Here is a 55561-nt window from a genome sequence, read left to right as displayed (position 1 = left end):
GAAGACCGGTCTCCTCGGCGATTTCCGCCAACTCTGGAATACGCACCCTCACAAGGCGAGATCCGTCCTCGGTACTTCCGACCACTACAGTGATGCCGTGCCGTTGCAGGAATACACGCTTCTGCTCATCATCCTTCGTCGCCCACTCCTCGACGTAGGTCCGACCCGTCTCCTTCCAAGCCGGGGCGACCTCGGCGGCCTTGATTTCCTCTCTCAGCCGCTCCACCTTCGCCGACTGGAATTCATGCTGTCCCCAATACCGTTCGATCTGAACATCGGTCTTGAACCGTCCGGCAAGGTAATCGGATTCCAAGCGATCTAGCGTGGCCTCCGCCTCGGCAAGCTCGGTCTTGGTCTGACTGATCGAATTACCGGCGCGCTCCATTACCGGGAGCGGGCCGAGAGTGACCTTCACGAACGTCCCGACAGCCGTGTCTAGATCGTCGCGTCGAATACGGCCGGGGTTCGAGCAAGTTCCGGTGTTTACGTTGTTGCAGGCGTAGTAGTGGTGTACGCGGCCGTTCGGCTTCGTCTTCTTGTTAGAGGACATTCGGGCACCGCACGCGTGGCAGATAGCCACACCGCCGAGCATCGACCGCGAGGGAGAGGACCGCCTAACCGGGCGATCGCTCTTCAGAATGGCCACAAATTCGGCCCACTCGGCAAACTCCATCAGGGGATCATCGGTGATTCTGACGTTCTCGCCGTTCTCGTCTACGACGTTTTCGCCCTTGTGTGTATAGATCCCGGCCACCGTAGGGTTCATGATGATGGCGCGGATAGCGTTGGCCGTCCAGGCAACACCCCTCGGCTCTTCGCCCTTAACGATTCGCAGATGATCCCGCCAAGTAGGGATACCACGCTTATTCAGATCGACGGCAATCTTGTAGGACGACCAGTCGCCCTTCAGGCGCTCCACGATTTCACGGAAAAGCTCCGCGTACGTCGGGTCCTGAACGAGCTTCTTACCGCCGCCTTCCTGTCGCTCGAAGTGGTAGCCGAACGGCTCGACTCCGCCAATCCAAACGCCCTTCGCCTTACGGGCGGCTGAACCGGAAAGCGCGCGGGCGCGAATGGTGTCCAGCTCGCCCTCGGCGAAAGCAGCGATGATCTGCGCGAACATCTTCCCCATGGGGGTGGACATGTCGATGCCTTCAGTTACCGAGACGATGACCTTGCCGTGTTTCTGGCACCAGTCGAATACCTCGGCGAAGTGGCCCGCCTTGCGGCTGAGGCGGTCCAGCTTCCAGACGGCCAACACGTCCCACTCGTCGGCCCGCTCGTTGAACCAGGGACCGAGCCCCGGTCTCTTGAACGGGTGCATGGCTCCGGACACGTCGAGGTCTTCCGCCCAGCCCGCTATGCGGCCGTCAATGGCCGGTCCGGTCGCCCAGTGCTCTACGGCCGCGCGCTGCTTCTCGGGGCTGGTGGTGTCGTCCTTCAAGATGGACAGGCGGACGTTCCCCAGGACCCTCGGGTTAGAGATCATGGCGCGGATCGTACGTGGGTCCATGCGAGCGGAACAAGCCGAACGACTTCTTCCAGGACCCGGCGCCCGCGCCGACGTTCACGACCATCCCGGTGCGGGGCCCCGGGCTGGCGTAGGGCGGACACCGCTCCCCGCGGGCACCCCTCGGTAATTCAACGGTTCGTGTGAAACCGGGACCGAAGCGGCGTGCCCCCAGGGCGGCTTGGCCACACGACTGGTACCCGCGCCGCTCCGAGAGACGGGGCGGCATGAGAGAAGGGAGCCAGTCATGGGCGACACTCCGTCCGACAAGGAGTCCTCGGAGGACTGGGCCAAGGCCCTCGGTGACCTGCTCACCGAGCTGTCCGACGCCGACTCCGGCCAGCAGGTCACGGAGTCCATGGTCAGCAACGCGGACAAGGCCAGGAAGGGTCTGCGTGGCAAGGGCGGTCTGCTGGGAGGCGTCCTCATCCCCGGGATCATGTAGGAACCGCCGAGGGGCCCGGCCGTGCGCGAGCGCGGCCGGGCCCCGCCGCACCCCCACCCGGCGTAAGCCCGGAACATCCCCGGCCCCCCGTTCGCTATAGCCGGTATGAGCGAATACCGGATCGAACACGACTCCATGGGCGAGGTGCGCGTCCCCGTCGACGCCAAGTGGCGGGCGCAGACGCAGCGGGCCGTGGAGAACTTCCCCGTCTCCGGGCAGCGGATCGAGCGGGCGCACATCGAGGCCCTCGCGCGGATCAAGGGCGCCGCCGCGAAGGTGAACGCGCGGCTCGGGGTGCTCGACGAGGACATCGCGGCGGCCGTCCAGGAGGCGGCGGCCGAGGTCGCGGAGGGGAAGTGGGACGCGCACTTCCCGGTCGACGTGTTCCAGACGGGGTCCGGGACGTCGTCCAACATGAACGCCAACGAGGTCATCGCCACCCTCGCCAGTGAGCGGCTGGGGCGGCCCGTCCACCCCAACGACCACGTCAACGCCTCGCAGTCCTCCAACGACGTCTTCCCGTCGTCGATCCACATCGCCGCCACCGCCGCCGTCACGCGCGACCTCGTCCCGGCGCTCGGCCGGCTCGCGGACGCGCTGTCCCGCAAGGCCGAGGAGTTCGCGGACGTCGTGAAGTCGGGCCGTACGCACCTGATGGACGCCACACCCGTCACCCTGGGCCAGGAGTTCGGCGGGTACGCCGCCCAGGTGCGGTACGGCGTCGAGCGGCTGGAGTCGTCGTTGCCGCGGCTGGCCGAGCTGCCGCTCGGCGGGACCGCCGTGGGCACCGGCATCAACACCCCGCCCGGCTTCTCCGCCGCCGTCATCGAGGAGGTCGCCCGGACGACGGGGCTGCCGCTGACGGAGGCGCGGGACCACTTCGAGGCGCAGGGCGCGCGGGACGGGATCGTCGAGGTCAGCGGGCAGTTGCGGACCATCGCCGTGGGGCTGACGAAGATCGCGAACGATCTGCGGTGGATGGCCTCCGGGCCGCGCACCGGGCTCGCGGAGATCTCCCTGCCCGACCTCCAGCCCGGGTCGTCGATCATGCCGGGCAAGGTCAACCCGGTCATCCCCGAGGCGGTGCTGATGGTCGCCGCCCAGGTCGTCGGCAACGACGCCACCGTGGCCACCGCGGGCGCCTCCGGCAACTTCGAGCTGAACGTCATGCTCCCGGTGATCGCGAAGAACGTGCTGGAGTCGGTCCGGCTGCTCGCCAACGTCTCCCGGCTGCTCGCCGAGCGGACCGTGGACGGCGTCGTCGCCCACCGCGAGCGGGCCCGGGAGTACGCCGAGTCGTCGCCGTCCGTCGTCACCCCGCTGAACAAGTACGTCGGGTACGAGGAGGCCGCGAAGATCGCCAAGAGGTCGCTGGCCGAGCGGAAGACGATCCGCCAGGTGGTGCTGGAGGGCGGGTACGTCGAGCGCGGCGACCTCACCGTGGAGCAGCTCGACGAGGCACTCGACGTCCTGCGGATGACACGGCCGTGACGGTCGGTCACCCCTGCGGGAACAGTGACGCGCACCGCAGCGCCGTATACCGGTGACGCCTAAAATCCGTTCATGGCAGACCGAGACGGAGACGCGGACGGCGCGGACGTGAGGCACCTGGCGGCGGGCGGCGCCCCGGCGGCGTACTGGGCGCCCGGGACAAGCATCCTGTGGCGGTACCGGGAGAACGCCGGTGACCGCTTCCACATCGCGCGCCCCGTCACCGTCGTCCACGACGACCCCGAGCTGCTCGCCGCCTGGATGGCCCCCGGCACCGAGTGCGTCAAGCCGGTCCTCGCCGACGGCACCCCCGTGCACCAGGAGCCACTCGGCAGCCGCTACACCAAGCCGCGCACCGTCACGCGCGACCGCTGGTTCGGCACCGGCGTGCTGAAGCTGGCGCGGCCCGGTGAGCCGTGGTCGGTGTGGCTGTTCTGGGAGCCGGGGTGGCGGTTCAAGAACTGGTACGTGAACCTGGAGGAGCCGCTCACCCGGTGGGGCGGCGGCGTGGACTCCGAGGACCACTTCCTCGACATCTCCGTACACCCGGACGGCAGTTGGCACTGGCGCGACGAGGACGAGTTCGCGCAGGCCCAGCGGGACGGCCTGATGGACCCGGGGCGCGCCGAGCGGGTGCGGGCGGCGGGACGGGCCGCGGTGGCCGTGATCCGCGACTGGGGGCCGCCGTTCTCGGACGGCTGGGAGAACTGGCGCCCCGATCCCGCCTGGACGGTTCCGCAACTGCCGGAGGACTGGGATCGTACGCCCGCGCATGTGTCCTCGTGAGACCCTTGCTGTGCCCCCGGGCACCAAACGTAGGATCGTCCTCCGCAAGGGCGCGTCGCAGCAACTCCGGGGGTACGCGCAGGGTCTGACCGGTTGTCACCGAGGGGCGGGCAGGACGTGAGTGAGGGGTACGACGGCGACACCCGCGCGGGCCGTGGGTCCGCCGGTGACACAGCAACAGCCTCTGCCGACGCGGGAATTCCGTTCCTGGGACACCCATTCCGGGTATCGGAACCCCTGCGGGACGAACTGCGCGTGCGGCGCACGGTGCGCACGACCCCGGACGGATGGACTCGACACGCGTGACGGAGCAGCCGACCTCCTTTGAACGCGCCCAGCCGGGCGCCGACCCCGCGATCCCCCGCGGGGCGATGGTGCATACCCCGGCGGCGGCCCGAAGTACCGATTTACCCGCCTCCGCCGCGTCCACCGGGCCCGAGCACGCCCAGCCCCCCGCCGCCGACCCCGGTACCCACCGGCCGCGTCCCGCGGCGTCCGAGCACATCCCGGCGCAGCCCGCTCCCGACCAGGACCACGCCGCCGTGGGCCCCGGCGGCCCCAACGGTCCCGCCGGTCAGGACCGCCGCACCGGGCAGGGCGCGCTGACGCCGGGTCGGCCCACGCCGATGCGGCGGGACGGGGACCGGCTGCGGTTCGTGGGCGCCGCCACCCGGCGCATCGCCCGCGGCATCGACCTCGAAGAGATCGTGATGGGGCTGTGCCGGGCCACCGTGCCGACGTTCTCCGACGCGATCCTGGTCTATCTGCGCGACCCGCTGCCGGTCGGCGACGAGCGGCCCACCGGCCCGATGGTGCTGCGGCTGCGCCGCACCGACCGCATCCCGGAGGAGCGGGACACCGAGAGCGGCTTCCTGTCCGCGCCGCTGCCGGAGCCGACGGAACCGCCGGGGCTGACCGAGCTGACCGCGGAGCTGTCCGAGGTGCGGCCCGGTGGCGCGCTCGCGGAGGTGCTGCGCGGGGTGCGCCCGGTGTTCGCGGACGCGCCCGCCGCCCGCGCCGCGCTGCCCGAACTCCTCGGCGCCGACGCCGAGGGGATCGTCCCGGCCGGACAGCGGGCGATCCTCGCGCCGCTGCGCGGCCGACGCCGGGTGATCGGCGCGGCGGTCTTCCTGCGCCGCCCCGAACGGCTCGCGTTCGAGGCCGACGACCTGCTGGTCGCCGCGCAGCTCGCCACGCACAGCGCCCTCGGCATCGACAAGGCGGTGCTGTACGGGCGGGAGGCGTACATCGCGGACGAGCTCCAGCGCACCATGCTGCCGGAGACCCTGCCGCAGCCCACCGGCGTCCGCCTGGCCTCCCGCTACCTCCCGGCCGCCGAGACCGCCCGCGTCGGCGGCGACTGGTACGACGCCATCCCGCTGCCCGGCAGCCGCGTCGCCCTCGTCGTCGGGGACGTCATGGGCCACTCCATGACCTCCGCCGCGATCATGGGTCAGCTCCGCACCACCGCGCAGACCCTGGCCGGTCTCGACCTGCCGCCGCAGGAGGTGCTGCACCACCTCGACGAGCAGGCCCAGCGCCTGGGCACCGACCGCATGGCGACCTGCCTGTACGCCGTGTACGACCCGGTAAGCCACCGCATCACCGTCGCCAACGCCGGACACCCGCCACCCGTGCTGCTGCACCTGGGCGGCCGGGCCGAGGTGCTGCGGGTGCCCGCGGGCGCCCCGATCGGCGTCGGCGGCGTCGACTTCGAGGCCGTGGAGCTGGACGCGCCCGCGGGCGGCACCCTGCTGCTGTACACCGACGGCCTGGTGGAGTCCCGGCTGCGGGACGTGTGGACCGGCATAGAGCAGCTCCGCGAGAAGCTCGCCGCGACCGCGCAGCTCACCGGCCCCGACCACCCGCCGCCGCTGGAGGCCCTCTGCGACGAGGTCCTCGACATGCTCGGCCCCGGCGACCGGGACGACGACATCGCGCTGCTCGCCGCCCGCTTCGACGGCATCTCGCCCAGCGACGTGGCGTACTGGTACCTCGACCCGGAGGAGATGGCGCCCGGCAAGGCCCGCCGCCTGGCCCGGCGCGCCCTGGCCCGCTGGGGCCTTGAGGAGCTGTCGGACTCGGTGGAGCTGCTGGTCAGCGAGGTCGTCACCAACGCCGTGCGGTACGCCTCCCGGCCGATCACCCTGCGGCTGCTCCGCACCGACGTGCTGCGCTGCGAGGTCGGCGACGACGTGCCGCAACTGCCCCGGCTGCGGCAGGCCCGCGCCACCGACGAGGGCGGACGCGGGCTCTACCTGGTGAACCGGATGGCCCGGCGCTGGGGCGCGACCCGGCTGAGCACCGGCAAGGTGGTGTGGTTCGAGCTGAACGGCGCCTGACCGGGCCCGGACCACCGCCCCCCGGCGCTACTCGTTGCCGTTGCCGTTGCCGGGCGCGGCCGGGTTGTCCGGCAGCTCGATCTCGCTCGTCTCGGTCGGCGGCGGCTCGCTCGTCGGGTCGTCCGTCGTCGGCTCGTCCGACACGGGCGGCTCGGTCGTCGGGTCCTGCGTCGTCGGCGCCTCGCGCGTCGGGGGTGCCGACGTGGTGGGCGCCTCGCTGGTCGGCTCCTCGCTGGGCGACTCCGACGGGGGCGCCTCGCTGGTCGGCTCCTCGTCGGGCTCGACCGCGGCGCCCTGGTCGGTCTCCAGGTCGAACTCGGTGACGCCGCCCATCGCGCCGAAGGTGTACTGCGCCCAGATCAGCGCCGGGAAGCCACCGCCGTTGACGCGCGGCTCGCCGCCCGCCTTGTACATCGGGACCTGGTTGTGCGGGGGCTCGTCGTTCTCGCCGAACAGGCCGACCGACGTGACCAGGCCCGGCGTGTAGCCGGTGAACCAGGCCGACTTGTTCTCGTCCGACGTACCGGTCTTGCCCGCGACCTGCTGCTCGCCGCGCGCCGGGTTGTTCCGCACCGAGACCCGGGCGGTGCCGTCGTCGACCACGCCGGTCAGCACGGAGGTGACGGTGTCCGCGGCCTCCCGGCTGATGACCTGCTCCCCCACCGGGTCCGGCAGGTCGACGGTGAGGTCCTTGTGCTCGGCGGCGCCCACGATCGCCGGGGTGACCTTCTTGCCGTGGTTGTCGAAGGTGGCGTACACCCCCGCCATCTGGAGCGGGCTCGCGCCCATGGAGCCGAGGGTCTGGGCGGGTACGGCCTCCAGGCCGCCGCTCATGCCGAGGTCCTCGGCGACCTCCATCACCCGGTCCATGCCGACGTCGATGCCCATCTGGGCGAAGACGGAGTTGATGGACTTGTTCATCGCGGTCTGCACGGTGACGTCGCCGTAGTCGACGTCGTCCTCGTTGGGCGGCGCGAAGCCGACCTCCCGGCCGTTGTCCTCGGCGGGCCGCTCGCTGTCACCGTCGTAGATGGTCTTCGCGGTGATCGGGTCGCCGTCCTGGGTCTCGGCGGCGTCCTCCAGGGCGGCGGCGAGGATCACCGGCTTGAAGGTGGAGGCGGCCTGGTAGTCGAGGCGGGTGGCGTTGTTGCGGAAGTGCTTGAGGTAGTCCACGCCGCCGTACATCGCCAGCACCCGGCCGGTCTTCGGGTCGACGGAGACGGCACCGGCCTGGACGTCCGCGTCGACCTCGCGCTCCTTGGGGTCGAGCTTGCTGGTGAGCTGCTGCTTGACCGACCTGACGAGCTGGGCCTGCTTCTTCTTGTCGATGTTGACGGTGATCGTCCAGCCGCCGCGGTCGATGCGGGCCAGCGCCTCCTCGGTGTCGGCGGCGGCGCCCTGGTCGACGAGCTGCCGGGCGAGTTCGGCGTTGGCGGCCTCGACCAGGTAGCCGGTCTGGCCCTCCATGCCGGGCGCGCCCGCGGGGTCCTTCGGCACCGGGAACTTCGCCGCGGCGCGCTCGGTGGCGTCGAGCCAGCCCTCCTCGACCATGTTGTCCAGGACGTAGTTCCAGCGCTGCTTCACCAGCTTCCGGCCGGTGTCGGAGGCGGACGACCAGTCGTACTGGCTGGGCGCCTGGAGCAGCGCCGCGAGGTAGGCGCCCTGCTCGACGGTGAGGTCCTCGGCGTCGACGCGGTAGTACGCCTGCGCGGCGGCCTGGATGCCGTAGGTGCCGCGGCCGTAGTAGCTGGTGTTGATGTAGCCCGCGAGGATGTCGTCCTTGGACATCTGGCGGTCCACCTTCAGGGAGATCACCAGCTCCTTGAGCTTGCGGGTGACCGTCTGCTCCTGGGTGAGGTAGTAGTTCTTGACGTACTGCTGGGTGATCGTCGAGCCGCCCTGCTTGCCCTTGCCGGAGAGGGTGTTGAGGACGCCGCGCGCGGTGCCCTTCAGGTCGACGCCGGAGTCGCTGTAGAAGGACTTGTTCTCGGCGGCGACGAAGGTGCGCTGCACCTCCTTGGGCACCTGGGCGAGGTCGACGACCTCGCGGTTGACCTCGCCGGTGCGGGCGAGGGTGGAGCCGTCGGCGTACTTGTAGACGTTGCTCTGCTCCTGCGCGAGGGCGTTGCCCTGGGGCACGTCGATCATCAGGTACAGCACGATGAAGCCGCCGATGCCGAGCAGGCACAGGCCGAGGAACGTACCGAGGATCTTCTTCCAGGTGAACAGGCGGCGTATGCCACTTGGACCGGCCGCACGGCGGCCACGGCGCTGCCGCGCTCGCCTCTCTTCGGCTCGTCCCATGAGTCCGTTCGCTCCGCTTCGTTCTCGTCCGCCCCAGAAGGCTGTCCCAGCCTTGCAAGCTAACACCGGTTTATCTGACGAAGTCCGTCCGATCCCACTCTTTCCGGACGTGACAATCAGCACCCACCTCAATGAATCCGACGACTGAGGGGCGGCGGGGGTTGCTACGAGCGGGTAAAGTGATATCACTTTGCGAGCAGAAGCTCAGCAGCACAGAGACGGGGGTTCCCCATGTCCGCACCCGACACCACACCCACCGCCGACGTCCCCGAGATGCCCGCCCCGCGCGTGCGGGAGTTCCAGGCGCACAGCATCGGCGGCGGGCTCGCCCTGCTGCTCGGCCTCCTCGGGCTGTTCGGCGGGGTGGGCCTGGCGATCTCCGCGGTGGCGGTCAGCGGCGCCGCCAAGGCCGCGCTGATCGTCCCCGGCATACTGATCGCCGTGGCCGCCTTCCTGGCCATGTGCGGGCTGAACACGGTGGCGCCCGGCGAGGCCCGGGTCGTCCAGCTCTTCGGCCGCTACCGGGGCACGATCCGCCAGGACGGCCTGCGCTGGGTGAACCCGTTCACCAGCCGCACCAAGATCTCCACCCGGGTCCGCAACCACGAGACCGCCGTCCTGAAGGTCAACGACGCCTACGGCAACCCGATCGAGCTGGCCGCGGTCGTGGTGTGGCGGGTGGAGGACACCGCGCAGGCCACCTTCGAGGTGGACGACTACGTCGAGTTCGTCTCGACGCAGACCGAGGCCGCCGTGCGGCACATCGCCATCGAGTACCCCTACGACGCCCACGACGAGGACGGCCTGTCGCTGCGCGGCAACGCCGAGGAGATCACCGAGAAGCTCGCGATCGAGCTGCACGCGCGCGTGGAGGCGGCCGGAGTGAAGATCATCGAGTCCCGCTTCACGCACCTCGCCTACGCCCCCGAGATCGCCTCGGCGATGCTCCAGCGGCAGCAGGCGGGCGCGGTGGTGGCCGCGCGGCGGCAGATCGTGGACGGCGCGGTCGGCATGGTCGAGGCGGCGCTGGCCCGGATCGCCGAGCAGGACATCGTGGAGCTGGACTCGGAGCGGAAGGCGGCGATGGTCTCCAACCTGATGGTGGTGCTCTGCGGGGACCGCTCGGCCCAGCCCGTGCTGAACACCGGGACGCTCTACCAGTGACGGACCCCCAGCCCCAGGAGGAGCCGGGAACTCCCCGGCGCGGGCAGCCGCGGCAGCGCAAGCAGGTGCTGCTGCGGCTGGACCCGCTGGTCTACGAGGCGCTCGCGCGGTGGGCGTCGGACGAGCTGCGGTCGGCCAACGCGCAGATCGAGTTCCTGCTGCGGCGGGCACTCGCGGAGGCGGGACGGCTGCCCGGCGAGGCGGGCCCGATCCCCCGCCGGGGACGGCCGCCACGGGGCCCGGAGTCGCAGTAGCACAACTGTGACAAAGGGCCCTGACCTGCGGGTTCGTACGCCCTGCCGAGCACTGTGCACGGCGTGTATACATGCCGTGTATACGCCCTGTGTACAGTGCTCCGCATGTCCATTGGTCCCATCGGTCACACCCTCCTCGGACTCCTGGAGTCCGGCCCGCGCCACGGCTACGACCTGAAGCGGGCGTTCGACGAGAAGTTCGGTCAGGACCGGCCCCTGCACTACGGCCAGGTCTACTCCACGATGTCGCGGCTGCTGAAGAACGGCCTCGTCGAGGTCGACGGCGTCGAGCCCGGCGGCGGCCCGGAGCGCAAGCGGTACGCCATCACCGACGCCGGGGTCACCGACGTCGAACGCTGGCTCGCCACCCCGGAGAAGCCGGAGCCGTACCTCCAGTCGACCCTCTACACCAAGGTCGTCCTCGCGCTGCTCACCCGGCGCGACGCCGCCGACATCCTCGACGCCCAGCGCTCGGAGCACCTGCGGCTGATGCGCGTCCTCACCGACCGCAAGCGCAAGGGCGACCTCGCCGACCAGCTCATCTGCGACCACGCCCTGTTCCACCTGGAGGCCGACCTGCGCTGGCTGGAGCTGACCGCGGCCCGCCTCGACAAGCTCGCCGAGGCGGTGAAGGCCAAGTGACCCCACCGCCCGGCTCCCTGCTCACCGCCGACCAGCTCCGCAAGGCGTACGGCCCCACCACCGCCCTGGACGGCGCCGACTTCTCCATCCACCCCGGCGAGGTCGTCGCCGTCATGGGCCCCTCCGGCTCCGGCAAGTCCACGCTGCTGCACTGCCTCGCCGGGATCGTCACCCCCGACTCCGGCTCGATCCGCTACGACGGCCAGGAGATGGCCACCATGAACGACACCCGGCGCAGCGCCCTGCGCCGCTCGGAGTTCGGGTTCGTCTTCCAGTTCGGGCAGCTCGTGCCGGAGCTGACCTGCGTGGAGAACGTGGCGCTGCCGCTGCGCCTGAACGGCCGCCCCCGCAAGGAGGCCGAGCGCGCCGCGCTCACCTGGATGGAGCGCCTGGAGGTCGACGACCTGCGCAAGAAGCGTCCGGGCGAGGTCTCCGGCGGGCAGGGCCAGCGGGTCGCGGTCGCCCGCGCCCTGGTCACCGACCCGCGCGTGCTCTTCGCCGACGAGCCGACCGGCGCGCTCGACTCCCTCAACGGCGAGCGCGTGATGGAGCTGCTGACCGACGCGGCCCGCTCCACCAACGCCGCCGTCGTCCTCGTCACCCACGAGGCCCGGGTCGCCGCCTACTCCGACCGCGAGATCGTCGTCCGCGACGGCAGGTCCCGGGACATGGAGCGCGCCGTATGACGCGGCAGTGGCTGCGCGACCTGCGCATGGGCGCGTCGTTCGCGTTCACCGGGCGCGGCGGCTGGGCGCGGGCCGTCCTCACCGGCGTCGGCGTCGGCCTCGGGGTGGCGCTGCTGCTGCTCACGACCGCGATACCGAACGCGCTGGACGCCCGGCACGAGCGGTCGGAGGCGCGCGTCGACATCACCTACAGCCCCGTCGTCCCGCCGAAGTCGGACCGCACGCTGGTCGTCGCGAACGTCGACACCTCCTACCACGACGAGGACGTCCGCGGCCGGGAGCTGGAGGCGGAGGGCGCCCGGGCGCCGCTGCCGCCGGGCGTGGACCGGTTCCCCGCGCCCGGCGAGATGGTCGTCTCCCCGGCGCTGAAGCGGCTCCTCGAGTCGGACGAGGGCGCCCTGCTGCGGGAGCGGCTGCCGGACCGGATCACCGGCACCATCGGCGACGAGGGCCTGGTCGGCCCCGCCGAACTCGCCTTCTACCGCGACGGCCAGGACCTCGCGGAGCACATCGACACCTCCTACGTGACCCGGATCGACCACTTCGGCGGCGAACGGCAGCCGTCCGAGCCGTGGGACCCGGTGCTGATCCTGCTGATCGTGGTGCTGTTCGCGGTGCTGCTGACACCGGTCGGCGTGTTCATCGCCGCGGCGGTGCGGTTCGGCGGGGAGCGGCGCGACCGGCGGCTGGCCGCGCTGCGGCTGGTCGGCTCCGACAGCCGGATGACCCGCCGGGTCGCCGCGGGCGAGGCGCTCGCCGGGTCGGCGCTCGGGCTGGTCTTCGGGGCGGTGTTCTTCCTCCTCGGCCGGGAACTGGCGGGCTCCCTGGAGGCGTTCGGGATCAGCGTCTTCCCGGACTACCTCAACCCGTCGCCCGCGCTGGCCGCGCTGGTCGCGCTGGCGGTGCCGCTGGCCGCCGTCCTGGTCACCCTGCTCGCGCTGCGCGGTGTGGTGATCGAGCCGCTGGGCGTCGTCCGCACGGCGAAGCCCGCGCGGCGGCGGCTGTGGTGGCGGCTGCTGCTGCCGCTGGCCGGACTCGCCGCGCTGTACCCGATGATGGGGCAGGGCCGCGACAACGGCGACTTCAACGAGTACCTGGTCGTCGGCGGTGTCGTGCTGCTGCTGGTCGGCGTGACCGCGCTGCTGCCGTGGCTCGTCGAGCGGTTCGTCGCCCGGCTCGGCGCGGGCGCGGTGTCCTGGCAACTGGCCGTGCGCAGGCTCCAGTTGAGCAGCGGTACGGCGGCCCGCACGGTGAACGGCATCGCGGTCGCGGTGGCCGGTGCGATCGCGCTGCAGATGCTGTTCACGGGCGTCGAGAGCGACTACACCGAGCCGACCAGTGTCGACCTCACCCGCGCGCAGATGCAGGTGCGCCTGACGAGCGACGTGGCCGTGCCGTCGGCCGCCGAACGGTTCCGGCGGACCGAGGGCGTGCGCAATGTCGCCGCCTACTCCGAGGGCGGCCTCGGGGACCGGCCCCAGGACCCGGAGCACACCACGCAGGTGACCGTCGCCGACTGCGCGGCGCTGCGGGAGGTGGCGGTGCTGCCGTCCTGCCGGGACGGCGACGCGTTCGCGGTGACGGGCGCGGAGTACGACACGGAGACGCCGCTGCTGGCCAAGCCGGGCCGCACGCTGTACCTCGACCCGTCCTACGACACCCTGGCGCCCGGCCGGGAGGTCCCCTGGACCCTTCCGAAGGGCCTGAAGCAGGCCGAGTCCCGCACCGACATGACGGGCTCCGAGCGCGGCGGCTTCCTCCTCACCCCGGGCGCCCTGCCCGAGGGCGGGGCGCGGGCGCTGACCGGGCAGGTGTACCTGGCCGTCGACTTCTCGGTGCCGGACGCCGCCGAGAAGGTCCGCAACACGGCCGCCGCCGTGGACCCGCTGGCGTACCCGATGACGTGGTCCGCCGTGGACCGCACCGACCGCTACGACTCCATCCGCACCGGCCTGCTCGTCGGCGCGGCCTGTGTCCTGGCGCTGATCGGGGCGAGCCTGCTCGTCTCCCAGCTCGAACAGTTGCGGGAGCGCCGCAAGCTGCTGTCGGCGCTGGTCGCCTTCGGCACCCGGCGGCGCACGCTCAGCCTGTCGGTGCTGTGGCAGACGGCGATCCCGATCGCCCTCGGCCTGGTGCTCGCCGCCGCGGTCGGCATGACCCTGGGCGCCGTGCTGCTGCGGCTGGCGGCGACGCCGGTCGCGGTGGACTGGGCGAGCGTGCTGACGATGACCGGCACCGGCGCGGGGGTCGTCCTGGTGGTGACCCTCCTGAGCCTGCCGCCGCTGTGGCGGCTGATGCGGCCGGAGGGCCTGCGCACGGAGTGAGCTACGGCTTGCTGTCCTCGGTCGGGGGCGGCGGCGTGTCCTCGGTGGGCGGCGGGGTTCCGGTGGTCCCGGACTCCGCCGCCAGCCGGGCCCGCGCCACCTCCTCCGAGTAGCTCCGCAGAGAGCCGACGACGGTGTTGGTGACCGCCACCAGCGGCACCGCGACGACCGCCCCGCCGATCCCGGCGATCATGCCGCCCGCCGTCACCGACAGCACCACGGCCAGCGGGTGCACGCGGACGGCGCGGCCGAGGATGAACGGCTGGAGGATGTGCCCCTCGATCTGCTGTACGGCGAGGACGACGACCAGCGTCATCACGGCGGTGAACACGCCCTGCGTGACCAGCGCGACGACCACCGCGAGCGCCCCGGACACCACCGCGCCGACCAGCGGGATGAAGGCGAACAGGAAGATGAACACGGCCAGCGGCACGGCCATCGGGACGTCCAGGAAGTAGATCCCGAGCCCGATGAAGATGGCGTCGATCAGCGCCACGACCACCGTGCCCCGGACGTACGCCGTCAGCGTCCGCCAGGCCCGCGGACCAGCACCGGCGACGCCCGGCCGGGCCGCCGCGGGCACCAGCTTCAGCGACCACTCCCAGATGCGCCTGCCGTCGTAGAGCAGGAACAGCGTGGAGAACACGGCCAGTAGAACGCCCGTCAGGGTCTCCACGACCACGGTGACGCCTTCGAGGCCCACCGACGTGATCTCGTCGGTGTTCGCCCCGACCGCCTCCCGGAGGTTCTTGGCGATCTCGTTGATCTGCTTGTCCGTGACGTGGAACGGGCTGTCAAGCAGCCAGCGCCGCAACTCGTCGATGCCGTCCTGCACCTGGTCGGAGAGGTCGTCGATGTTCTCCATGACCTGCCAGGTCACGAACCACCCGATCAGCCCCATCACCACGAACCCGAGCACCGCGGTGAGCGCGGTCGCGGGCCCGCGCGGCACCCCGTACCGCCGCAGCCGCGCCACGGTCGGCTGGAGCAGCGCGGTGATCAGCAGCGAGGCCACGAACGCCAGCACCACCAGTTGTACGGCGCTGATGACCCGCATCAGCACCCACAGCGTCCCGGCGAGCACCAGCAGCCGCCAGCCGACCTCGGCGGCCACCCGCACGCCCCACGGCACGGCCTGCGCCGGGTCGGGGCGGGCCGGTACCAGCGGCGGGCGGTCCGGTGGGGGCGGCACGGGGGCGGGGGCGGGCGGCTCGGACCGCTCCTCGGCGTGTTCGCGCTCGGCCTCGGCCCGGCGCTCGCTCCACCGCTCACTCATGGCGGTCAGCCCGGCGCCGACCCGGCCGACCCACCCTGGCACTCGCGACATGATCCGTCCTCTTCCCCCGCTCTTCCCCACCACTCCCCCCCGGAGTCGTCGGATCCGACCGTACAGGGCCCCGCCGCGCGGGGCGCGCAGGCCGGGTGAAGCGCGAAAGCCCCTCCCCTAGGACGGGGAAGGGCTGCGCGAGGTTGAGAGCGCCGCGGGTTCCGGCTCAGTACCAGTTGTTGGCCTGCCAGAAGCCCCAGGCGCCGCAGGGGCTGCCGTAGCGCTCGTTCATGTAGTTCAGGCCCCACTTGATCTGGGTGGCCGGGTTGGTCTGCCAGTCGGCGCCGACGGACGACATCTTCGACCCGGGCAGCGCCTGGAAGAGGCCGTAGGCGCCCGAGGAGGGGTTGACCGCCTGGTAGTTCCAGCTCGACTCGTGGTCCACGATGTTGCTGAAGCAGGTCCACTGGTCGGCCGGGACCATCGAGCGTGCCATCGACTGGATCTCGGCGACGGAGTAGGAGCTCTGGACCGCGAAGCTGGAGGCGTCCCGGGTGGCGGAGCGGCTGGCCAGTTCCTCGGCCTCTTCGCGCTCCTTGGCCTCCTGGGCGGCCTTCGCCGCCTTCTCGGCGGCTTCCTTCTTCTCGATGGCGGTCTGGGCGGCGGCCTTGCGGGCCGCTTCCTCCGCCTGCTTCTTGGCGCTCGCGTCCGCCGCGATGGCCTGGACGTCGGCCTGCTGCGTCAGGGACGCGGTCTGCACCTGGGCCTGCTGGCCCGCGGGTATGTCCGCGAGGAGCGTCAGGTCGGTTGCCGCCGCCTCGGCGTCGTTGTCCTGGGCGGTGCTGCCCGAGGCAACGCCGACGACGCTTCCGACTGCGGTGACCGCGGTGGCCGAGGCCACTGCGAATCCCCGGACCGAGATCCGGCTCACACGGTTTCCTTCCAGCATCGCCCGCTTCGGTGACCCTGGCGGACGCAATCGTGCCCCTGGCACTGGCCTCCCCAACTGCGGGGTCACGGGAGGCGCGGGCCCGGTGGGCGACTCCCGGCTCGGGGGCGCCGCGTGGTGCTCGGGCGGCATACGACGGTTGCTATGGAGTTGTGACTGCTGTTGTGCCGTGGCGCTGGGGGCACAGGAGTGTCGTATGCGGGGCCTGACAGGATTGAGACTCTGCCGTAACCCGACGGCGCAAGGCAATTCCGAGTTGCGTGTGAAAGCTCACATGCGGTTTGCCCCCGCGGATTTCCGCTTTCCACCCCACACGAAGGCGCCGCCCGGCTAGGCTCTCGGCCTTTGCCGGGCGGCGCCAACTGCCGCGTGACCGCCCCGAGCTGGGGCGAGACGGTCAGATCTGGCCGTCCTCCAGCATTTCGGTCACAAGGGCGGCGATCTGGGACCTCTCGGACCGGTTGAGCGTCACATGGGCGAAGAGCGGATGGCCCTTCAGCTTCTCCACGACGGCCACCACGCCGTCATAGCGCCCGACGCGCAGATTGTCCCGCTGTGCCACGTCATGGGTGAGAACGACCCGTGAGTTGGCGCCGATCCGGGACAGCACGGTCAACAGGACGTTCCGCTCCAGCGACTGCGCCTCGTCCACGATCACGAACGCGTCGTGCAGCGAACGCCCCCGGATGTGGGTGAGCGGCAGGACCTCCAACATGCCCCGCGCGGTGACCTCCTCGATGACCTCCCGGCTCGTCACCGCCGACAGGGTGTCGAAGACCGCCTGCGCCCAGGGGCTCATCTTCTCGGCCTCGGTGCCGGGCAGATAGCCCAGCTCCTGCCCGCCGACGGCGTACAGCGGCCGGAAGACCATCACCTTCTGGTGCTGCCGCCGCTCAAGCACCGCCTCAAGCCCGGCGCACAGCGCCAGCGCCGACTTGCCGGTACCGGCCCGCCCGCCCATCGACACGATCCCGACGTCCGGGTCGAGCAGCAGGTCGAGCGCGATCCGCTGCTCGGCGCTGCGCCCCTTGATGCCGAACGCCTCCCGGTCTCCGCGCACCAGCCGGACGTTGCCCTCGGGCGTGACCCGGCCGAGCGCCTTGCCGCGCTCCGACTGGATGGTCAGCCCCGTGTGCACGGGCAGGTCGGCGGCCTCGGGGACGTACAGGTGCCCTTCCTCGAAGAGGATGTCCACCTGCTCGCCGGGCAGGGTCAGTTCGGACATGCCGGTCCAGCCGGAGGAGTCCGTGATGGCCAGTTCGGCGCGGTACTCCTCGGCGAGGAGGCCCACCGAGGACGCCTTGATCCTCAGGGGCAGGTCCTTCGACACGACGGTGACGTCGAACCCCTCGGCCTGGAGGTTGCGGGCGACCGCGAGGATGCGGGAGTCGTTGTCCCCCAGCCGGTAGCCGCTGGGCAGCACGCTGGGGTCCGAGTGGTTCAGCTCGACCCGCAGCGATCCGCCGAGTTCCCCGATCGGGATGGGGGCGTCGAGACGGCCGTACCGGACGCGGTAGTCGTCGAGCAGGCGCAGGGCCTGCCGGGCGAAGTAGCCGAGTTCGGGATGGTGCCGCTTGGCCTCCAGCTCCGTGACCACGACGACGGGGAGCACGACCTCGTGCTCCTCGAAGCGGCTCATGGCGTTCGGGTCGGCCAGCAGGACGCTGGTGTCGAGAACATAGGTGCGCCGGTCGGGCTTGTGGCGCTTTGTGCTGGTCACCACGGAAGGACGTACCCCCTCGGATGAGGTCGGGGAGCGACGGAGACTAGCTGGACCGGTTTCCGGCCGCGGTGCACCGCGGGCCGAGGACCGGCCCTCCGCTGCTGCGTCCGTGCGGTGAACGCACGATCGGGCTGGTGCAAAGGGCCTCCCGGGCGGACGGCCCCGTGCCGTCCGCTGAGATCCGACACCCGTGGTTCGGGAGTCGACCTGTTGGGTCTATGCCCTCGAACACCCGCCGCCATGCCAGGGCATATGACGGCGCGCTGGTGAACTCCGTGTGACGCGCTGCCCGCTGGGGTCTACGCCGGGTCGGTCAGCCGCCGTAGCGGCGGTGCCGGGCCGCGTAGTCGCGCAGGGCCCGCAGGAAGTCGACCTTACGGAAAGCGGGCCAGAAGACGTCGCAGAAGTAGTACTCCGAGTGCGCCGTCTGCCAGAGCATGAATCCGGACAGCCGCTGCTCACCGCTGGTCCTGATCACCAGGTCCGGGTCGGGCTGGGCGCCGGTGTAGAGGTGACGTCCGATCATGTCGATGTCGACGGCCTCGGCGAGCTTCGTCAGCGGGACGCCGCTGTCGTGGGCGTCGAGGAGCATGGAGCGCACGGCGTCGGCGATCTCCTGACGGCCGCCGTAGCCGATGGCGACGTTGACCGTTATCCCGTCGACGTGCGCGGTGTCCTCCTGGGCGCCCTTGAGGGTGCGCTGCATGTCCTCGGGGAGCAGGTCCAGGTTGCCGACGTGGTGGACGCGCCAGCGGCCGTCGGCGGCGAGGGAGCGGACGACGTCCTCGATGATGCCGAGCAGGGGGACGAGTTCCTCCGCGGGGCGCTCGAAGTTGTCGGTGGACAGCAGCCAGAGGGTGACGACCTCGACGTCCGTCTCGGAGCACCAGCCGAGGAACTCGCCGATCTTGTCGGCACCGGCCCGGTGGCCGTGCATGGTGGAGGAGCCCGCCGCCCTGGCCCAGCGCCGGTTGCCGTCCATGATGACGCCGATGTGCTTGGGCACCTGAGCGTGGTCCAGGTGGCCTTCCACCCGGCGTGCGTACAGCCTGACCAGCAGGCCGCGCAGCTTGTCGCGCAGGTTCACGTGATCGTCAGCCCCTCCGTACCGTGGCGGTCCCCGCTGGCGAAGCGTACCGCTGTGGGGTGGGGGCGGGAGCCGGGGGTGGAGGCGGGGGCGATGATCCCGCGGCGTCGCGGAGTGCCGTGCGGAGCGGCAGGTTCCGGGGGCACAAAAAACGGGCCGGTCCGTGGGGGGGAGACGGACCGGCCCGAGGGGGGGCTTCCACCATAACCCTTCGTAAGTGATGCTGCGTGCATCGGCGTGCCACAACTACTCTCCGAATTCGCCCGGCGACGCCACGATGGGGGCGGAACCCCCGGTTCACATGCGGTTCATGGCCGGATCGGGGTGCATACACAGGTCCTCAGCGGTCTGGAGCACATCATCCCGACGGGTTAACGCGGCCCGCCGCGGCCTTGACGCCTCAGGCAGAGCACCGCGCGATCCCCTCCACCGCGCGGCACCCACCGCGCGGCTTTGCTCACGCGAATTACCTTGGTCTGAACCTACCGGAGGTGCGCGGCGGAAACGAGCCACCGCCGGTAACGATGTGAAAACCACACCGGCCGCCCGGCTATCCCCGCTCGGCTCTGCGGGCGTCGAACAAGTGCCGGGTGCTGTGCGCCGTGAACGAACCCTCCGCGCGGATCCGCTCGTCCAGTTCCCGCAGCCGGGACGCGTACCGCTCCACGGTGAAGTCCGGCACGATCCACACCACCTTGCGCAGGAAGTGCACCACGGCGGCGATGTCGTGGAACTCCATCCGCAGCCGCTCCGCCCGCAGCTCCACGACCTCCAGCCCCGCCGCCTCCGCCGCGGCCCGCTCCCCCTCCGGGTCCCGGCCCCGGCGCGCCTCCTCCGGCCGCGGCCCGAGGAAGAACTCGGTCAGCTCGAAGACGCTGGCCGGACCGACGTGCTGGGCGAAGTACGTGCCGCCCGGCCGCAGCACCCGGACGATCTCCGCCCAGTCCGGCCGCACCGGGTGCCTGCTGGAGACCAGGTCGAAGGAGGCGTCCGGGAAGGGCAGCGGGGCGTCCTCCGGCGCGCCGACGACGGTGACGCCGCGCGGCTGGAGCAGCGCGGTGGCTCTGGCGAGGTTCGGCGGCCAGCCCTCGGTGGCGACGGTGCGGGCGGGCACCGCGGGGGCGGCCCGGCCCAGGGCGAAGTCCAGCACCTCCCCGCCGCCGGTCTGGACGTCCAGCGCGGCCTCGGCCCGCGCCAGCCGCCCGGCCAGCGACTCGGCGTACCGCCAGGACGGCCGGGCCTCGCTGGCCCGCCCCTCGAACCACGAGAAGTCCCACCCGTCGGTGGGCACGGCGGCCCCCTCGGCGACCAACTCCTCGAAGGACCTCATGCGCGTCCCCTCCCTCTCCATGGCCCTACGGCACCAGCGGGCGGACGTCCTCCGCCACCAAGTCGTCCTACGGCACCAGCGGGCGGACGTCCTCCGCCACGAACCGGACGAAGCCCTCCGGGTCGGGCTCGTCCCCGGTCGGCTGGAGGACCACCGTGTCCGCACCTGCCGCGGCGAGCCCGCGCACCGCCTCCGCGACGGCGGCGGCGTCCCCCGCGACGCCGAGACCCGGCACGTCGGCCAGTCCCTCGGCGGCGAGTTCGGCGCGCAGCCGGGCGTCGGCGCCGGGGCCGGTGGCGGCGAGCAGGTAGACGACGACGCGGTGCGGGTCGGTCCGCCCGGCCGACGCCCGCCCCTCGTCGATGAGCCGCCGCGCCTCGCGTACCCCCTGCGCGGAGGTGGCGCAGGTGAGCAGGGTGCCGTCCGCCGCGGCGCCGGACAGCCGCAGGGTGCGCGGCCCGGTGGCGCCGGCGAGCACCTCGGGCGCCTGGGCGGGCGGCCAGTCGAGGGCGACGTCGTCGAGCCGGACGTACCGCCCCTTGGTGCTGAGCCGCTCGCCGCGCAGCAGGGCGCGCAGGGCGTCGAGGTGCTCGCGCAGCAGCGTCAGCGGCGACTCGGCGCGCGCCCCGACCTGCCCCATCCAGTCCTGGACGCCGTGCCCGAGGACGACGACGGGACGGCCGGGGAACATCCGGTGCAGGGCCGCGGCCTCCATCGCGGTGACGGCGACGTTGCGCAGCGGTACGGGCAGCAGGCCGATGCCGACCCGGAGCCGTTCGGTCCAGGCGAGCGCGGCGGCGACCGTGGAGACGCCGCCCTCAAGGAAGCAGTCCTCCCACAGCCACAGTTCCTCCAGCCCGCTCTCGTCGGCGAGCCGCGCGATGTCGCGCAGCCGCTCGGGCGGGAGTTGGGGACGGAAGACAGCGCCGAGTCCGGTCATGGGATCTTCCTAGCGGTCGTACGTCCGTACGACAACCGCTTATCCGCCGCCCGCGCATCCCGTCCGCGCGCCCTCACGCCGCGGCGAGGGCCCCCAGCAGCACGCCCGTGAACGCCCCGCCGATCATGAACGGCCCCAGCGGGATCGCTGACTTGCGGCTGGCGCGGCGCAGGGCGATCAGTGTGAGGCCGTACAGACTGCCGTAGGCGAGCCCGGCGAAGGCGCCGAGCAGCAGCGTGGACCAGCCGTACCACCCGAGGGCGGCGCCAAGACCCAGCGCCAGCTTCACATCGCCGAAGCCCATGCCGGACGGGTTGACGCGGTGCAGGAACAGGTACCCGGCACCCAGGGCGAGCGCGCCGAGCAGCGCCGTCGTCCAGGAGCCGCCGTCGGCGGGGAGCGCGGCGGCGACGCCGAGCAGCGCCAGGGTCACGGCGGCGAGCGGCAGCGTCAGCACGTCGGGCAGCCGCTGGACGCGCTGGTCGACCAGCGCGAGCAGTACGGCGACGGGCGCGACGACCAGCCAGACGGCTACCTCGGGCCGCGCGCCGGTCGCGGCGCCGAGCAGGGCGCAGACGGCGGAGGTGAGCACAGCGACACCGACGACATTCGGCCCGTACCGCGCACAGTCCACCACCGCGCACCGGGCCCGCCCGACCCACCCGCCGAACGCGCCGGTGATCGGGTGCCCGCCGGGGCAGTCCGCACGCCACGGCTGCTCGGCGTCCACCGAGAGCCGGTGCACGGCCCGCGGCAGCAACAGCCCGGCTCCGGCGCCCCACAGGGCGGCCACGAGGACGATGAGTGCGCGCACGCGGGGACCCTAGTCCGCCGGGCCCGCGCCGGGCATGGGCCCGGGGACCCATGCGGGGCCCGGCGGGCGGTGGGTACGGTCCTTGCGCGGGCGACAGGGAGACGGGGTACGGGGACATGGGCCGACGCTGGCGGGACGGACGGGGCGAGCTGATCGTGCACGGCCCCGACGCCGACGTCCGGGTCCCCCTGGAACTCGCCACCTCCTACCGCGCCCGTACGAGGGGCCTGCTGGGCCGGGACACGATCGACGGCGCGTTGCTCCTCTCCCCCGCGAGCAGCGTGCACACCTTCCGGATGCGCTTCCCCATCGACGTCGCCTACCTCACCCACGACCTCACGGTCCTCACCGTCCACACGATGCCCCCCGGCCGCCTGGGCGCGCCCCGCCTTCGCTCCCGGCACGTACTGGAGGCGGCGGCGGGGGCGATGGCGGGGTGGGGGGTGGGGGCCGGGGTGCGGGTGAGTGTGTCGCCGGAGAGCCCTAGGGGGTGAGGGCCGTTGTCAGGCGGTCGTGTACGCGGTCCAGGGGGGCCGGGGTGCGCAGGGGGGCGCAGGTGTGGGTGCCGTTGGGGGGGAGGTTGACCTTGGCGAGGGTGCTGAGGAGGGCGCGGGGGCCCGTGTCGACGTAGGTGGTGAAGCCCGTGCGGCGCAGGGTGTGCAGGGCGCGGCCGAAGCCCATGGGTTCGGCGAGGTGCGCCGCCGCGGCGGTGCGCAGTTGGGCCGGGGTGTCGGCGCGGCGGCCGTCGGTGACGGTGGTGTGCACCGCCAGTCTGGGGCGTCTGAGCGGCTGGCTCTGGAGGAGGCGCCGGAAGGTGCGGTGCACCTCGCCGAGGAGCGGGTGGTGGAACGCCGTCCGGCTGGTGAGCGGCGCGGCGCGGTGGCCGCGGTCGCGTGCCGTACGCTGGAAGGCGGCCAGGTCGGTGTCCGGGCCCGCCAGGACGACCTGCGCGGGCGCGTTGTGCGCGGCGATCCGTACCCGTGGCGCACCGCCCTCCCGGAGCGCGTCGACCGCCTGCTCCCAGGTCATGTCGGTGACCAGCAGGCCGGCCCGGGGCAGCCGGGCGTCCCGCAGGAGGCGGTCCCGGATGCTGAGAAGCTGCACGCCCTGGCGGATCGTGAGGGCGCCCGCGACGGTCAGCGCGGCGAGGTCGCCCATGCTGTGCCCCATGACCGCGTCGGCGGAGGCGGGCAGCAGGTCCAGTACGACGCTGGCGGCGGCCACGGCGGCGGTGTACGTGGCGAGGTCGAAGGCGAGCGGGTGGGTGGCGACGAGTTCCTCCGGCGGGGCCGCCGCGGGGTCGGTGAGCAGGTCGCCCACCGACACGCTCACCCCGGCGTGCGCGTCCACCATCTCCAGTACGGCGCTGACCGGCGGGTGGTCCCGCAACGGGCGCAGGGCGCCTGGGAGGTAGGCGCCCTGGCCGGGACACAGCAGTACGGTGCGGGGTTTCATGCTGCGGTGTGGGTGAAGGCCAGGGCCACGTTATGGCCGCCGAAGCCCATGCTGGTGCTGAGCGCGGCGAGCGGTCCGGCGCCGGGCAGGGGCTGGGGGTGGCGGCCCACGACGTTCAGGCCGATGGTGTCGATCTCCGGGTCGAGGCGGTCGAGGCTGTGGACGGGCGGCGCCGTCCGCTCCCGCAGCGCCAGCACCGTGAGGACGGCCTCGATCGCGCCCGCGGCGCCCAGGGTGTGCCCGAAGGCGGACTTGGTCGCGCTGACGGCGATCTCCTTCAGCTCGTCCCCGAACACCGCCGTGAGGGCCTGCGCCTCGCAGAGGTCGCCGACCGGGGTGGAGGTGGCGTGGGCGTTGATGTGCTGGACGTGGGAGGGGAGCAGGCCCGCGTCGCGCAGGGCGGCGTCGACGGCGGCGGCGCAGCCGGTGCCGCCGGGGGCGGGCTGGGCGACGTGGTGGCTGTCGTTGGTGATGCCCGCGCCCGTGAGGTGGCCGTGGATGCGGGCACCGCGGGCGGCGGCGTGCTCCGGGCTCTCCAGGACGAGGATGCCCGCGCCCTCCCCCATCACGAACCCGTCGCGGTCCGCGTCGAACGGGCGGGACGCCTGCCCGGGGTCGTCATGGCGGGTGGAGAGCGCCTGGAGCCGGGCGAACCCGGCGAACGCCAGCGGGGTCAGCGCGGCCTCCGTGCCGCCCGCGACGACGACGTCCGCGTAGCCGTACCGGATGAGTTCGAGGCCCTGCGCCAGGGCCTCGGCGCCGGAGGCGCAGGCGCTGACCGGGGTGTGGACGCGCGCCTTCGCCCCGATCATCAGGCCGACCTCGGCGGCGGGGTGGTTGGGCAGCATCCGCGGGATGGTGCGGGGGCTGACCCGGTCGGGGCCGTCGGTCTCCAGGCGGTGGTTCTGCTCCAGGATGGTGCCGAGCCCGCCGAGGCCGACGCCGACGACGACGGCCACCCGGGTGCCCTGGCCCGCTTCTTGGTCGAACCCCGCGTCCCGCCACGCCTCCTTGGCGGCGACGAGGGCGAACTGCGCCGAGCGGTCGCAGTGGGAGGACTTCGCCGGGGGCAGTACGGTACGGGGCTCCACCGCCGCCCGCGCCGCGAGGTACTCCCGCGTCGGGCCGCCCGGTGGGCCGACGTCGAGCAGGCCGACGCCGCACTCGCCCGCCAGCAGCGCCGACCAGGTGGAGGCGACGTCACCGCCGAGCGCCGTGGTGACGCCGAGTCCGGTGATCGCCGCCGATGCCGTGGGGGGAGCCGGTACGGCTCCTCGGTGACGGCTCACGAGGGCTCACCGGCGGGGGCCGGGACGGTGGCGCGGAGATGCGCGACGATCTCGCGCACCGTGGTGAGTTCCTCCGCCTCCTCCATCGGCACCTTGATCTGCCAGTGGTCCTCGATGGCGGCGACGAGTTCCAGCCGGGCCAGGGAGTCGACCCCCAGGTCGTCCTTCAGGTCGCTGTCGGGCTGGATCTCCTCCGCGGTCAGGTCCTCGACGGTGGCGGTCAGCAACGCGCGGACCTCGTCGAAGAGCTGGCGTTCGTCGACCGTGAGTGGCGTGGAGGTCATGGGGGTCTCCTCATGGGGTCGTGGGACGCGAATGCGGCGCCGTGTGCCCGAGTGCACAGCGACAGCCTTTCCGACCGCCCGGGACGGAATGCGTCGGAAGAGGAGGGTGGTGGATCAACGGGAGCACGCGAGGGGCGCCCCAGCACGAGCCCAACTCCCACGCGCGTTCACGCGCTCCAGGTGGGGGTTAGGGTGCGGGGCGCTGGCCGCGTACCGGGTCCGCGCATGACGAAGCCCGCCCCGGCGGGGCGGGCCTGGTGGTGGTCAGGTCAGGCGCTCCCCCTGGGGAAGGAGATCTCCACGCGGCGGTTCTTCTTGCGGCCGGTCTCCGTGGAGTTGTCGGCGATGGGGTAGTCCTCGCCGTAGCCGCGGACCTCGAAGGTGATGTCGGGGTTGTTGAGTTCGGACTCCAGGACGCCGTGTACGGCGTTCGCGCGTTGGCGGGAGAGGACGTCGCCGTGGGCGGCGGAGCCGAGGTTGTCCGTGAAGCCGAAGACGCGGATCTGGGTGGCGTTCTGGGTCTTGATCTCCGCCGCGATCGCGACGATGCGGGCCTTCGCCTGGGCGCTGAGCCGCGCGCTGTCCTTGCCGAAGAGGACTTCGGCCTGCAGCGCGAACTTCACGTCCGCGTTGGTGTCCTCACGGCGTTCGTCGCCGCTCTGGTCCTCCACGACCTGCTTGATGTCCAACACCTTGGGCTCCGCGAGCGTGGCCCCCTCGGGGAGCTTCAGATCGGGGTCGTTGGCGTCGAGTTCCACGGGGGCGGAGGCGGTTGCCTCGGTGCCTGGGGGGACGCTGGGGTTGTCGTCGGCGGTGGCGGTCGTGGCGCCGTAGAGGGTGGTGGCGAGGATGAGTGTGGTGGCGGTGAGGGCCAGGGGGAGGCGGGTGGGGGTCATGAGGGGCCTCACCCGGAGATCGTGACGGTGCCGGTGGCGAAGGTCGGCAGTTGGAAAGTGACCTCCGTCGTGCTCGACGGAGGGGCTGGGAACTGCATGAAGACGGTGATCTCCTCCCCCGCCTTGAGGATCGACAACCCCGTGGTCGTCAGCGGACGCCCGTCTGTGTCACGCAGGACGTAGTAACGCTTCTTTGCCTTGCTGTCCACAAGAGTGGCTCCGCCCAGTGACCGCCCATGCGCGATGATCTCGGTCTCGTTGCCCCTCAACAGGGAAGGCACGGTGACCGACTTGTCGCTGTCGTTCTTCAGCGTGCCGTTCACCGTGAGAAATCCTCCGGAGTCACGCTCGGCGGAAGTGATCCTCAGCATCAGTCCGGAGGACCCCTGCAACTCGGCCAGCGGCTCGCTCGACTGACCCTCCTGAGCACTCGGCCGGGACCCGTCGGCCTTGGACGCGGACGCCGAAGCCCGGGGCTTCTCGTCGTCGCCCCCGCCCCCACCGCAACCGGCCACCCCGAGGGCCAGACCGGCCGCAACGGTCAACGCGACCATCCCCCTGCGGGCCTTCGTCGTGAACCGAATGCTCATGACTCCGCTTCCTTCATCACTCGTCGTTCGCTTGTCAGTCGGCCAGATGGACGTCGAAGAGGTCCTTGGGCTCCGGGAGGTCCAGGAGATTCTCCGGGTCCAGGTCCCAGATCGCGCCCCCCTTGCAGGTGAGACTCGGCAGCACGTCGTCCTCTGCGTCCTCGTCGAGGGGCTTGAAGTCGCAACGGGACTCGATGACTGCGGTGGCGGATGCCTTGGCGTGCTTGTCCTCGGTGCCGGGTACGACGGTTTCCCCCACGGTGTCGTCGGTCTCTACTTCGACCGTGAAGCGCAGAGGCCCGGTATCGCGGCAGCCCTCGCCGATCAAGTGGGCGTTGTTCTGCGCCGCGAGCTGCTGCGCACGCCAGCAGGAGTCGCCCAGTCCTGGGGCGTTGCCTTCGAAGATGCCCCGCCATTTCGCCGGGTTGAGCACATCGGTCACCCACTGGCCCGCGAGCAGGTCTCGCCGATCCTGGGCCGCCGCCAACGCTGCGGCGTCAGCCGCCGTCTGGGCCTCGTTCCGAGTGGTCGCGGCCTGGCCGACCGCTAAGAACGCGAACGCGAGAAAGAGCAGACCCCCCACCACCGTGATGTAGATGGGGAAGGCCTGCCCAGAGTCGTCTAGGGGACGCCCGCGCATTAACCCGTGATCTCGCCGATCTTCGTAGTGATCGCATCGGCGATCGTGCCGCCGAAGTCCGTGCCGAGGAGCACCAGAATGATCGCCACCACCACCGCGATGATCCCCAGGTACTCCACCGCGGTCTGTCCGTCGTCGTTGCGGGTCGCGCGGGACTGAAGGTAAGCGACGGTGGTGTTGAACCAGTTGCTCATGGTGTTCCCCTTCGGTAGCGGCTCGGGTGCCGGTCGCGATGGGAGAACCGTACGGCCGGGGGGTCGGGTTGGCGGAGGGTCCCTGGGCCCAAAGGCGGGCCCAATCTTGCTCGCGCATGGGTCAGCCCACCTCTCGCCGGGAGCCGGGGGCCGTGCCCAGCCACTTCGCGGCGGCCTCGGCGCGGCTGGTGCTGTGGAGCTTGGCGAAGATGCGGTTGATGTGGTTCTTGACCGTCTTCTCGCTGATGAAGCACGCGGCGGCGATCTGCTGGTTGGTCATGCCGGACGCGATGAGGTCCATGATCTCCGCCTCCCTCGTGCTGAGCTGGAACCGCGACCGGTCCGGGAGGCCGCCCGTCCACCCCGCGGTCCCCGACGATGACTGTCTCATATCACGTTGCATTTGCGAAAGGTTTTGTGCAGGAACACTTACGTGCATCTGCCGCGCGGTGTCGGGTTTTTCCCGCGAATCATCTTCCGGCCTCCCCATTTGAGGTTGCGCCAGCAACGCCCCCGCCGCCGTCGGAGTGAAGTGCGGTCTGCCCCGCCTGACGTCCCGTACCGCCGTCACCAGTTGGTCCGCCGTGAACTCGCCGTGGACCAGGTAGCCGCCCGCCCCCCTCCGCAGCGCCTCCCGCACGATCTCCGACTCTCGGCTGTACGTCAGCATCACGACCGGGGCGACGCGGACCAGGTACGGCAGGGCTGAGATGCCGTCGACGCCGGGCATCCGGACGTCGAGGAGGATCACGTCGGGGCGGTGGGCCTCGGCGGCGGCGCAGGCGGCGCGGCCGTCCGCCGCCTGCGCCACGACCGTGATGTCCGGGCGGCCGGAGAGCAGCGCCGTCAGGCCCGCCCGTACCACCGGGTTGTCGTCGGCCACCACCACGCGCAGGGACGGCGACGGCGGCGGCACGGGATCGGAGGGCGCGGGGCCGGGGTGGGGCGAGTTGGCCGTCATCGGCCGCCTCCTCTCAAGTCGGGGGTGGGGGTGCGCAGGGCCGCCAGCGGGAGGTCCAGGCGGACCTCCGTGCCCGTCGCGTGGGCGCCCTTGCCGATGCGGATGCGGGCGCCCACCGACGCCGCCCGTTCCACCATGCCGACCACGCCGAAGTGACCGGTCCTGCGCAGGTGTTCGAGCGTGGTGCCCTCGGGCAGGCCCCGTCCGTCGTCGTGGACGCTGATGCGGAGCAGGTCGCCACACACGCCAGCGGTGACGTCCACCCGGGTCGGGTCCGCGTGGCGGTGGGCGTTCTCCATGGCCTCCGCGGCGATGGTGAGGAGTTGGCGGGCCAGCGCCGGGGGGACGGGAGGGATCGCCTGGTCGCCCGTGGGGCGGTACACCGCCGGGACGCCCGTACGGGCCGTGAAGTCCGCCGTGCGCGCCGCCAGTTCCCGCAGCACGTCCGTGCCCTGGGCCGGGTCCGACTCGCGGCGCAGGTCGGCCAGGAGTTCCCGGGACTCCGCCGCCGCCCTGCGCGCCGAGCGGGCCACCAGGTCCGCCTGCTGGCGCAGGGACGCGGGGTCCGTCGTGTCGGCGGAGGCCGCGAGGCCCTCCGCGGCGAGCGCCACGCCGTGCAGCGTCTTCGCCACCGAGTCGTGCATCTCGCGCGCCAGCCGCGCCCGTTCCGCCGCGATCGCCTCCGCCACCGCCAGCCGCGCCTGCACCGTCGTCAGCGCCCGCGTCGCCTCGCCGAAGCGCAGCATCAGGTTGCGCAGCGTCGAGCCGACCGCGCCCGCGATCACGCACAGGCCGGGCAGCAGCAGCGCCTCCGCCACCGACGGGTCCGTCCCCCGCGCGTCCCTGAGCGTGGCGTGGACCAGCAGGAGGATCAGTGACTGGAGCGACGCGAACGCCGCCGCGCCCCGCCAACTGTAGAGCAGGCCCGCCAGCAGGGGAGTCGTCACGGAGACGTAGGCCAGGGTCGTGTCCGGGCCCGCCGAGACCAGCAGCAGGGAGCCGAAGAGGGTGTCCACGGCCAGCAGGGTGGGGTGGCGCAGGAGGAGCGGGCCGAAGCGTTCCCAGTCGCGGAACAGGACGTACGACACCATGAACGTGGTGACGACAGCGGCGCCGACGAGCCAGGCGGCCAGGCCCGGGGCCGCGTTGAGCAGGGCGGCGGGGGCGGCCAGGGCGATCATCGCCAGGCGGAACCCGAAGACCTGGCGGCACATCGCCTGGAGGGCGTTTATCTGGAGGTTCAGGGTCGGGGGCGGGTTCGGGGGCGGGTTCCGGTTCGGGTCCGGGTTCCGGTTCGGGTTCGGGGCCGGGTTCCGTTTCTGCGGGTCGTCCGGCGGCCGCGGTGCCCCCCGCGGAGCCGGGACGTCCGACCCACCCGGGGTGCCCGGGGCACCCGGCGCGTCCTCGTCCGACGTCTGCCAGGTCGGCATCGTGCGCACCCGCCCCCCTACTCACCCGTGATCGAGCCGAAGTCCGTGCCCGAGCCGAGCAGCAGGCCCGCGCCGAGGAGGATCAGCGTGGCCGGGACCATGAAGGTCGTGATCATCATCGTGGCCTTGGGGACCGCGCGGGCGGCCTTGCGGCGGGCGTTCTGGGCGTCCGTACGGCGCATGTCCTTGGCCAGGGAGACCAGGGTGTCGACGATGGGCGCGCCCAGTTCCTCGCCCTGCTGGAGGGCGGAGACGAACATGGCGACCTGCTCGGAGTCGTTGCGGCGGCGCAGTTCCGCGAACGCCTGGCGGCGGCTCATGCCGAGGTCCATCTGGCGCAGGGTGATGCGCAGTTCGTCGGCCCAAGGGCCCTCGTAGCGGGAGGAGACGCGGTCCAGTGCCTGGCGGAAGCCGAGGCCCGCGCTGACGACGACCGCCAGGACGTCCAGGAAGTCCGGGAGGGTGCGTTCGATCTCGTCCTTGCGGACCCGGATCGCCGACCAGATGCCCACCTCCGTCCAGAACGCGCCGAACGCGAGCAGCAGCAGCGCGACCAGGTACTGGCCGCGGAGGAGGAAGACCAGCGCGCCCACGCCGCCCAGGGCGCCGTAGACGGCGCGGCGGGCGGCGTAGCGGTCGATGGTCAGGCCGCCGGGGTTGCCCGCGAGGTCTATCTTGCGGCGGTACTTGGCGACCTGTTTCGGGCCCATCATGCGCAGTACGGCGGGGGCGTACCGCATTCCCACGCGGTCGACGACGGAGTCGACCGCGCCGGTGCGGGTGGCGCCGACCTCCAGGGCGAGGGCGAGGTCGCTGGGCAGCTTGGTGTCCGCCCGGTACATGCGGACGCCCGCGAAGACGCCGTAGACCGCGAGGCCCATCAGCAGGGCCAGCAGGAGTGCCATCGGTGAGTCGACCTCCCCGGCTCAGACGTCGATGCGGGACAGGCGGCGGATGAGGACGAAGCCGACCGCGTACAGGGCGAAGGCGACGATCACGGCGCCCTGCCCGACCGGCGAGCCGGTCATGCGGTCGAGGGCGCCGTCCTTCACGCCGTTCATCAGGAACAGGGAGCCGATGCCCATGACCGGGACGGCGTACGAGGTCATGTTGACCTGCGAGAGCTGGGTCCGTACCTCGCGGCGGGTCTCCTTGCGCTCCTCCAGGGTCTCGGTGAGGTTGCGCAGCGCGGCGACGACCTGACCGCCCGCCCGGTTGGACAGGACGAGGGTGGTGACGAGGACGACCAGTTCGCGGGAGGGCAGCCGGTCGGCGAGTTCGCCGAGGGCGTCGTCCATGGAGGCGCCGAGGGCGAGCTGGTGGGCGACCTTGGCGAGTTCCTCCCCGGCCGGGGCCTCCAGCTCCTCCGCCGCCATGCCGATCGCGGTGCGCAGGGCGAGGCCCGCCTGGGTGGCGTTGGCCAGGATGCGGGCGAGTTCGGGGAGCTGGTTGATGAACCGCTCGATGCGCTTCTGGCGCTGCCAGTTCAGGAACTGCGTCGCCGCCCAGACGCCGAGCAGCCCGGCGATCGGGCCGAAGAAGGGCGCCAGGGTGGCGTGGCCGACCAACCACAGCCCCGCCACCGTGATCAGCATCGCGGCGAAGAACTCGCCCGGCGTGACGTCCAGGCCGGTGGCCGCCAGGCGCAGTTCCAGGCGCCTGCCGAAGCGGGTGCGGCGCACTCGGCGGTCCAGGTCCCGGAAGTAGCGTCGGCGGCCGACGACGGCCACCTGGCCGGTCGCGGAGAGCCGGTCGATCAGGGCCTGGCGCTGGGCCCTGCCCATGGCGTAGGCGTGGCTGCCGACCACGGCCAGGACGCAGGCCAGCAGGGTGATGCCGGTGGTGAGGGTGACCAGGGTGTCGAGTTCCATGGGGCGGGTCCTACTTACCTGCTTCTCGGGCGGCCAGTTGGGCGGCGGACTGGGCGACGCCGAAGGCCGGGGGGATGGGCTGGCCCGCCAGGTAGAGGCGGTCCGCGACGCGGCGGGGCAGGGGGAAGTGCTGGAAGGCGCCGTACACCCGGCCGTCGGCGGCCATCGGCTGGGCGGCGAAGCGGGCGACGGTGGCCAGCCGGTACGGCTCACCGCCGTGGCTGTCGAGCAGGGCGACCTCGGTGACCCGGCGGGCGCCGTCGGCGAACCGGGTGAGCTGGACGATGACGTCCACCGCGCTGTTGATCTGGTCGTGCAGGGCGACGAAGGGGACCTCGACGTCCGACATCGAGGCCAGCGTCTGGAGCCGCATCAGGGCGTCCTCGGCGCTGTTGGCGTGCACGGTGGCCAGGGAGCCGTCGTGGCCCGTCGACATGGCCTGGAGCATGTCCAGGGACTCGCCGCCGCGGACCTCACCGACCACGATGCGGTCGGGGCGCATCCGCAGGGAGTTGCGGACCAGGTCGCGGATGGTGACCTGGCCCTTGCCCTCGACGTTCGGCGGGCGGGACTCCAGGCGGATGACGTGGGCCTGCTGGAGCTGGAGTTCGGCGGAGTCCTCGATGGTGATGATGCGTTCCCGGTCGGGGATCAGACCGGAGAGGGCGTTCAGCAGCGTCGTCTTCCCGGTGCCGGTGGCGCCCGAGACGATGATGTTGAACTTCGCCTGCACCAGCCCGGCGAGCAGGTACAGCATGTGCTCGTCCAGCGAGCCGAACTCGATCAGTTCCTGGAGGGTGAAGGAGCGCGGGAAGCGGCGGATGGTGAGGGTGGCGCCGGTCAGGGACAGCGGCGGGATGATGACGTTGACGCGCTCGCCGGAGGGGAGGCGGGCGTCGACCATCGGGTTGGACTCGTCGACGCGGCGGTTGACCGTGGAGACGATGCGTTCGATCGTCTGCATGAGCTGGTCGTTGGACGCGAAGCGCAGCGGGAGCTGCTCCACCCGGCCGCCGCGCTCCACGAAGATCGCGTCCGGGCCGTTCACCATGATCTCGGTGATCGAGGCGTCCTCCAGGAGCGGTTCCAGGATGCCGAGGCCGAGCGCCTCGTCGACCACCCTGCGGATGAGCTGGGAGCGCTCGGCCGTCGACAGCACCGGGCCCTCGCGGCTGATGATGTGCCCGAGCACCCGCTCCAGCCTGGCCCGGCGCTCCGCCGCCGCCAGCGCGCTCATCTCCGCGAGGTCGATCTCCTCCAGGAGCTTGGCGCGGTAGGAGGCGACCAGGTGGCCGTCCTCGCCCCGGTGGCCGTTCTCCTCGGGGGAGTTGATGCGTGCCCGCAGGCTCATCTGCCGTACTCCTCACGCCTCGTTCAGTCGTCCGACGGCATGGTCGCGGTCTTGGTGGCGGGGCCGAAGTCCCAGCCGGGGACGACGGAGGGGATCCGGACGGTGGCGGTCACCGTCACCTCGTCGCCCAGGTCGGTCGCCGCGCAGCCCGTGCCGTCCGCCAGCCAGGAGCTGACCGCGCCCTGGCAGGTCTGCTGCACCGGGCCGTCCAGGGAGGCGCTACGCGCGCCCGCGCGGGCCGCCGTGCCCGCCTGCTGGGCGGTGTAGGCGATGATCCCGAGTTGGACGCCCGCCAGGGCGACGACGAGGAGGATGGGCAGGAACCCCAGGTACTCGATGGCGACCTGCCCCCGGTCCCGACGTCCACGGCCGCGCCGTCCCCCGTCCCGGGGTCCCTGGTCTCGCGGTCTCCCAACCCGGGGTCCCCGGTCTCGCGGTCCTGGCTCTCCCCGTCCCCCGCCCAGCGGTCCCGGGCCCCGCCGTCCCCGGTCCCACCGTCCCCGGTCATACGTCATCTCAGTCCCCCGTCTCCTCTACGACGGCCCCCGCGTGGCCCGTGACCTCGAAGGGGAAGCCGATCGCGCCCGGGAAGAGCACCGGCACCCGCAGCCGCACCTCGGCGGTCACCATGCCGCCGCTCTCGCCGCAGGACACGCTCGCTCCCCCCTCCCACGCGCCCGGCAGGTCCGCCATGCCCGCCCGCTGGCAGGCGCCCTGCCGGTCCTCCGCCGCCGTGCCCGCCCGAACCGCCTCGTCAGCAGCGTTCCCCGCGAGCGTGAAGGTGTACCCCACAAGGACGAACTGCCACAGCAGCACCAGTGTGAGCAGGATCAGCGGGGTCATGCCCAGGAACTCGATGGCGACCTGGCCCCGGTCCCTCTCCGTGCGCCCGACGGGCCTCCACATCCCTAACCCCCTCCGTCCCTGCGCCGCCGGAACACCAGGGAACCCCGGTCGCCGCCGCCCCGGCCCGTCCGCCGCCGCCCTTCCCGGCGGCGCCCTCCGGTGCCTTGACGAGGCCGAGTTCGCCCGCGAGGGCCCACAGGGCCTGCTTGACCACGCCCCGGTTGTCGAGTTCGTGCAGGCGTCCGGCGTCCACGGCGCCCTGGAGTTCCTTGAAGTTGGCGGGGACGGCGGTCGCGGCCACCGCGGTGCCGGTGATCTTGCGGATCAGCGGCGGCTGGATCTCCGTACCCCGGGTGTGGCGGTTGACGACGACGGTGGTCTCCTCGGCCTTGCGGATCTGGAGCCGGTCCCACATGCGGACCATGCGCTTGGCGCCGCGCACGGCGACCACGTCGGGCGTGGTGACGAGGACCGCCGTGTCGGCCATCTCCACGGCCGCCGCGCTCCCGCCGCTCATCTGGGCGCCGCAGTCGATGACGACCAGCTCGTAGCGGGAGCGCAGGGCGCTGACGATCTGCCGGGCGGCCCGGTCGGTGACCTCCTCGCCGCGTTCGCCCTCGCCGGGCGCGAGCAGCAGGGCCACGCCGGTGTCGTGCCGGAAGACGGCGTCGGCGAGGACGCGCGGGGAGATGTCGTTGATGGCGGCCAGGTCGACCACGGAGCGGCGGAACTGGACGTCCAGGTAGGAGGCGATGTCGCCGGACTGCAGGTCCATGTCGACGAGGGCGGTGGCCCGCCCGGACGCCTGCGCGGCGAGGGCGAGCTGGATGGCGGTGAGGGTGGCGCCGACGCCGCCCTTGGCGCCGCTGACGGTGACGACGGTGCCGCCGACGCCGGTGAAGACGTCACCGCCGTGCCCGAGGTGGCGGCGTACGCCGACGGACCACTGGGCGACGGCCTGGACGCGGTGGGCGAGTTCCTCGTAGCTGAGCGGCAGGGTGACCAGGCCGCGGGCGCCGGAGTCCATGGCGGCGGAGAACAGGCCGGGGCTGGCGTCGGAGGTGACGAGGATGACGCCGACGGCGGGGAAGCGGAGCGCGACCTCGCGGATCAGCTCCAGGGCGGGGACGGGGCCGACGCGTTCGTGGACGATGACGACCTCGGGCAGTTCGTCGACGGACTCGGCGGCGAGCCGGGCGAGGGTGTCGACGAGCTGGGTGGAGTCGGCCGCCGGGGTCACCGGCTCGGCGTCCGGGAGCTGGCTGAGCAGGGTCGTGAGGGAACGGACCGCGTCCGCGTCGCCGACCGCCGGCAGGATCCTCGTGGGCATACGGACCTCTCACTTGTCCTTCGCGAGTTCGTACGTCCGGTCGGTCTCCGGGACGGTGGTGTCGGTGCCGGGGGCGACCAGGGCGAGCCGGACGCGCTGGGCGAACGACTCGGCGTACGTGATGCGCTGGGCGTCGATGGTGGACAGCGCGAAGGTGATCGGCACGGCGTCGGTGGGGCGGCCCCGGCTGTCCTCGTCGGGTTCGAGGGAGGTGAGCCTGCCGACGTCGAGGACGCGGGCGTTGGTGACGATGATCTTGGACTGGTCCGGGTCGCCCTCGCGCTCGCCCTCGAAGGTGGCGTAGACGTTGACCGTGGCGCCCGGGGTGATCTTGCCCGCCACGCCGGTCGCCGCGTCGATCATGATGGCGACCTCCTGCTCACCGGCCTTGAGCGCGGGCTGGTCCACGACCATGTCGTCCTGGAGGAGGGAGCCCTCGCGCAGGGTCGTCACCGCGATCTTGCCCTCGATCTTCCGCAGGTCGGTGACGGCGTTCTCCGACAGCCAGCGCTCGGGCATCTCGATCTTCTCGAACTGGCCCGTGGTGAGCGGCGTGTAGGGCGCGACGTCGCTCCGGACGCGGTAGGCGGTGACTTCGGGGCCGACCTTGGACTCCACGTCGTTGATGACGGAGAGGACGCCCGCGAAGGCGGCGAGGGCGCACAGGACGGACAGCAGCAGGAGGATCACGCCGCGGCGCTGACGGGAGTTCATGAACCGTACAACCTCATCGGGGATATCGGTCGAGCGGGCGGGAGAAGCAGGGGACGCCGAACGGGGGTTGGTCTCATCCGGCCGTGATCTGACGTTGTGGGGTGACCGGCGCCGTGGCGGAGCAGAAGACGCACCGGTCGCCGATGACGTCGATGCCGCACCAGTGGCAACTGCCCTGCCGTACCGAGGTGACGAGCTGGTAGAGGACCGACAGGTCGGGCAGGAAGGCGCAGAACTCGATGAGCCTGCCGGTCCCCCACCACACGGCGGACTCGGCGGGCGGCGCCACCTCGCGCACCCCCTGGACCCGCCAGGCAGGCGCGAGGGTGCCGGTGACCCAGTCGGACTGGAGCTGGCCCCGGGCGACCAGCAGCCAGGTGCCGAACTCGGGCCCGGCGAGGCGGGCTTCGGGGCCGACGCGGACGAGCTGGGGCTCGGGGTGGGCGAGGACCCCGAACTGGCTGCCCGGCATCCAGGACTTGGCGTGCGACTTCAGGGTGACCGGGACCCGGTCGAGCCGGGCGACGGAGCCGAGGAGGGCGCCGGAGTGGAGGTAGTGGGTGAGCAGCCGTCCGGCGGAGGCGAGGACGCCGGGGGACAGGTCGCAGGAGGCGAGCTGCCGTAGTTGGCGGGCGAGGACGGCGATGCCGAGGGGTGGCAGCTCCGGGCGGAAGAGGGCGATCCGGTCGCTCTCCAGGATGGACCGTACGGTGTGCAGCCGCCGTTCGACGGCGGCGGGGACGGCCTGGGAGCAGACGACGATCACATGTCCGTGCTGCTCGATGAGGGACACCATTTCGGCCAGCACCTGCTCCAGCGGGCGCTTGTCGACGTCCTGGAGGACGACGGCGGGCATGGTCCGCTCGTCCTGTGGCGGCAGCGCCATGTCGGCGCTGGTCACGGCAATGGCAGTTGGCACGCGCAGCTCCCCGATTCCCCATGCCCGGCGGCCTCGCCGTGATCACTCGGGCGGCCTTGGACGACTTCACTGCGTGACTACCTCAGCACTGTATCCACGCCTGTATGACCGGAGAACAGCGTTTCTGTAGCTGTGGGACAACTGGCGTTGCACAAGACACGTCAAATCGGGGCACGGCGACCATCCCGCTCCCTCCGGATGGCGTACGAGCGGGTCACGGCGGTTGACGACGGGCCCCTCCCGGCGACTTGGCCGACAGCCACCCGAACATCTCCCGAACACCTCCCGGAGGCCCCTCCAGGCGTCCGAAAAAGGGCTGTTGCGCTCAGGATTCCGGCTGCCCGAGTTGGTCTGGACCTCTTGACAACTCAATTGGCCTAGACCAACTTGTAGGCGCACGGTGGCCACCGTCGTCCGCAACGACCCCCACTCCCCCACCGGAGGCTCCAGTGGACCGCGCACGCAGACCCAGACGCCCCAGGAGCGGCCGGATACGACTCTGGTCCGGAGCCGTCACCGCCGCGCTCGCCCTCTCCCTCACCGGCGCCCAGCAGGCGTCCGCCGCTGACGTCAACAACGTCCGCAACGCGGGCTTCGAGTCGGGCCTCGCCAACTGGACCTGTTCCGCGGCCAGCGGGACGACCGTCTCCTCCCCGGTGCACGGCGGCACCGCCGCGCTGAAGGCGACCCCCGCCGGACAGGACAACGCCCGCTGCACCCAGACGGTCGCCGTCCGCCCCAACTCGACGTACTCGCTGAGCGCGTGGGTGCAGGGCGGGTACGCCTACCTGGGCGCCACCGGCACCGGCACCACGGACGTCTCCACCTGGACGCCGGACTCCGGGTCCTGGAAGCAGCTCACGACGACGTTCACCACCGGCGCCAGCACCACCTCCGTGACGGTCTACACGCACGGCTGGTACGGCCAGCAGCCCTACCTCGTCGACGACGTCTCGGTCTTCGGGCCCGACGGCGGCGGGGGCACCGACCCGGACCCGGTGGTCCCGGCCACCCCGACCGGCCTCGGCGTCTCCTCCACGACGGCCTCCTCGGTCTCCCTGCACTGGAACACCGTCTCCGGCGCGACCGGCTACAACGTCTACCGCAACGGCACCAAGGTGACGGCGGTGACCGGCACGTCCGCGACCGTGACCGGCCTCGCGGCGGCCACCTCGTACACCTTCCAGGTCACGGCGACCAACGCGGCCGGTGAGTCGCCGAAGTCGACGGCCGTGACGGGCACGACCACCACCAACCCGGGCGGCGGCACCGGCGTGCCCAAGCACGCGCTGACCGGCTACTGGCAGAACTTCAACAACGGGGCGACCGTGCAGCGCCTCGCCGACGTGCAGGCGCAGTACGACATCATCGCCGTCGCCTTCGCGGACGCCACCGCGACGCCGGGCGCCGTGACCTTCAACCTGGACTCGGCGGGCCTCGGCGGCTACACCGTGGACCAGTTCAAGGCCGACGTCCGCGCCAAGCAGGCGGCCGGGAAGAAGGTCATCATCTCGGTCGGCGGCGAGTTGGGCACGGTCCGCGTCGCGGACGCCACCTCGGCGGCGAACTTCGCCAACTCGGTGTACGCCCTGATGCAGGAGTACGGCTTCGACGGTGTCGACATCGACCTGGAGAACGGCCTCAACCCGACCTACATGTCCCAGGCGCTGCGGTCGCTGTCGCAGAAGGCGGGCCCGTCCCTGGTCCTGACCATGGCCCCGCAGACCATCGACATGCAGTCCACGTCCGGCTCGTACTTCCAGACGGCGCTGAACGTGAAGGACATCCTCACGGTCGTCAACATGCAGTACTACAACAGCGGCTCCATGCTGGGCTGCGACGGCAAGGTGTACGCGCAGGGCTCGGTGGACTTCCTCACCGCGCTCGCCTGCATCCAGCTGGAGGGCGGACTCGCCCCGTCCCAGGTCGGCATCGGCGTCCCCGCCTCGACGCGGGGCGCGGGCAGCGGCTACGTCTCGCCGACCGTGGTGAACAACGCCCTGGACTGCCTGGCCCGGGGCACCAACTGCGGCACGTTCAAGCCGTCCCGGACCTACCCCGACCTGCGCGGCGCCATGACCTGGTCGACGAACTGGGACGCGCTGGCCGGTAACGCCTGGTCCAACGCGGTCGGCCCGAAGGTGCACGGGCTGCCGTAACCGCGGGGCTCGAACTGACGGCCGGTGCGTCGGCGGACGCACCGGCCGTCGTCGTGCGCGGCCGTCGGCCGTCGGCCCTCCTCGAAGGGACGTGAAACATTTCCCGGGTCCCACCGCATCAATGAGGTGTCAGGACAGCAACGTGAGTGGGGCGGGGAGAGCTACGTATGAGACAGGCGCGGGCCGATGAGTACGCGGAGTTCGCGGCGCTGCGGGCCGGGCACCTGTACCGGTCGGCCTGTCTGCTCACCGCCGGGGACACCCACATGGCCGAGGACCTGGTCCAGGAGACCCTCGGGCGGCTCTACGTGAGCTGGCACCGGGTGAGCAGGGCCGGTAACCCGGCCGGGTACGCCCAGACCGTCCTCACCCGTACGTTCCTCGCGCAGAAGCGGCGGCGCGCCAGCACCGAGCGGTCCACCGACGTCCTGCCGGAGTCGGCGGACCCCGGCAGCGGGGACGCGGCGCTGCGGCTGACGCTGCTGGACGCGTTGGCCCGGCTGTCCGCGAAGGACCGGGCCGTGGTGGTGCTGCGCTACTGGGAGGACCGCAGCGTCCAGGAGACCGCCGACGTCCTGCACGTCAGCTCGGCCGCCGTGCGGACCCGGTGCGTGCGCGCGCTGGCCCGGCTGCGGGAGCTGCTGGGCGAGGACCTCGGCGAGTTCGCCGCCGCCTGAGCCGGACCGGCCCGCCCCTCCCCCGACTTTCCCTCCTTCTCATCTCACCTTCGTGAAAGGGTGGTTCGCCATGCCCGTACGACACGACGAGGACTCCGCCGACCCCTTCGAGGGGCGGCTCGGGGCCGCCCTGCGTCAGGCCGGTGACGGCTTCGCGACCGACGGGGCCGCGCTGGTCACCGCCGGGCAGGCGCGGGGCCGACGGCTGCGGCTGCGGCGCCGGGCCGCGGTGCTCGGCGGCGCGGCCTCCCTCACCCTGGTCGGGGTGGGCGGGGCGCTGGTCCTGCCCGGCTCGGGCGGCGGCGGTGACGGCGCGAGCGGGGCCTCCCCCGCCGCCAGCGCGCAGCGGGCCGCCGCCACCGACGCGCCCGTCACCGCGGAGGCCATGCTCACCACGCTGCGGTCGCTGCTCCCCGAGGGGGACGTCAGCCAGGAGCGGAGCGGCGACGGTTCGCAGGGCAGCGCCTTCGCCACCGTGGTCTTCGACGACGGCCAGGGCGGCGGCGCCGTCGCCGTCAGCGTCGACCGGTTGCAGCCGGGCGGCGACGACGCCGACCAGATGACGGCCTGCCCCGACAAGACGGCCGTCGCGTACGACTCCTGCGACTCCACCGAGCTGGGGGACGGCTCGGCGCTGATGCTGATGCAGGGGTACGAGTATCCGGACCGCCGCGTCGACACCAAGCTGTGGCGGGCCGACCTCGTCACGCCCGAGGGGTACCACGTCAGCGTCAACGAGTGGAACGCCGAGGCGGAGAAGGACGCGCCGGTCACCCGGCCGGAGCCGCCGCTGACCCTGGCGCAGTTGCGGACGATCGCCACCGCCGACGCCTGGCGGGCCGCCGCCGCGTCGCTGCCGGAGAACCCCAAGGGCGTCCCGGACGACGGCGGGACCCGGCCGGAGGTGCCGCCGGTGACCGGGCCGCCCGTCCTCCAGGTGCTCACCGACCTGCTGCCCGACGGGGTCGAGGTGGTGTCCCAGGAGGGCGGCGACAGCGTCGAGTACGGCTATGTGATCGTCGACGACGGCGACGGCCGCAGCCTGGTGTCGGTGCAGGTGCAGACCGGCATGGCCGACGTGGCGGGCGACCTGTTCGGCCCCGACGACGAGACCCTGGGCGACGGCACGCGGGTCGCGGAGCGGCAGCGTCCCGGCGAGAAGGGCGGTGCGGGCGTGGTCTGGTGGAGCGTGGACACCCTGCGGCCGGGACCGAACGGCGAGCGCGTGATCGTCGACGCCTTCAACAGCGAGGCGCAGCACACCGCGGCCACCCGGGAGGAGCCCGCCCTGACGATGGCGCAGCTCCGGGAGATCGCCCTCGACCCGCGCTGGTTCAACTGAGTCAGCCGAGGAAGTCCGACCAGGGCTGGTCCCAGACCTGCTTCACGCACAGCACCAGGAACAGCAGCCCCGCCACGGCGAGCATGGCGTTGCTCAGCCGCCCGTTGCGCCACTCGGCCGGGGTGCGGGCGGAGTTGAGCAGCCACACCAGGGTGAGGGCGAGGAACGGCATGAAGGCGGCACCGAGGACGCCGTACACGATGACCAGGCGGAACGGCTGACCCTGGAAGAGCAGCACGATCGGCGGGAAGGTCAGCCAGAGCAGGTAGGCGCGGAACGGCCAGGAGCGTTCGCGGGCGCCGGAGGCGATCTCCGCGCCGCGCGCCGCCGCCCGGCCCCGGTAGCGGGCGACGAAGTCGGCGAACATCAGGCTGACCCCGTGCCAGACGCCGATGAGGGAGGTGAAGGAGGTGGCGAAGAAGCCGATCAGGAAGAACTTGGCGGTGGCGGTGCCGTACTCGTCGGCCAGGATGTCCCCGAGCTGGACGAGGCCCTGGTCGCCGCCCGCCAGGGCGACGCCCGCGGCGTGCAGCAGTTCCGCGCCGACGACGAGCATGGCGACGACGAAGACGCCGGTGGTGGCGTAGGCGACCCGGTTGTCCAGCCGCATCACCTTCATCCAGCCGGTGTCGGTCCAGCCCTTGGCGTTGACCCAGTAGCCGTACGCGGCGAGGGTGATGGTGCCGCCGACGCCGCCGATCAGGCCGAGGGTGTTGAGGACGGAGTCGTTCTCGTCGGGCAGGACGGGCAGCAGCCCGGCGAGCAGGTCGGGGAGGTTCGGGGTGACGCGGACCGCGAGGGAGACCGTGACCACGAACATCACGCCGACGAGGACGGTCATGACCTTCTCGAAGACGGCGTACTTGTTGAACCAGACGAACACCAGTCCGGCCAGGCCGCAGGCGACGCCCCACCACTTGAGGTCCAGCACGTCCGGGAACAGCGCCTGGAGCGGCAGCGCGCTGGACGACATCGCCGCGGCGCCGTACACGAAGCCCCACACGACGACGTAGACGACGAAGAAGTACGTCGTCCAGCGGCCGAGGCTGGCCCAGCCGTCGAAGAGGGTGCGGCCGGTGGCGAGGTGCCAGCGGCCCGCCGCCTCGGCGAGGGAGATCTTCACCAGGCAGCCGAGGACGGCGGCCCACAGCAGGGTGTAGCCGAAGCGGCTGCCCGCGATCAGGGTGGCGACCAGGTCACCGGCGCCGACCCCGGTCGCGGCGACGACGATGCCGGGGCCGATGTGCCGCCAACTGGACCTGCGGGGCGCGGGGTCGGGGTCGGTGGCCGCTCCGGTCGCCTGGGGGTTGCCCGTGGTGTCCGCCATGGGCTCAAGAAAGCGGAAGGCGGCGGCCCGGGCAAGAGGACGTACGGCGATCCGGGTGATCTCCGCACGCCCTCCACCTCGCGCCGGGCGCGCGGGCCACGACTGTCACCGTCCGCAGCCGTCGCCCGCGCAGGTGCCGAGTTCGAACCACACGGTCTTGCCCGGCCCGTCCTGGTGGCAGCCCCAGCGCCGGGCCAGCGCGGAGACCAGGAACATGCCCCGACCGCTCTCGGAGGCGCCCGCGTCGAGCACCTGCGGGGTGCGGCGGCCCGCGTCGGCGACCTCGCAGCGCAGCACGCCGTGCGCGGCGCTCAGGGTGAGCTGGAAGCGGCTGGCGGAGTGCAGCAGGGCGTTCGTGGCCAGCTCGCTGACCAGCAGCTCCGCGGTGTCGACGGTGTCGCCCCGGTCGGCGAGCCCCCATTCCTCCAACCGTCTGCGCACCTCCGCGCGGGCCTCGCGCACGGCGGAGGGGCGGGGGTCGTACTCAACGCTCGCATGACCCGCCCCCAGCGGAGGCTGGGGGTAGGCGGGGGCTGGTGCGGACATGGGAGTCCCTGTCGGTAGGAGGGGCGGGGCGACCGGCGGCCCCGTCGCGGCGCTGACCGCGTTCACACTCTCCCCACCCCTCACATATATGCACGCCTCCATCACCCCACCGGGTGCTCTTTGCCGCACACCCCGCCGGGTCCGGGGTGCGCGCGTACACTGCGCGGCTTATTTGCGGAGGGTTCGCGCCACCCGGCCGTCTCGCCCTCTTGACCTGCTCATGCCAGTCCCGCGACCCTGAGCGCCAGCACCAGCACGTCGCAGAAAGCAGCACCCCCCGCTCCACTCCCTCCCCACTTCCGGAGACCCCGGAACACCTGGAGTTCTTAGGAGACTTCATGCGACTTCGCATCCGCGGCTCAGGGGCCCGCCCCGGCAGACGCACCGCCGCCCTGGCCGCCCTCGCGGCCTTCGCGCTCGCCGCTCCCCTCGCCGTCACCGCGACCGACGCCACCGCGTCCGGCGCGGCACGCCCCACGGCCTCGGCGGACGACATCCGCCAGTACGAGGTCCACCTGCACTCCGACGCCAAGTCCCGCACGGCCCTGGCGCGCACCGGCGTCTCCATCGACGAGGTGCACGGCCACGGCGTGGTCGTCTCCGGCCGCGCCGACCAGATCCGCGAGCTGCGCGCCCTCGGCTACGACGTCACCGCCCTCGGCGAGGTCCCGGACCGGTCGTCGGCCGCCGACGACATCCGGCTCTACGACTTCCCGTCGGCCGACTCCCGCTACCACAACTACGCGGAGATGACGAGCGAGATCAACTCGATCGTCTCGGCGAACTCCTCCATCGCCAGCCAGCGGGTCATCGGCACCTCCTACCAGGGCCGCAACATCGTCGCCATCAAGATCAGCGACAACGTCGGCGCCGACGAGGCCGAGCCCGAGGTGCTGTTCACCCACCACCAGCACGCCCGCGAGCACCTCACCGTCGAGATGGCGCTCTACCTGCTGCGCGAGCTGACCAGCGACTACGGCACCGACTCGCGCGTGACCAGCATGGTGAACAACCGCGAGATCTGGATCATCCCCGACCTCAACCCGGACGGCGGCGAGTACGACATCGCCTCCGGCTCCTACCGCTCCTGGCGCAAGAACCGCCAGCCCAACTCCGGCTCCTCCTACGTCGGTACGGACCTCAACCGGAACTGGAACTACCAGTGGGGCTGCTGCGGCGGCTCCTCCGGCTCGACGTCGTCGGAGACCTACCGCGGCTCGGCGCCCGAGTCCGCGCCCGAGGTGCGGGTCGTCGCCAACTTCGTGCGCAGCCGCGTCGTGGGCGGCAAGCAGCAGATCACCGCGGGCGTCGACTTCCACACCTACAGCGAGCTGGTGCTCTGGCCGTTCGGCTACACCTACTCCGACACCACCACCGGCATGACCGCCGACGACCGCAACGCGTTCGCGACGGTGGGCCAGAAGATGGCGGCCAGCAACGGCTACACGCCCGAGCAGTCCAGCGACCTCTACATCACGGACGGGTCGATCGACGACTACCTCTGGGGCGCGCACAAGATCTTCGGGTACACCTTCGAGATGTACCCGCGCTCCAGCTCCGGCGGCGGCTTCTACCCGCCCGACGAGGTGATCGACCGGGAGACCTCACGCAACCGGGACGCCGTCCTCCAACTCCTGGAGAACGCGGACTGCATGTACCGCTCCATCGGCAAGCAGGCGCAGTACTGCGCCTAGTCGACCGGTTGCTCGGCGTCGTCCTCGAAGTACGCGTCGAGGACGGCGTCCAACTGCTCGTCCCACTCCTTGAAGCGGCTCCTGGCCGGTGCCTCGATCTCGATCGGGTACCAGCGCCGGTCAGGGGTGTGCACGGTGACGGTGTACCGCTTGCCGAAGCGGCCGGTCTCCGTCTCCACCGCGCCGATCTCGTCCCAGCGGAACTCACACGCCTGGTCGTCCAGGGAGAGTCGTACGCCCTTGTGGTCGGCGACGATCCGGGCCCGGCGGTCGGCGGCCTCGAAGACGGGGCCGTCGACGGCCTCCTCGTCGACCGCCTCTTCCTCGGCCGCTTCCGGCTCGGCCGCCTCGGGGGCCTCGGGGGCCTCGTCCCGCGCGGACTCGTCGGCCTGCTCGGCCTGTTCGGCCTCCTCGGACACGGGTGCGGTGAGCCCGGGGACGAAGGCCGGGTCGAATCCGGCGCCTTCCAGGGGCTGGCTGCTCGAACCTATGCGCTGCTCCACAGCGGGCAGTATGGTCCAAGAACCTGTGCCGGTCACAGCCAGCCCCGGCATCGTTATACGAACATGCCCCGTCAGCCGAGCACGGCGAGCGCGTCGATCTCGACGAGCAGCCCCGCGGGCAGGCCGACGTACACGGTCGTCCGGGCGGCGGGCGGCTGGGTGAGGGCCTGCGCCTCGAAGTACGCGTCGTAGATGTCGTTCAGCTCCGCGAAGTGGGCGACGTCCGTGAGGTAGACGCGGATCATCACCACGTCGTCCCAGGACGCGCCGCCCTCCTCCAGGATCGCCTTGACGTTGGCGAGGGTCTGCAGGGTCTGCTCGCGCAGCGTCGGCCCGGCGGGGGTGGGCGGCCTGCCCTCCTCGGCGGGCAGGAAGCCGACCTGGCCCGCGACCTGGAGGATGTTGCCCTTGCGGACGCCGTGCGAGAACCGGGCGGGCGGGGTGGTGTGGGTCGACGGGGTGAGGGCGGTCTTCTCTGTCACGGTGGGTCCTTAGCGTGGTCCGGGTCCGGGGGTCCTGCCGGAGTACTCCCCGCTGATGGCGTCCGCCGTGCGGCGCACCAGCGGCAGCAGGGTGAGGAGTTCGTCGGCGGTGACGACGACGTTGGGCGCCGACACCGACATCGCGGCGACGACCCGCCCGTCCGCGCCCCGCACGGGCGCCGCCACGCAGTTGATGGACTCCTCGTGGCCGCCGAGGTCGGTGGCCCAGCCCTGTTCGCGCACCTTCTCCAGCTCCTTGAGGAAAGCGGGGGCGTTGGGCGTCGAACGGGACGTGTAGAGGGGGTAGTCGAGCCGCTCCGCGAGGGCGCGGCGCTCGGGCTCGGGGAGGTCGGCGAGGAGCAGCTTGGCGACGGCGGCGACGGTGAGGGCGACCGGCTTGCCGATCCGGGAGTACATCCGCACCGGGTAGCGGCTGTCGACCTTGTCGATGTAGAGCACCTCGTTCTCCTCGTGCACGGCGAGGTGCACGGTGTGCCCGCACTGCTCGTTCAGCCGTACGAGGTGGGGGTGGGCGATCTCCCGGATGTCGAGGTTCTCCATCGCCTCCTGGGCGAGCGCGAAGAGCCGGGCGCCGAGCCGGTAGCGCTGGTCGGACTGGCGGTAGACGAGGCCGTGGTCGTGCAGGGTGCGCAGCAGCCGCAGCGCGGTGGACTTGTGCACGCCGAGGCGGTCGGCGACCCGGCCGAGGTCGGCGGGGCCCTCGGCGAGCAGCGGCAGGATGCTCAGCGCGCGGTCGACGGTCTGGCTCATGGGGTGGGTACCTCCTCCTCGCCCGGCTGCCGTACGCGGCCGGTCCAGCCCGGGGCGAGTCGAAGTCTCCCCCACGTGGCGTCGTCCACGGCGCACAGCCGGTCGGCGTGGTCGCGGGCGGGCGGCGCGGCGAGGTCGCCGGGGACGGTGAGCGCGGCGGCGGCCCAGAGGTGGCCGTGCCGCAGCCGGTCCCGTGGGGGCAGCCCGCGCAGGGTGGCGGAGAGGAACCCGGCGGCGAAGGCGTCCCCGGCGCCGACCGCGGCGACGACGTCCACGGCGGGCGCGGGCACGAAGGTGGCGTCGGCCCCGTGGAAGGCGGTGGCCCCGGCGGGGCCCTGCTTGACGACGAGCACCTCGGGCTCGGGCAGCGCGGCGCGCACGGCGCGCGGGTCGTCGTACCCCCACGCCTCGTCGGCGCCGACGAAGACCAGGTCGGCGCGGCGCGCGAGGTCGCGCAGCACGGCGGCGCCGTCGCCGTCCCGCCACAGGCCGGGCCGGTGGTTGACGTCGAAGGACACCAGCGGGCGCCCCCGCCCGGGCCGCGTCAGCTCCCGTACCAGCTCCAGGCAGCCGTCGGAGAGCGCGGCGGTGATCCCGGAGAGGTGCAGCACCCGCCCGGCGCGCACCGCCGCGAGGTCCACGTTGCCCGGTGCCATCGCGGAGGCCGCCGACCCGGCGCGGTAGTACGCCACCTCGTGGGCGTCGGTGGCGCGGTCCCCGGCGGTGCGGAAGTAGACGCCGGTGGGGCGGGCGGGGTCGCGGGCCACGGACGACACGTCGACGCCGTACGCGGCGACGGCGGCGACCAGGTGGTCCCCGAAGCCGTCCGCGCCGACCCGGCTGACCCAGCGGGCGCGGTGTCCGGCGGCGGCCAGCGCGCAGGCCACGTTGGACTCGGCGCCGCCGATGCCCCGCGCGAAGGCGGGGACGTCGGCGAGGCGGCCGGGGCGGGAGGGCAGGAAGGTGACCATGGACTCGCCCAGCGCGACGACGTCGAAGGGCTCGTGGTCGGTCACGGTCGTCGGGTCTCCTCGGCGGCGGGCGGGTGCGGGAGGCTGCTGTCCGTTGACCCCGCTGGGCCGAGATGTTAGACAGCGACAAGCGATATACGCAACGAGTGTTGCACCCACCGCAACACCCCTGATCAGGGAGAACCCATGAGCCCCGAGGCGCTCGCCCGACTCGCCGAGGAACGCATCGACCACCGCTTCAAGGGCCTCCCGCCGGACGCCGACGGACTGACCGTCGGTGAGCTGGCCGCCCAGCGCCGCTCCCTGTTCACCGGCGGCTTCACCACGCCCGTGCTGGCCCTGTCCGCCGAGCGCCTGGAGCACAACCTGAGGCTCATGGAGACCTACGCGGACCGCCACCGCCTCGCCTTCGCCCCGCACGGCAAGACGTCGATGGCCCCACAGCTCTTCCAGCGCCAGCTCGACCACGGCGCCTGGGGCATCACCCTCGCCGTGCCGCACCAGGTGCGGGTGGCCAGGGCGTTCGGCGTGCGGCGGGTGTTCCTCGCCAACGAGCTGGTCGACCCGGCCGCGCTGCGCTGGGTCGCCGCCGAACTCGCCGCCGACCCGGACTTCCGCCTCGTCGCGTACGTCGACTCGGTGCGCGGCGTGCGGCTGATGGCAGAGGCGCTGCGCGGCGCCGCCCGCCCGGTGGACGTGGTGGTGGAGCTGGCGGCGGGCGACGGGGCGCGCACCGGCGTGCGCACCGAGGCGGAGTGCGCCGAGGTCGCCGACGCGGTGGCGGCCGTCCCGGACGCGCTGCGGCTGGTCGGGGTCGCCGGGTACGAGGGGGAGGTGCCGCGGGCCACCCCGGAGCGGGTGCGGGCCTGGCTGGAGCGGCTGGTCGCGCTCGCCGTCGACCTCGACGCGGCGGGCCGGTTCGCGGGGGTGGACGAGATCGTCGTCAGCGCGGGCGGCAGCGCCTGGTTCGACGCGGTCGCGGACGTCTTCGCGGAGGTTCCGGAGCTGTCCGCGCCGGTGTTGAAGCTGCTGCGCTCCGGCGCGTACGTCTCCCACGACGACGTGCACTACCAAAGGCTCACCCCCTTCAACCGGGTCCCGGAGGAGGGCGCCCTGGAGCCCGCGTTCCGGCTCTGGGCGCAGGTCGTCTCCCGCCCGTCGGCTCAGCAGGCGTTCCTCAACGCGGGCAAGCGCGACGCCGCCCACGACCTGGACCTGCCGGTCGCCCAGGTGGTGCGCCGCGACGGCGGTGAGCGCCCGGCGGCCGGGATCGAGGTGACCGCCCTGTCCGACCAGCACGCCTGGCTGCGCACCACGCCGGAGGCGGACCTCGATGTCGGGGACTGGGTGGGCCTCGGGCTGTCGCACCCGTGCACGTCGTTCGACAAGTGGGAACTGATCCCGGTGGCCGAGGCGGACGGCACGGTGGTCGACTACGTCCGCACGTTCTTCTGAGCACCTGAGCCCGTGAGCTTCTGAGCCTCTGAGAGGGGAGCCCCACCGCATGACAGACCTCGTCTTCCGGGACGCCGACGTCGTCGACGGCTCCGGTGAGCCCGCGTACCGCGCGGACGTCGCGATCGACGACGGCCGGATCGTCTCGATCGTGAAGGAGGCCGCGGCGGCGGGCTGTCAGCGCCCCACCGCCACCCGCGAGCTGGACGCGGAGGGCCTCGTCCTCGCCCCCGGCTTCATCGACATGCACGCCCACAGCGACCTCGCCCTGCTGACCGACCCGGACCACGGCGCCAAGGCCGCGCAGGGCGTGACGCTGGAGGTCATCGGGCAGGACGGGCTGTCGTACGCCCCGGTCGACGACCGCACCCTGGCCGAGGTGCGCCGGGCGATCAGCGGCTGGCACGGGCCCGGCGACGACGTCGACTTCGACTGGCGGTCGGTCGGCGAGTACCTGGACCGCCTGGACCGGGGCGTCGCGGTGAACGCCGCGTACCTGGTGCCGCAGGGGACCGTGCGCGCGCTGGCGGTCGGCTGGGAGGACCGGGAGGCGACGCCCGCCGAGCTGGACCGGATGCGGCGGCTGGTGGCGGAGGGGCTGGCGCAGGGCGCGGTGGGCATGTCGTCGGGGCTGACGTACACGCCGGGCATGTACGCGCGCGACGCCGAGCTGACGGAGCTGTGCCGGGTGGTGGCGGAGTACGGCGGCTACTACTGCCCGCACCACCGCTCCTACGGCGCCGGGGCGCTCCAGGCGTACGCGGAGGTGATCGCGCTGGCCCGGGAGGCGGGCTGCCCGCTGCACCTGGCGCACGCCACGCTGAACTTCGGCGTGAACGAGGGGCGGGCGCCGGAGCTGCTGGCGCTCCTCGACGAGGCCCTGGCGGCCGGTGCGGACATCAGCCTGGACAGCTACCCGTACACGCCGGGCAGCACCACGCTGGCCGCCCTGCTGCCGAGCTGGGCGAGCGAGGGCGGCCCGGAGGCGGTGCTGCGGCGGCTGGCCGACGAGGAGACCGCCGAGCGCGTCCGGCACGACCTGGAGGTGACGGGCGCGGACGGCTGCCACGGGGTGCCGGTGGCGTGGGACACGGTCGAGGTCTCCGGGGTGACGGACCCGGCGCTCGCGGAGTACGTCGGCCACACGGTCGCGGAGTCGGCGCGGGCGCGCGGCGAGGCGCCCTGGGCGACCGCGCGCCGACTGCTGCTGGCCGACCGGCTCGGGCCGACGATCCTGCACCACGTGGGGCACGAGGAGAACGTACGGGCGGTGATGCGCCACCCGGCGCACACCGGCGGCTCGGACGGCATCCTCCAGGGCGCCAAGCCGCACCCGCGGGCCTACGGCACCTTCCCGCGCTACCTGGGCCGGTACGTGCGGGAGCTGGGCGTGCTGTCGCTTGAGGAGTGCGTCGCGCACCTCACCTCACGCCCGGCGGCCCGGCTGCGGCTGCCTGACCGGGGGCTGGTCCGCGAGGGGTACCGGGCCGACCTGGTGCTCTTCGACCCGGCGACGGTGGCGGCGGGCGCGACCTTCGAGCAGCCACGCGCCCTGCCGGTCGGCATCCCGCACGTCCTCGTGGACGGCCGGTTCGTGATCGAGGACGGGCGGCGCACGGACGTCCTGGCGGGGCGGTCGGTGCGGCGCACGCCCCGCTGAGCGCCGCTCCGCTACTTGGGGTTGCGCCCGTGCCCGTTGCCGGGCTTGTCGTCGGAGTTCCCGGGCTCGCCGCCCCCGGCGGGCGGGGCCGTGGTGGGCGCGGTGGAGGTGGCGGGGGCCGTGGAGGTCGCGGGGGACGACGGCTCGTCGTCCTGGCCGTCGTCGGCGCCCTTGGTGGCGCTCGCGGAGGGTGAGGGGGTCCTGGACGGCGCGAGGCCGCCGGTGCCGTCCGACGCGCTCGCGCCCGGCTCCGGGCCGGTGCCGGTGTCGTCGGCGGACGGTACGCCGGTGCGGTCCTGGTGGTCCTCGGAGCCGTCCGCCGAGGAGCCGGAGAAGGAGAACCCGACGATCAGCGCGGCGGCGCCCACCGCGCCCACGGCCCCGGCGGCGACGGCGGCCCGGCGCGTGCGCCAGGCGCTGGGCTTGCGGCGCGCGCCGCGGCCGTGCCGGGAGCGGACGACGGGCGCGTGCGTCGCCTCGGGCGGCAGGACGGCGACCGGAGCGTCCTCCGCCCCGGCGTCCGGGTGGTCGGCGGTGCCGACCGGGGGCAGCTCGCGCGTCTCGTCGTACGCGCTCTGCCAGCCGTGCGCGACGGCCGGGTCGGCGTACTCGTCGTACGACGGGGTCTCGGCGGCCTGCGGGTGGTAGACCTTCGGGGCCTCGTCGTCCGCGGAGGGCTGCGGGAGGTGCTCGGGCATGGCCGGGCATTGTAGGGACTGAAGGGGCCGCTGGGACAGCGATCGGCGATATCCGGACATACCGCGCTGTCTCGCGTGGCGGATAACACCACCCATGGAGCGTTACGCCGCCGTAAGCTCCCAGACATGCAGGTGATCCAGTCGACCAAGCTCGCCAACGTCTGTTACGAGATCCGGGGCCCCGTGCTGGAGGAGGCGATGCGGCTGGAGGCCGCCGGTCACCGCATCCTCAAGCTGAACACCGGCAACCCGGCCGCGTTCGGCTTCGAGTGCCCGCCGGAGATCCTGGAGGACGTGCTGCGCAACGTCTCCACGGCCCACGGCTACGGCGACGCCAAGGGCCTGCTGGCCGCGCGCCGGGCGGTCGTGATGCACAACCAGACCCTCGGCATCGAGACGGACGTCGAGCACGTCTTCATCGGCAACGGCGTCTCCGAGCTGATCACGATGGCGATGCAGGGCCTGCTGGACGACGGCGACGAGGTGCTCGTACCCGCCCCGGACTACCCGCTGTGGACGGCGGCGGTGTCGCTGTCCGGGGGCACGGCGGTGCACTACCGCTGCGACGAGCAGTCGGACTGGATGCCGGACCTCGCGGACGTGGAGCGCAAGGTCACCGACCGCACCAAGGCGATCGTCATCATCAACCCGAACAACCCCACGGGCGCGGTGTACGACGAGGCGGTGCTCAAGGGGCTGACCGACATCGCCCGCCGCCACAACCTGCTGGTCTGCTCGGACGAGATCTACGACAAGATCCTCTACGACGACGCCGTGCACATCCCGACCGCGTCCGTGGCGCCGGATCTGCTGACGCTCACCTTCAACGGCATGTCGAAGGCGTACCGGGTCGCCGGGTACCGGGTCGGCTGGATGGCGATCTCCGGGCCGCGCGCGCACGCGGACTCCTACATCGAGGGCCTGACGATCCTGGCGAACATGCGGCTGTGCGCGAACATGCCGGGCCAGCACGGGGTGGTCGCCGCGCTCAGCGGACGCCAGTCGATCAAGGACCTGGTGCTGCCGGGCGGGCGGCTGAAGGAGCAGTTGGACGTCGCCTACGAGCTGCTGACGCGCATCCCGGGGGTGACCTGCGTCCGGCCGAAGGGGGCGCTGTACCTCTTCCCACGGCTCGACCCCAAGGTGTTCAAGATCAAGGACGACCGACGGATGGTCCTCGACCTGCTGCGCCGCGAGAAGATCATGGTGGTGCACGGCACCGGCTTCAACTGGCCGGAGCCGGACCACTTCCGGGTGGTGACGCTGCCCACGGCCGGGGACCTGCGGGACGCGGTGGGCCGGATCGGGAACTTCCTGGACGGCTACAGCCAGCCTTGAGCGCACCTCACGGAACCAGCCCTCTTTAGACGAGGTCTAATGTAGGATGGCTTCTGTCGATGCGGCAGGAGGCCATCCCATGTACGAACCGATCCGCACCAAGTCGGTCCACAGCACGATGGCGGACGGCACCCCGGACTTCCCGCACCGCACCCGCGAGGAGGAGCTGGACATCCAGCTCGCGGGCCATCTCGCCGCCCTCCTCGCCGTCACTGACGAACTGCGCGCGCACGCCCCGTCCGACGACCTGGACACCGCCGCCGACCGGCTCGCGCGGCAGGTCACCCGGCTCCGCGGGGGCAGCGCACCGGCGCGCGCCCCGCTGACCCCCGCCACCGGCGAGCCGCACCTCGCGGCCCTGCACCGGCGGGCGCACACCCTCGCCGGACGCGCCCTGGTCGTCGCCGCCTCCCGCGCCGACACGGCCGCCGCGATCCTCACCGCCGAACGCATGGACGCCCACGCCGCGGCCCTGGAACCCCGGGAACTGACCGCCCACTAGCCCGCCTCGGGCCCTCAGACGGCCCCGGTCCGCGTGCACCCGCAGCGACGCGCGGACCGGGCGCCACACACCCCCCGCCGCTCCCGCGCGCACGGCGCACGGGAGCGGCGCCCGTTGTGTACCGGGACCGGTACGTCACCCCCCGTTCACCCTGGGCGACGGGGAACGTTGGATTCCGCGAGCACGCTGCCCGCGTGAAGAGAATCGCAGGCATCGTCCTCGCGGTCCTGCTGATCGGCGGAGTGGTGGCAGCCGTCGTAGCGGGCCGGGACAGCGGGGACCAGGGCGCGGCAACGAAGACCGTGCGCGCGGTGATCGGCTCGGAGAAGGCGGACTTCTTCGCCGACCCCAAGGTGGTGGACGCCCTGGCCGCCGAGGGCTACACCGTGCGGACCGAGACCTCCGGCTCCTGGGCCATGGAGGACCTGGACCTCAAGGGCTACGACTTCGCCTTCCCCTCCAGCCAGGCCCCCGCCGACGAACTCGCCGGGAAGCTCGGCGCGCGGCAGCCACTGCCCCGCCCCTTCTACTCGCCGCTCGTCGTCGTCGCCCACCGCAACGCCGCCGGGGTCCTCGCCGCCAACGGGCTGGCGACCCTGGACGGCGGGCGGGGCAAGGGCGTGCTGAAGATGGCCGCGTTCCTGGACGCCGCCCGCGAGGACCGCACCTGGCAGGAGCTGAAGGGCACGGAGGCGTACGGCGAGCTGACCGGCACCCTCTACATCACCACCACCGACCCCGTCAGCTCCAACTCCGGCGCCCTCTACCTCGCCGCCGCCTCCTACGTCGACAACGGCGGCCGGGTCGTCGCCAGCGACGCCGACGTCGCCCGCACCGCGCCGCTGCTGCGGAAGCTGGTCACCGTGCAGGGCGCCCAGCAGCCCAGCTCCGACGCCGCCTTCCGGGACTTCGTCAGCGGCGTCGGCAACCCGCTCGTCCTGGTCTACGAGTCACAGGTCGCCGCCCTGCTCGCCGACGGCGGCCAGGACGCCGCCGGTGACCTGACCGTGCTCTACCCGGACACCACCGCCAACAGCGACCACACCGTCGTACCGCTCACCGAGGACGGCCGCGCCGTCGGCCGTCTCCTCGCCACCGACCCGGAGCTGCGGAAGCTGGCCGTCCGGCACGGGTTCCGCCCGCAGGGCGCGACCGCCGAGTTCACCACGGCCACCAGCGACCGCACCGACCACCTCAACCAGCAGCTCACCGGCATCCGGCAGGCGCCCGTGCCCACCTCCGAGGTGCTGCACGAGATGGCGCGCCGGGCGCGCGGATAGGGGGACAGCGACCATGGACAACCGGTACGACCAGAGCACCGGCTTCGGCCACGGCCTCGGCCACGGCGCGAGCCAGAGCATCAGCCAGAGCAGCAGTCAGAGCACCCCGTGGGGCAGCGACGACACCTTCACCCTGATCCCGCCCGAACCCGTCGCCGCCGTACCGCCGGAGCGGGCCGGTGGGCTCGTCCCCGTCGACGAGGCGACCCGCGCCGAGATGGCCCGCAAGGCCGCCGACTACGTCGCCTCGCTCGCCGCCCTCGACGCCCGCTCCCCCGAGTTCGCCGGGAAGGTCGGCGAGATCACCGCGCTGGGCGCCGGGGAGATGCGCACCGCCGCCGCGCAGTCCAACCGGATGCTGGAGCGGACCGTGCGCAGCCTGCCCGCCCAGGGCGGCGACGCCCAGACCCGGGTCGCCGGGTCGCTGGTGGAGCTGCGCCGGGTCGTGGAGGACCTCGACCCGCGCGACCTGGCCGTGAGCAAGGGCCGCAAGCTGCTGTCCCGGCTGCCGGGCGGCAACCGGCTCCGCGACCACGTCGCCAAGTACGCCTCCGCGCAGGGCACCCTCAACCGGATCGTCGGCGCGCTCCGCGGCGGGCAGGACGAACTGCGCCGCGACAACGCCGCCCTGCAGACCGAACGGGTGCGGCTCTGGGAGACCATGGGCAAGCTCCAGGAGTACGTGGTGCTCACCGAGGCCCTGGACACCGCCGTCGAGCGGCACATCGACGGGGCCGACCCGCGACAGGCCGACGCGCTCCGCGCCGACGTGCTCTTCCCGGTCCGGCAGAAGCACCAGGACCTGCTCACCCAGCTCGCGGTGTGCGCGCAGGGCTACCTCGCCATGGACGTCGTACGCCGCAACAACGACGAGCTGGTCAAGGGCGTCGACCGGGCCGCCACCACCACCGTGTCCGCGCTGCGCATCTCGGTGATGCTGGCCTCCGCGCTCGACCACCAGAAGAAGGTCGTCGACCAGGTGAACGCGTTGCGCGGCACCACCGAGGACCTGATCCGCGCCAACGCCGAGATGCTCACCTCGCAGAGCGGCGAGATCCAGCGGATCGCCGCCGACCCGGCGGTGGGCGCGGAGACGCTGCGGACCGCGTTCCAGGAGATCTACCGCACCCTCGACACCATCGACACCTACAAGGCACGGGCCACCGAGGCGATGGCGGCGACGGTGGAGTCCCTCACCGCCGAGATGCGGCACGCGAGCGCCTACCTGGAGCGCAGCCGCTCCCAGGGCTCGCTGGACGGGGGCTCTCTGGACGGGGGCTCTCTGGACGGGGGCGCGGCATGAGACGCCGACGCCTGCTGACCGTGCT

General features: G+C 72.4%; 53 protein-coding genes and 1 pseudogene (2 of these 54 cut by a window edge). 21 read left to right on the top strand and 33 right to left on the bottom strand.

Going from position 1 to position 55561, the window contains the following annotated elements; all coding sequences use genetic code 11:
• On the bottom strand, window positions 1-1489 hold the 5' portion of the coding sequence (locus tag ACFQZ6_RS23070; RefSeq protein ID WP_381612033.1) for a recombinase family protein. It extends 80 nt beyond the left edge of the window; 1489 of the gene's 1569 nt are visible here — the first part of the coding sequence; the start codon lies at window positions 1487-1489; the stop codon falls past the left edge of the window.
• 268 nt (window positions 1490-1757) lie between these two features.
• Between ACFQZ6_RS23070 and ACFQZ6_RS23065 the strand changes: the two genes are divergently transcribed.
• The 4 genes from ACFQZ6_RS23065 to ACFQZ6_RS23050 all read left to right on the top strand — a co-directional run bounded on the left by ACFQZ6_RS23065 (window position 1758) and on the right by ACFQZ6_RS23050 (window position 6574).
• Window positions 1758-1955: a hypothetical protein gene (locus tag ACFQZ6_RS23065; protein ID WP_381612031.1), complete on the top strand. Its 198-nt coding sequence runs from the start codon at window positions 1758-1760 to the stop codon at window positions 1953-1955.
• Window positions 1956-2060: 105 nt separating this feature from the next.
• Window positions 2061-3446 carry a class II fumarate hydratase gene (locus tag ACFQZ6_RS23060; protein ID WP_381612029.1) on the top strand — a complete coding sequence of 462 codons (1386 nt, stop codon included), beginning with the start codon at window positions 2061-2063 and terminating at the stop codon, window positions 3444-3446.
• Between the two features lie 72 nt (window positions 3447-3518).
• Entirely contained in the window at window positions 3519-4232 is a 714-nt protein-coding gene (gene fomD / locus ACFQZ6_RS23055) for a cytidylyl-2-hydroxypropylphosphonate hydrolase (protein WP_381612028.1), read from the top strand.
• Between the two features lie 287 nt (window positions 4233-4519).
• Window positions 4520-6574 carry a SpoIIE family protein phosphatase gene (locus tag ACFQZ6_RS23050; RefSeq protein WP_381612026.1) on the top strand — a complete coding sequence of 685 codons (2055 nt, stop codon included), beginning with the start codon at window positions 4520-4522 and terminating at the stop codon, window positions 6572-6574.
• 27 nt (window positions 6575-6601) lie between these two features.
• On the opposite strand, the gene ACFQZ6_RS23045 is transcribed toward ACFQZ6_RS23050, so the two are convergent.
• Complete coding sequence (locus ACFQZ6_RS23045; protein WP_381612024.1) at window positions 6602-8878, bottom strand: transglycosylase domain-containing protein; 2277 nt, start codon at window positions 8876-8878, stop codon at window positions 6602-6604.
• A gap of 231 nt (window positions 8879-9109) precedes the next feature.
• On the opposite strand from ACFQZ6_RS23045, the gene ACFQZ6_RS23040 reads away from it, so the two are divergent.
• The 5 genes from ACFQZ6_RS23040 (at window position 9110) to ACFQZ6_RS23020 (ending at window position 13948) form a co-directional block, all read left to right on the top strand.
• Window positions 9110-10042 (top strand): SPFH domain-containing protein, encoded by a 933-nt coding sequence (locus ACFQZ6_RS23040; protein ID WP_381612022.1) that lies wholly within the window; start codon window positions 9110-9112, stop codon window positions 10040-10042.
• On the top strand, window positions 10039-10296 hold the full coding sequence (locus ACFQZ6_RS23035; protein ID WP_381612020.1) for a hypothetical protein: 258 nt from the start codon (window positions 10039-10041) through the stop codon (window positions 10294-10296). The genes ACFQZ6_RS23040 and ACFQZ6_RS23035 overlap by 4 nt, the downstream gene beginning before the upstream one ends.
• Window positions 10297-10401: 105 nt before the next feature.
• Window positions 10402-10938, top strand: coding sequence for a PadR family transcriptional regulator (locus ACFQZ6_RS23030; protein ID WP_381612018.1), 537 nt, complete (start codon window positions 10402-10404; stop codon window positions 10936-10938).
• The gene (locus ACFQZ6_RS23025) at window positions 10935-11624 is read left to right on the top strand and encodes an ABC transporter ATP-binding protein (protein WP_381612016.1); all 690 of its coding nucleotides are present in this window, start codon (window positions 10935-10937) and stop codon (window positions 11622-11624) included. Before ACFQZ6_RS23030 ends, ACFQZ6_RS23025 begins: the two co-directional genes overlap by 4 nt.
• Complete coding sequence (locus ACFQZ6_RS23020) at window positions 11621-13948, top strand: ABC transporter permease (protein WP_381612014.1); 2328 nt, start codon at window positions 11621-11623, stop codon at window positions 13946-13948. The genes ACFQZ6_RS23025 and ACFQZ6_RS23020 overlap by 4 nt, the downstream gene beginning before the upstream one ends.
• Before the next feature lies 1 nt (window position 13949).
• On the opposite strand, the gene ACFQZ6_RS23015 is transcribed toward ACFQZ6_RS23020, so the two are convergent.
• The 7 genes from ACFQZ6_RS23015 to ACFQZ6_RS22985 form a co-directional block, all read right to left on the bottom strand.
• The gene (locus ACFQZ6_RS23015; RefSeq protein WP_381612012.1) at window positions 13950-15275 is read right to left on the bottom strand and encodes an AI-2E family transporter; all 1326 of its coding nucleotides are present in this window, start codon (window positions 15273-15275) and stop codon (window positions 13950-13952) included.
• Between the two features lie 166 nt (window positions 15276-15441).
• On the bottom strand, window positions 15442-16146 hold the full coding sequence (locus ACFQZ6_RS23010) for an aggregation-promoting factor C-terminal-like domain-containing protein (protein WP_381612010.1): 705 nt from the start codon (window positions 16144-16146) through the stop codon (window positions 15442-15444).
• 415 nt (window positions 16147-16561) lie between these two features.
• Window positions 16562-17887 carry a PhoH family protein gene (locus tag ACFQZ6_RS23005; RefSeq protein WP_381612008.1) on the bottom strand — a complete coding sequence of 442 codons (1326 nt, stop codon included), beginning with the start codon at window positions 17885-17887 and terminating at the stop codon, window positions 16562-16564.
• Between the two features lie 313 nt (window positions 17888-18200).
• Window positions 18201-18974: an isoprenyl transferase gene (locus ACFQZ6_RS23000; protein WP_381612006.1), complete on the bottom strand. Its 774-nt coding sequence runs from the start codon at window positions 18972-18974 to the stop codon at window positions 18201-18203.
• 550 nt (window positions 18975-19524) lie between these two features.
• Window positions 19525-20304 (bottom strand): class I SAM-dependent methyltransferase, encoded by a 780-nt coding sequence (locus tag ACFQZ6_RS22995; protein WP_381612004.1) that lies wholly within the window; start codon window positions 20302-20304, stop codon window positions 19525-19527.
• 67 nt (window positions 20305-20371) lie between these two features.
• Window positions 20372-21244, bottom strand: a complete 873-nt coding sequence (locus ACFQZ6_RS22990; RefSeq protein WP_381612002.1) for an LLM class flavin-dependent oxidoreductase — start codon at window positions 21242-21244, stop codon at window positions 20372-20374.
• Window positions 21245-21317: 73 nt separating this feature from the next.
• Window positions 21318-22058 carry a prepilin peptidase gene (locus tag ACFQZ6_RS22985; protein WP_381612000.1) on the bottom strand — a complete coding sequence of 247 codons (741 nt, stop codon included), beginning with the start codon at window positions 22056-22058 and terminating at the stop codon, window positions 21318-21320.
• Window positions 22059-22174: 116 nt separating this feature from the next.
• On the opposite strand from ACFQZ6_RS22985, the gene ACFQZ6_RS22980 reads away from it, so the two are divergent.
• Window positions 22175-22552, top strand: a complete 378-nt coding sequence (locus ACFQZ6_RS22980) for a DUF192 domain-containing protein (protein ID WP_381611998.1) — start codon at window positions 22175-22177, stop codon at window positions 22550-22552.
• Here ACFQZ6_RS22980 and ACFQZ6_RS22975 read toward each other — a convergent pair.
• The 17 genes and pseudogenes from ACFQZ6_RS22975 to ACFQZ6_RS22895 form a co-directional block, all read right to left on the bottom strand.
• Entirely contained in the window at window positions 22542-23513 is a 972-nt protein-coding gene (locus tag ACFQZ6_RS22975) for an ACP S-malonyltransferase (RefSeq protein WP_381611997.1), read from the bottom strand. The two genes, ACFQZ6_RS22980 and ACFQZ6_RS22975, sit on opposite strands and share 11 nt — an antisense overlap.
• A complete protein-coding gene (locus ACFQZ6_RS22970; RefSeq protein WP_381611995.1) occupies window positions 23510-24802 on the bottom strand; it encodes a beta-ketoacyl-[acyl-carrier-protein] synthase family protein in 1293 nt (430 codons plus the stop codon). Before ACFQZ6_RS22970 ends, ACFQZ6_RS22975 begins: the two co-directional genes overlap by 4 nt.
• A complete protein-coding gene (locus tag ACFQZ6_RS22965; RefSeq protein ID WP_381611993.1) occupies window positions 24799-25086 on the bottom strand; it encodes an acyl carrier protein in 288 nt (95 codons plus the stop codon). The genes ACFQZ6_RS22970 and ACFQZ6_RS22965 overlap by 4 nt, the downstream gene beginning before the upstream one ends.
• Before the next feature lie 269 nt (window positions 25087-25355).
• The gene (locus ACFQZ6_RS22960) at window positions 25356-25982 is read right to left on the bottom strand and encodes an OmpA family protein (protein WP_381611991.1); all 627 of its coding nucleotides are present in this window, start codon (window positions 25980-25982) and stop codon (window positions 25356-25358) included.
• 8 nt (window positions 25983-25990) lie between these two features.
• Window positions 25991-26572, bottom strand: coding sequence for a hypothetical protein (locus tag ACFQZ6_RS22955; RefSeq protein WP_381611989.1), 582 nt, complete (start codon window positions 26570-26572; stop codon window positions 25991-25993).
• A 34-nt stretch (window positions 26573-26606) separates the two neighbouring features.
• A complete protein-coding gene (locus ACFQZ6_RS22950) occupies window positions 26607-27212 on the bottom strand; it encodes a pilus assembly protein TadG-related protein (protein ID WP_381611987.1) in 606 nt (201 codons plus the stop codon).
• A complete protein-coding gene (locus ACFQZ6_RS22945) occupies window positions 27212-27406 on the bottom strand; it encodes a Flp family type IVb pilin (RefSeq protein ID WP_381611985.1) in 195 nt (64 codons plus the stop codon). Before ACFQZ6_RS22945 ends, ACFQZ6_RS22950 begins: the two co-directional genes overlap by 1 nt.
• 121 nt (window positions 27407-27527) lie before the next feature.
• Window positions 27528-28367 carry a response regulator gene (locus tag ACFQZ6_RS22940; RefSeq protein WP_381611983.1) on the bottom strand — a complete coding sequence of 280 codons (840 nt, stop codon included), beginning with the start codon at window positions 28365-28367 and terminating at the stop codon, window positions 27528-27530.
• Window positions 28364-29797, bottom strand: coding sequence for a sensor histidine kinase (locus ACFQZ6_RS22935; protein ID WP_381611982.1), 1434 nt, complete (start codon window positions 29795-29797; stop codon window positions 28364-28366). The genes ACFQZ6_RS22940 and ACFQZ6_RS22935 overlap by 4 nt, the downstream gene beginning before the upstream one ends.
• A gap of 17 nt (window positions 29798-29814) precedes the next feature.
• On the bottom strand, window positions 29815-30702 hold the full coding sequence (locus ACFQZ6_RS22930; RefSeq protein ID WP_381611980.1) for a DUF5936 domain-containing protein: 888 nt from the start codon (window positions 30700-30702) through the stop codon (window positions 29815-29817).
• Between the two features lie 21 nt (window positions 30703-30723).
• The gene (locus tag ACFQZ6_RS22925) at window positions 30724-31668 is read right to left on the bottom strand and encodes a type II secretion system F family protein (protein WP_381611978.1); all 945 of its coding nucleotides are present in this window, start codon (window positions 31666-31668) and stop codon (window positions 30724-30726) included.
• A gap of 10 nt (window positions 31669-31678) precedes the next feature.
• The gene (locus ACFQZ6_RS22920) at window positions 31679-33019 is read right to left on the bottom strand and encodes a CpaF family protein (RefSeq protein WP_381611976.1); all 1341 of its coding nucleotides are present in this window, start codon (window positions 33017-33019) and stop codon (window positions 31679-31681) included.
• Between the two features lie 23 nt (window positions 33020-33042).
• On the bottom strand, window positions 33043-33357 hold the full coding sequence (locus ACFQZ6_RS22915; protein ID WP_381618564.1) for a TadE/TadG family type IV pilus assembly protein: 315 nt from the start codon (window positions 33355-33357) through the stop codon (window positions 33043-33045).
• Between the two features lie 178 nt (window positions 33358-33535).
• Window positions 33536-33925 carry a TadE/TadG family type IV pilus assembly protein gene (locus ACFQZ6_RS22910; RefSeq protein WP_381611974.1) on the bottom strand — a complete coding sequence of 130 codons (390 nt, stop codon included), beginning with the start codon at window positions 33923-33925 and terminating at the stop codon, window positions 33536-33538.
• 2 nt (window positions 33926-33927) lie between these two features.
• A pseudogene (locus tag ACFQZ6_RS22905) lies at window positions 33928-35195 on the bottom strand (AAA family ATPase).
• 9 nt (window positions 35196-35204) lie between these two features.
• Window positions 35205-35909: a Flp pilus assembly protein CpaB gene (gene cpaB / locus ACFQZ6_RS22900; RefSeq protein WP_381611972.1), complete on the bottom strand. Its 705-nt coding sequence runs from the start codon at window positions 35907-35909 to the stop codon at window positions 35205-35207.
• A 73-nt stretch (window positions 35910-35982) separates the two neighbouring features.
• Window positions 35983-36795 (bottom strand): hypothetical protein, encoded by an 813-nt coding sequence (locus tag ACFQZ6_RS22895; RefSeq protein ID WP_381618561.1) that lies wholly within the window; start codon window positions 36793-36795, stop codon window positions 35983-35985.
• A gap of 482 nt (window positions 36796-37277) precedes the next feature.
• Between ACFQZ6_RS22895 and ACFQZ6_RS22890 the strand changes: the two genes are divergently transcribed.
• From ACFQZ6_RS22890 to ACFQZ6_RS22880, 3 genes are all read left to right on the top strand, one after another.
• Complete coding sequence (locus ACFQZ6_RS22890; protein ID WP_381611970.1) at window positions 37278-38987, top strand: chitinase; 1710 nt, start codon at window positions 37278-37280, stop codon at window positions 38985-38987.
• Between the two features lie 167 nt (window positions 38988-39154).
• Entirely contained in the window at window positions 39155-39664 is a 510-nt protein-coding gene (locus ACFQZ6_RS22885; RefSeq protein ID WP_381611968.1) for a SigE family RNA polymerase sigma factor, read from the top strand.
• Between the two features lie 70 nt (window positions 39665-39734).
• Entirely contained in the window at window positions 39735-41006 is a 1272-nt protein-coding gene (locus ACFQZ6_RS22880) for a hypothetical protein (RefSeq protein ID WP_381611966.1), read from the top strand.
• A 1-nt stretch (window position 41007) separates the two neighbouring features.
• Here the strand turns inward: ACFQZ6_RS22880 and ACFQZ6_RS22875 are convergent, their stop codons facing one another.
• Complete coding sequence (locus tag ACFQZ6_RS22875) at window positions 41008-42333, bottom strand: Nramp family divalent metal transporter (RefSeq protein WP_381611965.1); 1326 nt, start codon at window positions 42331-42333, stop codon at window positions 41008-41010.
• Window positions 42334-42438: 105 nt separating this feature from the next.
• Complete coding sequence (locus tag ACFQZ6_RS22870; RefSeq protein ID WP_381611964.1) at window positions 42439-42879, bottom strand: ATP-binding protein; 441 nt, start codon at window positions 42877-42879, stop codon at window positions 42439-42441.
• Window positions 42880-43217: 338 nt separating this feature from the next.
• Here ACFQZ6_RS22870 and ACFQZ6_RS22865 point away from each other — a divergent pair, with 338 nt between their 5' ends.
• On the top strand, window positions 43218-44573 hold the full coding sequence (locus tag ACFQZ6_RS22865) for a M14 family metallopeptidase (protein WP_381611962.1): 1356 nt from the start codon (window positions 43218-43220) through the stop codon (window positions 44571-44573).
• Here the strand turns inward: ACFQZ6_RS22865 and ACFQZ6_RS22860 are convergent.
• The 4 genes from ACFQZ6_RS22860 to ACFQZ6_RS22845 all read right to left on the bottom strand — a co-directional run bounded on the left by ACFQZ6_RS22860 (window position 44570) and on the right by ACFQZ6_RS22845 (window position 47345).
• Window positions 44570-45076, bottom strand: a complete 507-nt coding sequence (locus ACFQZ6_RS22860; RefSeq protein WP_381611961.1) for a hypothetical protein — start codon at window positions 45074-45076, stop codon at window positions 44570-44572. The genes ACFQZ6_RS22865 and ACFQZ6_RS22860 overlap by 4 nt on opposite strands.
• Window positions 45077-45147: 71 nt before the next feature.
• Complete coding sequence (locus ACFQZ6_RS22855; RefSeq protein WP_381611959.1) at window positions 45148-45558, bottom strand: RidA family protein; 411 nt, start codon at window positions 45556-45558, stop codon at window positions 45148-45150.
• 9 nt (window positions 45559-45567) lie between these two features.
• Complete coding sequence (locus ACFQZ6_RS22850; protein ID WP_381611957.1) at window positions 45568-46329, bottom strand: IclR family transcriptional regulator; 762 nt, start codon at window positions 46327-46329, stop codon at window positions 45568-45570.
• Complete coding sequence (locus tag ACFQZ6_RS22845) at window positions 46326-47345, bottom strand: sugar kinase (RefSeq protein WP_381611955.1); 1020 nt, start codon at window positions 47343-47345, stop codon at window positions 46326-46328. The genes ACFQZ6_RS22850 and ACFQZ6_RS22845 overlap by 4 nt, the downstream gene beginning before the upstream one ends.
• A 141-nt stretch (window positions 47346-47486) precedes the next feature.
• Here ACFQZ6_RS22845 and ACFQZ6_RS22840 point away from each other — a divergent pair, with 141 nt between their 5' ends.
• Window positions 47487-48755 carry an amino acid deaminase gene (locus ACFQZ6_RS22840; protein ID WP_381611953.1) on the top strand — a complete coding sequence of 423 codons (1269 nt, stop codon included), beginning with the start codon at window positions 47487-47489 and terminating at the stop codon, window positions 48753-48755.
• A 49-nt stretch (window positions 48756-48804) separates the two neighbouring features.
• Window positions 48805-50415 carry an N-acyl-D-amino-acid deacylase family protein gene (locus tag ACFQZ6_RS22835; RefSeq protein WP_381611951.1) on the top strand — a complete coding sequence of 537 codons (1611 nt, stop codon included), beginning with the start codon at window positions 48805-48807 and terminating at the stop codon, window positions 50413-50415.
• Window positions 50416-50426: 11 nt separating this feature from the next.
• On the opposite strand, the gene ACFQZ6_RS22830 is transcribed toward ACFQZ6_RS22835, so the two are convergent.
• Complete coding sequence (locus ACFQZ6_RS22830; RefSeq protein ID WP_381611949.1) at window positions 50427-51113, bottom strand: hypothetical protein; 687 nt, start codon at window positions 51111-51113, stop codon at window positions 50427-50429.
• 126 nt (window positions 51114-51239) lie between these two features.
• On the opposite strand from ACFQZ6_RS22830, the gene ACFQZ6_RS22825 reads away from it, so the two are divergent.
• The 5 genes from ACFQZ6_RS22825 to ACFQZ6_RS22805 all read left to right on the top strand — a co-directional run.
• Window positions 51240-52451, top strand: a complete 1212-nt coding sequence (locus ACFQZ6_RS22825; RefSeq protein WP_381611947.1) for a pyridoxal phosphate-dependent aminotransferase — start codon at window positions 51240-51242, stop codon at window positions 52449-52451.
• A gap of 79 nt (window positions 52452-52530) precedes the next feature.
• A complete protein-coding gene (locus tag ACFQZ6_RS22820) occupies window positions 52531-52953 on the top strand; it encodes an SCO4983 family protein (protein WP_381611946.1) in 423 nt (140 codons plus the stop codon).
• A 194-nt stretch (window positions 52954-53147) separates the two neighbouring features.
• Window positions 53148-54233: a hypothetical protein gene (locus tag ACFQZ6_RS22815; protein WP_381611944.1), complete on the top strand. Its 1086-nt coding sequence runs from the start codon at window positions 53148-53150 to the stop codon at window positions 54231-54233.
• A gap of 13 nt (window positions 54234-54246) precedes the next feature.
• Window positions 54247-55536 (top strand): toxic anion resistance protein, encoded by a 1290-nt coding sequence (locus tag ACFQZ6_RS22810; RefSeq protein ID WP_381611942.1) that lies wholly within the window; start codon window positions 54247-54249, stop codon window positions 55534-55536.
• On the top strand, window positions 55533-55561 hold the beginning of the coding sequence (locus ACFQZ6_RS22805) for a substrate-binding and vWA domain-containing protein (RefSeq protein WP_381611940.1). Its footprint extends 1516 nt past the window's final position; only the first 29 of its 1545 coding nucleotides appear in the window; its start codon is at window positions 55533-55535; its stop codon lies off the right edge, out of view. The genes ACFQZ6_RS22810 and ACFQZ6_RS22805 overlap by 4 nt, the downstream gene beginning before the upstream one ends.

The sequence above is a fragment of the Streptomyces flavalbus genome, assembly GCF_042674625.1.
GTDB lineage: Bacteria > Actinomycetota > Actinomycetes > Streptomycetales > Streptomycetaceae > Streptomyces > Streptomyces flavalbus.
Note: the sequence above shows the minus strand (reverse complement) of the source record. Positions and strands in the feature narration are given on the sequence as shown.

What these genes read in the sequence shown, in the direction of transcription:
- ACFQZ6_RS22995 (WP_381612004.1), bottom strand. Translation starts at nt 20,304, where the DNA reads ATGAGGTCCTTCGAGGAGTTGGTCGCCGAGGGGGCCGCCGTGCCCACC.
- ACFQZ6_RS22810 (WP_381611942.1), top strand. Translation starts at nt 54,247, where the DNA reads ATGGACAACCGGTACGACCAGAGCACCGGCTTCGGCCACGGCCTCGGC.
- ACFQZ6_RS22965 (WP_381611993.1), bottom strand. Translation starts at nt 25,086, where the DNA reads ATGACCTCCACGCCACTCACGGTCGACGAACGCCAGCTCTTCGACGAG.
- ACFQZ6_RS23015 (WP_381612012.1), bottom strand. Translation starts at nt 15,275, where the DNA reads ATGTCGCGAGTGCCAGGGTGGGTCGGCCGGGTCGGCGCCGGGCTGACC.
- ACFQZ6_RS22830 (WP_381611949.1), bottom strand. Translation starts at nt 51,113, where the DNA reads ATGCCCGAGCACCTCCCGCAGCCCTCCGCGGACGACGAGGCCCCGAAG.
- ACFQZ6_RS23040 (WP_381612022.1), top strand. Translation starts at nt 9,110, where the DNA reads ATGTCCGCACCCGACACCACACCCACCGCCGACGTCCCCGAGATGCCC.
- ACFQZ6_RS22910 (WP_381611974.1), bottom strand. Translation starts at nt 33,925, where the DNA reads ATGTGGAGGCCCGTCGGGCGCACGGAGAGGGACCGGGGCCAGGTCGCC.
- ACFQZ6_RS22925 (WP_381611978.1), bottom strand. Translation starts at nt 31,668, where the DNA reads ATGGAACTCGACACCCTGGTCACCCTCACCACCGGCATCACCCTGCTG.
- ACFQZ6_RS22950 (WP_381611987.1), bottom strand. Translation starts at nt 27,212, where the DNA reads ATGCGCGGGCGTCCCCTAGACGACTCTGGGCAGGCCTTCCCCATCTAC.
- ACFQZ6_RS22930 (WP_381611980.1), bottom strand. Translation starts at nt 30,702, where the DNA reads ATGGCACTCCTGCTGGCCCTGCTGATGGGCCTCGCGGTCTACGGCGTC.
- ACFQZ6_RS22875 (WP_381611965.1), bottom strand. Translation starts at nt 42,333, where the DNA reads ATGGCGGACACCACGGGCAACCCCCAGGCGACCGGAGCGGCCACCGAC.
- ACFQZ6_RS22955 (WP_381611989.1), bottom strand. Translation starts at nt 26,572, where the DNA reads ATGAGCATTCGGTTCACGACGAAGGCCCGCAGGGGGATGGTCGCGTTG.
- ACFQZ6_RS22975 (WP_381611997.1), bottom strand. Translation starts at nt 23,513, where the DNA reads ATGAAACCCCGCACCGTACTGCTGTGTCCCGGCCAGGGCGCCTACCTC.
- fomD (WP_381612028.1), top strand. Translation starts at nt 3,519, where the DNA reads ATGGCAGACCGAGACGGAGACGCGGACGGCGCGGACGTGAGGCACCTG.
- ACFQZ6_RS23065 (WP_381612031.1), top strand. Translation starts at nt 1,758, where the DNA reads ATGGGCGACACTCCGTCCGACAAGGAGTCCTCGGAGGACTGGGCCAAG.
- ACFQZ6_RS22870 (WP_381611964.1), bottom strand. Translation starts at nt 42,879, where the DNA reads ATGTCCGCACCAGCCCCCGCCTACCCCCAGCCTCCGCTGGGGGCGGGT.
- ACFQZ6_RS22865 (WP_381611962.1), top strand. Translation starts at nt 43,218, where the DNA reads ATGCGACTTCGCATCCGCGGCTCAGGGGCCCGCCCCGGCAGACGCACC.
- ACFQZ6_RS23060 (WP_381612029.1), top strand. Translation starts at nt 2,061, where the DNA reads ATGAGCGAATACCGGATCGAACACGACTCCATGGGCGAGGTGCGCGTC.
- ACFQZ6_RS22820 (WP_381611946.1), top strand. Translation starts at nt 52,531, where the DNA reads ATGTACGAACCGATCCGCACCAAGTCGGTCCACAGCACGATGGCGGAC.
- ACFQZ6_RS22990 (WP_381612002.1), bottom strand. Translation starts at nt 21,244, where the DNA reads ATGACCGGACTCGGCGCTGTCTTCCGTCCCCAACTCCCGCCCGAGCGG.
- cpaB (WP_381611972.1), bottom strand. Translation starts at nt 35,909, where the DNA reads ATGAACTCCCGTCAGCGCCGCGGCGTGATCCTCCTGCTGCTGTCCGTC.
- ACFQZ6_RS23020 (WP_381612014.1), top strand. Translation starts at nt 11,621, where the DNA reads ATGACGCGGCAGTGGCTGCGCGACCTGCGCATGGGCGCGTCGTTCGCG.
- ACFQZ6_RS22920 (WP_381611976.1), bottom strand. Translation starts at nt 33,019, where the DNA reads ATGAGCCTGCGGGCACGCATCAACTCCCCCGAGGAGAACGGCCACCGG.
- ACFQZ6_RS22945 (WP_381611985.1), bottom strand. Translation starts at nt 27,406, where the DNA reads ATGAGCAACTGGTTCAACACCACCGTCGCTTACCTTCAGTCCCGCGCG.
- ACFQZ6_RS22850 (WP_381611957.1), bottom strand. Translation starts at nt 46,329, where the DNA reads ATGAGCCAGACCGTCGACCGCGCGCTGAGCATCCTGCCGCTGCTCGCC.
- ACFQZ6_RS23045 (WP_381612024.1), bottom strand. Translation starts at nt 8,878, where the DNA reads ATGGGACGAGCCGAAGAGAGGCGAGCGCGGCAGCGCCGTGGCCGCCGT.
- ACFQZ6_RS22960 (WP_381611991.1), bottom strand. Translation starts at nt 25,982, where the DNA reads ATGACCCCCACCCGCCTCCCCCTGGCCCTCACCGCCACCACACTCATC.
- ACFQZ6_RS22940 (WP_381611983.1), bottom strand. Translation starts at nt 28,367, where the DNA reads ATGACGGCCAACTCGCCCCACCCCGGCCCCGCGCCCTCCGATCCCGTG.
- ACFQZ6_RS22895 (WP_381618561.1), bottom strand. Translation starts at nt 36,795, where the DNA reads ATGGCGCTGCCGCCACAGGACGAGCGGACCATGCCCGCCGTCGTCCTC.
- ACFQZ6_RS22880 (WP_381611966.1), top strand. Translation starts at nt 39,735, where the DNA reads ATGCCCGTACGACACGACGAGGACTCCGCCGACCCCTTCGAGGGGCGG.
- ACFQZ6_RS23050 (WP_381612026.1), top strand. Translation starts at nt 4,520, where the DNA reads ATGGACTCGACACGCGTGACGGAGCAGCCGACCTCCTTTGAACGCGCC.
- ACFQZ6_RS22935 (WP_381611982.1), bottom strand. Translation starts at nt 29,797, where the DNA reads ATGCCGACCTGGCAGACGTCGGACGAGGACGCGCCGGGTGCCCCGGGC.
- ACFQZ6_RS22835 (WP_381611951.1), top strand. Translation starts at nt 48,805, where the DNA reads ATGACAGACCTCGTCTTCCGGGACGCCGACGTCGTCGACGGCTCCGGT.
- ACFQZ6_RS22840 (WP_381611953.1), top strand. Translation starts at nt 47,487, where the DNA reads ATGAGCCCCGAGGCGCTCGCCCGACTCGCCGAGGAACGCATCGACCAC.
- ACFQZ6_RS22825 (WP_381611947.1), top strand. Translation starts at nt 51,240, where the DNA reads ATGCAGGTGATCCAGTCGACCAAGCTCGCCAACGTCTGTTACGAGATC.
- ACFQZ6_RS23030 (WP_381612018.1), top strand. Translation starts at nt 10,402, where the DNA reads ATGTCCATTGGTCCCATCGGTCACACCCTCCTCGGACTCCTGGAGTCC.
- ACFQZ6_RS22980 (WP_381611998.1), top strand. Translation starts at nt 22,175, where the DNA reads ATGGGCCGACGCTGGCGGGACGGACGGGGCGAGCTGATCGTGCACGGC.
- ACFQZ6_RS22885 (WP_381611968.1), top strand. Translation starts at nt 39,155, where the DNA reads ATGAGACAGGCGCGGGCCGATGAGTACGCGGAGTTCGCGGCGCTGCGG.